Here is a 56,656-nt window from a genome sequence, read left to right on the forward strand (position 1 = left end):
GCTTGAGCTGTCGCCTTCGCTTGAGTCTGCGTCATCATCGCTTGAGCTGTCGCCTTCGCTTGAGTCTGCGTCATCATCGCTTGAGCTGTCGCCTTCGCTTGAGTCTGCGTCATCATTGCTTGAGCTATCGCCTTCGCTTGAGCTATCGCCTTCGCTTGAGCTATCGCCTTCGCTTGAGTCTGCGTCATCATCGCTTGAGCTGTCACCTTCGCTTGAGTCTGCGTCATCATTAGCTGGAGGCGCAGCTTCATCTTCGATGAGGGCTACAACTTCCTTTGCTAAATCAAGAGAGCCCCAGTTGCTTGTAAGCATCGGGATCTTGGCGATTATCACATCAAGCTCCGCTAACATGTGCTCAGAGATAGCAGCGCTTAGCTGCTCTCTATAAGCCTTAGCGTAAGGTTTCAGCATGTATTGCTCACAGAACACCGCACGACAATGGGTTAGTAAGAACCCTTGCAGCAGGTTTATGGGGTCAGCGTTCGGTCTGGGCATTGAAATCCACCCGCGCTTAATTACTTGGCCCATCATGCCGAATAGATTCGACTTAGATCCTGGATACTTTGCCATGCGGCACCGTTCCATCCGAACATCCTCAAACACTTGCCTGATGTTGTTATGAAGACCAGAAATAGATCGAGCCTCCAAGCTTGCGTTTTTGTCTGTTTCATCGATATGGCCGATCTCATGATCGATAGCGCCCTCAAGAAGCGCGACATAATCATCGTCAGCAAAATCGCCAGCCGGCAGATTAATCATCTGAAAATCTGTATACGCAGAATTTCCACTGATTTGGACGTGTACATCACCTTTGGGTGACATAACACGACTCAGAGTTTTGAACTTTTTAAGCAGTTGGCGCTTACGGCGCATGGCTGATTTATTGCTCATAATGTTCTCCTCCACGAGAATCAAAAAATGTAGAGGGAAAACACCACCCCAATGGGAGCGGTGTACTCCCATTGGGGGGTTGTTGAATTACCAGCCACCAAAGCTCAATTCTAGAGCGTCGGCCTCATCATCATCTACCACCTCAACCGGAACTTCTGTTGTTGTGATTGATGCGTGAGATTCTGGCGTTGCAACCGGTTGAGTGGGGGTATTCACCACTGGCGCTGGTTGCGCATTCAGTTGCGCTGTAGGTTGGACCGGTGCTGGCTCGCTTGGCTCAATTGAACCAAATGAACTGATACCCGTGTCCACCTCATCGTCTAGTTCAGCCTCGTCATCCTCAGGAAGATTAAACTGCTCATCACCGTTAGCATGCAGTTTCAATTTCTCTGCATCGGCCATGACCAGCGTCCAGCGAGCGAGGTTGTTAAAGTCGCCGCCTTCAATCCAACCTGATGTAGGTAGGCTGTCGATCACGCTTTCAATAGTCTGAACAACTCTCATCACGCCTTCATCTAAAAAGGCTAGTGAAACTAACTTGTTCATCATTCTTCGAAAGTGCGCTCGAACGCTCTGATCTTTGCGACTGTATGTCGCAAATGAGCGTCGATACGTGTCGCTCGCGTCAGCTGCAATTTCATCGTACAGCGCTTGAGTCGCATCCTGCTGTAACTCAATGGCGTCTTCTTCAAAGAAGGGTGTCATTGATAGCGGTTTAGGGCGGCGAAAAACAAATCGCCCGCGATATTGATCACGAGTTAACTTGTGTTGCTCAATTAACTCAGATATATCCGGGTTTGCCGCCTTGTGGGACTCAATGATTTGGTCGTAATTAGCATCCAACTCATCTACATCAGCCCAGAAACTCTGTTCTGCTTTTTCCAAGTCTTTGGTCAACATTGGAAGTAGCTCCGTTGCAACGATGCTGTAACCACCTAAATCAACGCCATACTTTTTGATCGCGCGACTTACTGTCGTGTTGTAGCGACTCGAGATCCGAGTGCCCTTGTTTTTTCTAACGCCCAGAGAATTAGTATCCTCAAATTTGGACGGGAACCAGGTTAGTTCGCCACCAGTGACATTGTCATTGGTGATGTCCTCGCCTGCTACCTTAACTTGAGACTCAGGTAAGGTAGTTTTTCCACAAGGGCCTTCAATCTTGAAGGCGCCGATAACGACACATTTACTTTTTAAGCAATCGTTCTTATCAAGGATCGCTTTGATGTTTTTGTCAGCTGTATCGCTGGCAAGTGTTTGACTCATTGATTCAGTCATGATGTATCTCCTCCACGAGATGTTTTGATGTAGCGGAGACACACCTATCCCCCAACGGGATAGTTAAATGTGTCCCGCTGGGATGGTTTTTTGGTTTGTTACTTCAGAATCAGTTTGGTTTGGGCCAAATTGAGCTCTGCGTTCAGAAGCGTAAGCAACTGTTTGTAACCTTTATTCGTTTTCTCAAATGACTTTTGAAGAATGTAGTTCTGAGCTTCTGGGTCAGTTGAGAAGTTCTTCACGTAGAGCACCCAATCTTGATCGGTGTCTGTGTTCTTGAAGAATGTATAAACAATTTTGCCTATACGAGATATTGCCCACATTTTGTCGTTCTCAGCATCCCGATAACCAACCAAATCGACCTTGGGCGATCTAGCTGTTCCGTTCGGCGTGAAATGCGGATGGCATCTGTAAGGCCTCTCAATCAAGGCACCTTTTGAAAAGCGCACATGTTGATACTCCCAATCACCACCAGAAAGCTTCTTACGTTCAGAGTGAGCCTCGCTATGAGACACTGAACGCAGAATCACAGGGTCACGCCCTGTGCCGGCATAGTGATAAAGCAAGGCCTCATCGTTTTCCAACAACTTCATCAAGATATAACTTGAATCAGCCGCAGAGTGATAACACTCGAACACTTGCCCTTCCGGATCAAAAACTCCGGAGGGCTTAGTTGCGCTCGAGCCTCCTACTTTTTTGAACTAGCATCCGCCAGCTCTTTCAGTAAGACACCCAACTTCTTGTTGATATCGTCCCCCCAAATTCGCTGTATGATGCCGTTGGCATCTACATAGTCTTCAGGGTCAACACTTCCCCAAAAAGCAAACTTGAGGGAGTCCATTGGTGTTCGATTAAGTCCGTAAGCCATCATCATCTCACCCCAGTGAACAATTGTTCTGGGCGAGAAGACGCAGCTAATCGGGTTATCGATGTCACCATCACGATTCGGCCCAAGTAGAGCATCCCTAAATGCATTTGCCAGCTTAACCATCTTCATTCGCATGATGGATGGCAGCTTAGGAAAACACTTTTTGAGAATCTCCAACTCGTGAGCTGATTCAGGGAAATGAGCCATTTCCCAGCCAAATCGGGCGCGTAATGCGCTATCCATCCGTTGAGATGTTAAGTAGCGTTCATGACCACCTTCACCCATGGTGTTGGCGGTCGCTACGATCCTACAGTTAGGATGACAATGAGCGGTCTGCTTGAACGTGGATAACGTCCAAGGTTTACGCTCAAGGAACAAATGCAATGCAGTCTGGAGATCATCATTGGCCTTATCGACCTCATCGAGAATGACAAGGCCGCCATGCATGTACCCCATTGCTGCGTTTGAATAGTTCCGCGTTGTTACCTGATCGCCTGATTCGTTAACCACAAGTTCTCGGTCACCCTCAAACTTTTCTGTGGTCATGCCTGTAGTAATTTTTTCCAAGTAAACAGGCTCGTTCAAACGGTCAGCTATATACAACATAAGCTCAGTCTTACCCGTGCCGGTTTCACCGTGCACACCGAAAGGCTTGAGTCGCTTGCCGAAGTTCCACCACGCCATAACCCGTTCAAACAACTCCTGCTCTGGAATATAGAGCGGGTTCGACTTAACGCAATTTGGATGGCGATGCTTGCGACGTTGAAGCTTACGCTTCCCTTCCTGATATCCAAGTTCAGGAAAGATGACGGCGGCATCCACTATTTCCATTTGGTTGTAGTCAATTGCTGACTGGCTAGGGATTGACACAACAGTGTTTTCGGCAGTGTTAGTAGTTGTCATAATTATCTCCTCCACGAGATGATTAATATCTTTGTGGCGAAGACACACCGATCCCTGTGGGGGGACCTACAAATGTGTCCCGCCGGGATGGTTATTTGTTAAAACATGCGATTCGCTCGACTTGAGTCTCGTTGAACGAGAACTTTTCGTGCAATCGCTTGAATGCGTTGATGATTCTTGCAGCTTCACCAACTAAAGGTTTGTCATAGCGTTCCATTATCCGAGGAATCGCAACGCGTATGACGTTGGGATCGCAACCCATCGAGAAGCAAATTTGCTCAAACTGCTCACTTGCGAGCCATTCAACCTCCTCTTGAAAGAGGTTGTTGTCAGGCTTAGCGTATCGGAGTATTTCTAAGCAACGTTGCAGCATACCGAAGTGTACGCTCTCGATATTTGAGTCCGTCCATTGAATGTTATAAGTGGCATTTTCGCCATCAATGTTCGGATCGAACAAATCAAACAGAACTTCTTCGTGTTTAACTTTGCCGCCCTTCATTGCTTTTAAAATGTCATCATCCAATGGATGCGCAATGCACGTTGTTCTATCCCAATCAGGGTTCGAAACTTTGCGCTTGCGACGTGTCTGACTTACGGGCACAAATTGACGCCGGTTACGCTCAATCATGTCCAGTTGACGTTTAGTGATCCCCATAATTATCTCCTCCACGTTTGGATATCGCAGCGAAGACATATCCCCCATAGCGCGGGACATATCCCCGCTTGGGGTTTTGGGTGTAACTAGTTGTTAAGCCAGAAATATCATTTCATTGGCGTTTTTAGCGGTACGTTTAGCTCTAAAGTGCAAACGACAGGCGTCAGCCGCTAGAGTGAGTGCCGCAGCACGTCTCAACAGCTTTTTTTCCCGTCGTCGTAAATATGCACCAGAGCGTTTCGCATCTTGACGAGTGCTCATGACAAGCCTCCAAAACGAGAACGTAACCGGCTAAATAGTTGGCCAGCACCACAGCAAAGCGCTAAAAGCGCTAAAAACTGAAAGCAGGCAATGGTGTATTCCGGTGTGTGAAATGAATACATGATGATGCTCCTCCACGAGCGTGAAGGGCACAAAAACCCCCAAAGGGATTTTGTGCCCTTCGGTAAGGTTTGAAGTTAATTAAGCTAAAATCGCTCAAAAAACGGTTGATAGCCTTTCGGCAATACATCGGTTTTACATGTCGATGCAACATGCTCTGCCCGTACCAACAAAATTGTCAGCAACACTTGTCAAGGTGACGTGGGGCAAGGCTCTTTGTTAGTGAAGACGGCATGACGCCGTGAATTAATCAAAGATTAAAACAACAAAAACAAAGAGTAGAGAGAGGGTGTCTGGAGGATATCCAGTAATGGATGCGCCGAAACGCTGAAATGCTTTGCCAAGCACACTTGGCAGAATGTTTGGGAAAGCATCCCTAAATAGGATGTTGCTACTGCAACCGTAGGAAATTACTTCTTTCCGTCAGGTGTAGGTTATAACAAACGTCGACTTAGACGCAAGGGTTCAAGCGTCAATCAATGACTGCTTTGGTTGCGGTCGATTAAAATTTTGCCAACAATCGCAATGATAAATACTAGGCCTATACCCAGCCAAACCACCGAAATATCAAGCATGAGAATCACCCCGCTAAATTGAGAGATTACAAGCCCCCTCAAAAGAGGGCTTGTAATAAATTAACTATGTTTATGACTATCAATATACATCTTGCCTAGAATAGAAACAATTACGAACAAGCCTAAACTTGCCCATACGAGTGATGCATTCTCCATTGATTTGTGTCCTTTTAGTTATTACTGGAAATAGATTGTTCAAGCTCCTAGATTTAAGAGCTTTTTTAAGAAGAATCGTAATTACCAGCCTCCCAAGCTATGAGTGCGAATGATGCCATAGTGGCATAAAACCCAAACATAACCATGATAGCGCCGCTTTCACCACCAGCTTGAAAACCGCTGATTAGTAGAGCTGCGCCTGCATCTTGAAAGATGTTCTGCCAAAAGATTAAAGCGTTCAATCTTTTCGCATAGACGACAAGAGCATGGGTTGCCATTGCTACCGCGCCCACAAAGAGAGCAATAACATCTAGCACTGTTTCGACACCATTTAGAATGTCTGCCGAGGAATAAATGAAAATCCCCACAGCAAAGACACGAATGGTTGTAAGTAAGTTGTTCATCTGTGTTGTACCTCGCTATAAAAAAATTAGCTAAGGCGCATCACAGATCCCTCCCTTTCGGGCGAGATGCAGCGATCTCGCCCGCTAGGTTTATTGGTTTTGATAGAACGGCTGATTTCCATAGCCACCTTGCGGCGGTTGGTTCGGCGCGTTGTTTGGTTGCGCACCAAAGCCACCTTGCGGCGGTTGGTTCGGCGCGTTGTTTGGTTGTGCACTAAAGCCACCTTGCGGCGGTTGATTTGGCGCGTTGTTTGGTTGTGCACTAAAGCCACCTTGCGGCGGTTGATTCGGTGCGTTGTTTGGTTGCTGCTGATTACCAACAAATCCATTTTGTTTTAAGCATTCGATTTCTGCTTTTGACAGGTGACCGGTGACTTTCTCAGCTTGCAGCCGAACTGCTTGCCGATTTTGACCTTGCTGATCTTGCCATTTTTCCTGTACCAGTTTCGCTTTAAAAGAAATTTGGTCGCCTTTGTTGACGCCATTTTTTAGTTGACTCAATACCCGATTATCAACTTTTACATCGATAAAATAGGTGCGATCTACCCATTCTCCATTTTGGCCGTTCTGGCCCTTCTTGAAGTACCCATCATCGGTAGCTACGGTAATGGTACCGAAGTACTCATTGGCAGCTTGAGTTGATTGCTTGATATCCAAACCGCTGACATTGCCGGCGATTTTAACTAAGTTTTCTTTTAGGTTACGCATGATATTTACTCCACGAGCCTGCTCAAAAGGCGTATTTTCTAGATTTAAGCCGCATAAGTAGAGCTGTGAAATAAACGCACCTCCCCTAAGGGCAGACGTTAATTCCACCCTATGGGCGTGCTAAAGTTATCTGCTGACTTAATGGTCACACAGAAGTTGGAATGCGCTACTGCGCAATAAAACCAGTGCAAGCACTGGCTGATACCCCCACATAATTGTGTTGTTAGCGAGATGCCAACGGGGTATCGAACGCCATAACTACAAAACATTCAGCTCAAGATGAGCTGTCGAAATAACGATAAAAAATGTTATGCAATTAAGGCGAGGGAAATTCTCGGTGTCGCAGTGCGACAATATTCTTTGCTCAATGCTGCTCTACAACATTCAGAAAAGAACGGCCCACTCAGGACTGTGGGCCACGAGGAAAGTTGATTGTGCTAGGTAGCACGCGTTCAGAGATAAGCTAAAGCTTAAACTCAGCCAGTTTTTTAGCATTGATTTCAAGTTCCTTGGTCACTCTTGCCAAATCCTGCTCAATGCGGGTTTCCTCGCGTAGAGAATCTTCTACCAAAAGCCACCGTATGAAAGCGCAAGCAAATACGCTGGCAGCAAGAAGGAACATAGGAACTAAAAACTGGAATCCCTGATCTTCAGGGGGGAAATTTACCGAAGGCTCAAGCATCGTCCTACCCCTCAATACCAACCCAAAAAGGCCAGTGTGCGACGCACAGGCAACGACAAGATCCAACCGGTAATACAACAGCCTAGTAGTACAGTAATCATAACAATCGCCTCATTGATCCAGTGTCATCCTCAAACCACCTAAGCCAATTGGCCGAGGTAACTTGAGTGATGACACCGGGAGAGATTGCCAGTAGGCGGAGTGGCAAAATTGCCACACCCACCTACTACTGATTAAAGTAATCCGATAGCTTCCATCAGAGGCCGCAAACCAAATAAATAGAGCGACACTCCTGATACCGAACACCCTGCAAGAACTAAAGCTTCCATATGTATCTCCACGAACCAAATGCTTTGCACTCAAAAGCGAATTAACTAAAAGCCGCCAAAGAGAGTGCAACAAGGTCTGGTGAAGACACATGTGTTCCCTGGCGGAATAAATCCCGCTAGGGAAATTAAGTAAGCAGTAAAAGCGAAGGCTAAAACTACATCAGGTATCTCTTTTCGAGATGACAAACGCAATTGCGTTCCGCTAGTGTTGTTTTCATCGATTAGCTATCGATATCGGGAAGTAAGACCTAAACAAAGGAACTACTTGTCACTATTGGCAAGGCGCTCAATAGTCGCTCGAGATTGAAAACGAGAGCTACGTTCCTGCCGGACAGCAAAAAATCAAAAATTAAATGTGCAGAGCACAAGTAAATAATTGGTTTAGAGACTGTCGTAAAAGGCAGAGGGAAACTGAAAAGTGTTAATAGGAAAAGGCACTCAATGACGAATGAGCTTGCCTGTTACCACTTGGTTTATTGGATAACGCTACTGCGAAGATGGTAGCCCGAAGGCAGAGTGGATACCGCGTCGAATGCGGTTAATTTCAGCCTACACAACCATTCATTTTACGTCAACACATCAGGCGTACAATTTAGAACTTTGTTTCCAGATTTCACTGGTCCGGCGCATCGTCGCTATCGTCCGTCGAGAAGGCTTCTTCCAAAAAGGGAGACATCTGCTTGTAGTAACAAATATGTAGTTGCTCAATAGCGCGGGTCATACCGACATATAATAGCCGCCGCTCCTCACTAACCACATCAGACTTATCAGACGGCAACGTTCCTTTGTTGCAGTTCGCGATAATCACGTTTTCAAATTCAAGACCTTTGCTGCTATGTAGCGTTGCTATTGTTACGCGAGCAGCATTTTCTTTCTTGTCTGTGGACTGTTGGCGGCTCAAGACTGTGAGCAATCCATCTATCCGCTCATGCAGGCTACCTTCCGCATTCCTAGCAATAAGGTCAGCAATAGCAGCTGCGCGCCCAAGTCCTTGATCAACCTCTCCGCCTTTTGCTTCTCGGCACCAGTTCACAAGCGTTTTCATCCGCTTACTTATCATATCGCCATCTTCGGTGTTGCGTGCGATACGTTCCCAATACTGCTGAAACCGAGTGGTTGTCGGGCGCCAGTCGCCGCGCGAGCTTTCCTTTACGTGGCCAAATCCTTTGTATCGCTTCGCATCACGACAAATAGCAGCAATGGTGTCCTCATCTTCTTCCAGCCAACCCAGTACCTCGTTGAGGTAATTTGTCGACTGCGGGAACCGTAAACAGTGGAGTAACTTTAAGAAGCAATTCGCTTCAGGGTTATCCCAAAAACTCTTACCCCCAAGTCGGGCCGCTGCAATTCCATGGGCTCGTAAAACACCTTCTATATAGTCCAAATGGGAATTGTTGCGGGCAATAATCGCCCACTGGCCTTCCTGTTGAACAAGGCTCACCACCCCTTCCGCTTGCTTGTCTTGATCTGCAAATCCCTTAATGCTCACAGTGCCGCCAGGCTTAAGTTTGGCGGTCATAGGTTTAGCCACTCGCTCAGTGTTAAACTCAATGACCTTCTTGGATGCTAATAACACTTCCGGACGACATCTAAAGCAGGTGCTAAGTACATGGCCAACTGCATCAAAGTCCGTCTGGAACATCTGCATGACCTCATAACCTTTTGAGCCCCGCCAGCCGTAAATGGCCTGATCGTCATCTCCAACAACGGTGATTTTAGTGCCGCTTTGGCCGTGCTTTCGGATCCATGCATATTGAACATTGTCAGTGTCTTGGAATTCATCTACGAGTAGGTGGCTTTGGCCGAACGGCTGAATGTCGCCAAGCTCCATCCCTAGACGAACAGCCCGAAAAATCATGTTGAAGTCCTGCTTACCCAAGCTTTTTACGATTTTCTGGTAGGCTTCATACAGAGCCCAGTCCCCTGACCTCCCTGATTTTGGTAGTGGCCGCAACATAGCGCCAAAATGCTCAATAGCAGCAACTCCGTCCTCAAACTTTCCGTCATAACCACTGAGTCTCATTGCCCGAATTATGACGTTCGATTGCTCTGGGCCAATAAGTAATTTTGGTTGACGGATCTGTTTGTATTGCTCCAGTGCCAACGAATGAAATGTGCCGACTTTTACCCTGCTGGCTAGCCGGGCTGGCAGCTTCTTACTCAAACGTGTACGCATTTCACCGGCCGCGGCATTGGTGAACGTCACCATGATCACTTCGTAGGAGGAGTTGGCGGTTAAAATTTGTCTACACACCTCCATGTTCGTGTGTGTTTTACCACTGCCGGGCAATGCGCAAACTAAATTGTAACCGTCAGCAAAGCGAACAACTCTCGCCTGATCTTTTGTTAGTGACAAGACTGCATCCGAGGAAAAATATTTAGCCAAAATCATACTGGCTTCCCCCTCTTTCAATACTGTCTTAACACTCCAAATTGCTTTTGTTACGAAACAGCCCGATCTAGTCAGTTTGATACGTTACAAGCAACGAATTGAGCCAAGTGGAAGGGTGAACTATGTGGTTAAACAGCCTTATTAATATCTGCGTTATTTTCAGCACTTTTTTGTTATCAGTAATGTTTCAAGTCAAATTTGAGTACGGTGATGGCTGGATACTTCCTTCGTGGGCAGCGTTATCTGTCGTCCTACTATGCGCTTTATATGTGCCACGGGCGCTTCTATACCGAAACAAGCAGCTCGCTAAGCATTTGCATTGAGAGGACTAAAAGGTATAGCGATTTAAACTATATGCCGTAATATCCGGATGTTAACGTTTATGAAGTTGCGCCATTTTGAAACCGGATAACAATAGCCATATCTGAGGTTCGTGGAGATTAAACCCAATGAAAAACTACTTAGCTATTCCCGCAGTGCTCGCCTTAGCCGCTTGCGCATCAACAACGCCATCTGTCGAATCTAATGCGCCAGTGAACTACGATCACAGCATGAGCTTAGCTTGGAATGTAATGAATGCCGCTGGCATAGGCGAGAGTTTTGCCGACGATCAGATCCCAGAGCAGACATTGGCCTCTGCAACAGCAACTAAGCAGGTTGTCTCCGCAGGGCTGACCACGGCGCTCACTCGTTTTGATAACTTTGGTCTGAACTTGATTTCAGGCTACCAGCACAAAGATCCAACAGCTCGCTGGCAATATATCATTATGCCTGTGAATCTTTCCGGCATACCAAGTAGTCAGTGGGAGCAAGCCACCCTAGAAAAACTCTCATCGATTGCCAAGAAATCCTACCCAAACTCAGTCGTTACTCTTGAAGGGAGTAACGTCGTGATGACCGGTAAAGTTTGCGAAGACGCAAAAAAAGTTGAAATCGAGCGTGGAGCCTCTGAGCTAGCGATTAAAAACTTAGATAAATATGGTTGCGGTGTTTACTTTCAGGAAATTGAATTTATAGGGCCAACTAGCGAATCCTTGTTCCCAAGCTCAACAGGTGAAACTGTCGTTCGTTTAATGGCATCCGATTCTGGCGTTACCGCCTATCATATTGCCAAACATATTGAGGATGGGTACTGGTACTTCCCCACTCACGTATTCCACCAAGGAAAAGGGTATCTATTTACGCCACCAGAAGGCGGAACGGAGGTGGCTTTTTCGTTCGATGAACACCCTTACTACAGCGCTTATGGCTTGTAATAAACGAAACAACTGAGAGGGGCCAACGGCCCCTTTTTTGTTCTGTTTGAGTTCTCTAATGAGCTTACAGTTGTAACGGTCAAATAGCGTCTCAGCATTCATCCAAATTAGCACTATCCCCAAGTCGATCGCACCAACATGGATGGCTTCTATTAAGTTGTTTTATGAAAAACCAAACATTAATAAAAAGAGTAAATAATAATATTCCCCAACGTTAGCCTCCCGTTGGATCTTGGTTTAAATCACAGACTGGTGGACGTGGGTAAACCGAACAGTTCACGTTATTTGGATCAAGGCCGTCCTGTAACTGGTCTTTTGCCTCCAGCCATCCGCCACCATCCATATATTCCTGAACCTCATCACCAGCTGTTAAGCGACCGCCTTCGTTTGGTGTTCTGCGTTCATTGAGTGTTGCTTCATCAAAATCGTCTTCCTCTAGCATGATGTCGGCCGCTTCAGACAGAGCAATCCATTCGCTCAAGTCAATTTGGCTCCAATCAAGGCTCTCCATTTCACTTGGAGTTAGGCCTGCACACGTACTCATGTCCTTGCCAAGCATGGGGGCTGCTTGCTCCATGATGATTCGTGACAGGGCTGAGCCATAACAACACCAGTCTTGCCGCTTTTGAATACAGAGGCCCAATACGCTCATAGAGCAGTATTTGTCACCCACTTTGAAGCATTGGTGAGTAGCAATACGAACCCCCATGTCCTGCTCCTCCTCCTCGCACGCAGTAAGTAGGTTTAGCAAAAGGACAACCATTTGATAAATCATGTACGCCATGCCAACAAAGCTAATGAATGACATCACTGAGGTCATGAGAGGCCCCCAAGTGACGGCTCCTGCGCTAGTACTGAAAAGTTGAGAGCTTAGCTCAGTACCGAACCATTCTGTGACCTTGTCTTTGGCGTAAGTCATCATCTGCTGCTCTAGTTGATCAAGCCCTAGCGAGGTCATTGCGTCATTGACAAGTGAGCCGGAGGACTCACCAAATAAGCTCTCCACCGATGAAGTAACCTGCTCTGGCATAAAATCCCATGCAGCCTGAAATCCGTCTTGAATACCAGTTTGTACGGTATCCCATGCGCCGTTTGCGTAGTAGTCGACCTGGCCGGCGTAGGGGATATCCATATATGCCGCAACATCCTTCATGTCCTTCGCTAGTTTTATATACTCAAATACGTTGATGTCTTCCGGCTTTTCACAGCAATCTGCACCTAGCCCCGAAACCTCCCACGAGCAAAATTTATGCTCCCCATTAAAGACGGTGCATGAATCTGGATCCGAAGGGTCCGCGCAGTTCATGTCATCGCCCATCATGCTTAGCTGGTCGAAGTGCGCCGCCGCTTGGGCAAAATCAGTATTGTCTTCTTGTGTTCCAGCTTCACAATCCCCGCCAATGCAAGGCAGTGCCCCAGTGCAAATATCCGTTGTCTGAGTATTGGTTTTCGTTTTAGTAACACCAATGTCGCACTCGTAAGTGATTTGCCACATGTAGCACTGTTCGGTGTAATCATCGAACCAACCGTCGGAGCACGTTCGCTCCTTCTCATAACAGTTCGGATCAGCTTTTTCGACCGCGCAGCTATCGGGCAGGTCGCGCATTTCATCATATGTGTAGCAAACCTCGACTTCGTCTTTGGTTTCGCTTTCGCTGTCGTTGTATGTAGCGCAGTATTGCTCGCCATAAAACGGATCACAGGTATAGTTAACCGCATTGGCTTTCCAGCACGCTCTGTGGTCATCGCCCGGGTAGAACGGCGCTATTGCATCAAGAAATGAATCATCCAATCCCGCCGAGCTCTCATCGACACATTCCCAATCTTCGGCATAGCAAAAACTATTATCCGATTTGTATGGCTTTTCGCACAGAGGATTGCCATCAGTGCAAATTTTTGGGTTGTCGTTGATTGACCATCCAATCGCATCAGCGCAACCTTCAGGAGTTTGAATGACGGTATCAACTGCTTGTAATGGTGAGTCAAACTCAAGGGTCACTTCATAAAAGACTTCACCAGAGCCTGCCACGCCCAAAAGGTACTCAAGCTCCAAGTAACGGCCATCCCGCAGCGGCTTCACTAGATTGGTGATATCAACCGTATCTTTGTCATTGCTACTATGATGTTCACACTTGATGTAATCGCCGGTACCGATGTGTGTGTTCCAAAGCTTCCAATCCATGGGAACGTTGTTGTAGCGCGCTCGAGGCAACGCTAAAGCAGAATCCGGTATTAGCGACCAGTAATAATTTGAGTCGTCAGTTGAATGCGGCTCTTGGTGCATTTGACGTGAGCCATTAACAAAAATGGCCAACGAGTCATCAATGCGAACGTGCGAGCGCTCCGCTTTGACAATGTTATAGGTAGGATCGATCTCAAACGTAATTGCAGAGCTGTAAACCTTACATGCTTTGTTTGGCCCCCCATCTTCTGTAGCATCCCCAAGGAAGTTGCCGTCATCCTTGCCCACTTTTACTTTGACGGTGTAGTCATCCACATATTCGACGTCGAACAACGTCAAATTGCCGCCCGTATCTACAACGCGAATCGGGTAATCTGAAGTTCTTTCAATCGTGCAACTGTTAAGGTTTTCTTGGTTTGGCTCTTGGCATCGCCGTTCTTCCCATACGGGATAATGCACCTCTTGCTCAGTTTCAGTAGTGGTTTCGGTACACGATTGATACCAATCTCCCACCCCATTTTTGGCGTTACTTAATTCATTATCGCCATAAGTAAATAAATGCGAGCCAGAGTTTAACGTCGGAGCTGGATTGTCGTTATACGAATCCAATAGCGTTTTGTAGACTAAGGAATCAGAGGTGGTGCCCCCTTTCAAATACTCTAATTGGTCGATTGCGACTTCATTGAATCCATCTTCGTCGCCGTACTCACCATCGGCCTCCAGCGATGTATCTAGATGATCAAGTTCTGCTCCGGTAGCCTCATTAAACTCTAAGTCTAAAACCGTATCCGAAACCGCTGTGTTTGGCGTGAACGATAGAGAGCCATCACTGTTCCGCTCAACTACAAGAGCGCCTTCGGTGTGATAGTTTACTTGGACATTATCACCGGCGCCCTTTTGTGGAATTTGAGCAGTAGCGCTGTCATTCATTGCACTGCCTACGGCATTGTTCCACTTGGTATCGAACGACTGGCCATTGTCATACTTCGAGTAATCAAATGGCGTACTGGAAGGGGTTGGTGCCGAGTGATATTTATCAATGATCATCAGCTCGTAATTTGTCGAGCCACTTGGGTAGGACTTATTTAGAACCTCATCCCGTTTAGCTGTCCCCGTATAGTTGTTGTAGGGGTTGTCTGTATCGTACTTTTCTTTTAGCTGCTCTTGAGTAACGGCAGCATATGCAGCTTCAAATGGTGATGGCATTACAATGCCAATGAGCACCCCAAAAAAAGCAAAGTGAAGCCCCTGCACCAGCAAGGTAATACTGGTAACAACAGAAGTAGCTCTATACCACGTCGACGTTTTTTTCATTCCGTGCGCCTACTCTAGAAGCTGTCTCGAACACAGCAATCTGTCCATCGCCAAATCAACCAAACATAATCTTTATCACCTGGCCTCTGTCGTCCGCCTGCCGCTGTAGACCACTTATGATGACTATCGCCGGGAGTTTGACAGCAACCATAAGGCCCTGAGCTGTCAGCTTGTGGCAGAGGATGAACCATTGAGAATTTGTATTGGCTGCGAGGCAGAAACGGGATATACGAAGGCTCGCACATCTCCTCATCGCCCATTGTTTTAAGCGCCAATCCTTTGCGGTGAAGTGATGCCAGAACGCGCTGAGTAATTAATGAAGAATTTCTGACTGGATCGGCCGTTGCTCCAACATTCCCCGTGTGTGGGTACAAGTTCCCATCTGTGCCCGCGCAGTAATACATTTCTTCGATAGCTTCTCCGGTGGCAGTAATCGTGATGCCGTCCACCATGCAGGAAGAAATAGCCAGCGGATTGGCAAAGATATAGGCCTCTCTCGTTAGTAGCATTGACAACATATCGTCCGACCACATCGGATCAATCTCACTCAAATAGAGCATGTCGAAATCCGCCCACGGATCAGGATCGCAGTCAGGGAGAAGAAACAGCTCAAGGATTTCCATGATTGGGTATGAAAAGTAGTGATAGTTGTAAAAGGCTTTAGAGCTTGAGTCGCCCGAGGTACCGCGCGTTCCGTAGCCGCCGAAGTCATCTTGAAGCGAAATTCCCCCTAAACTTGGAGAACACCAAGGTTCTTGTACTACCTCGTTAAGTCTCACCGGCTGAAACCCACCTAGCGGCCAACCAAAGTCCGGCATTCCCAACGCATCAAAACAAGCGCAAGCACCAACCGATGAAGAAGCGCCATCGGGCTTATAGCCAACTCCCATGATGGTCATCGGTACCACACAGTCCCAACAGATTTGATCGAACATCTTTTCAAATATTTTGGCATCACCACATGTCTGATCAGCTGCTTGGCTACTCACAGAGACAAGTCCAAGCACGCAGACGCACATTGCAACTATCGCTTTCATTACTTAAAGCTCTCTATCGTCTGCATTACCAACTGAATAGCTTTGCCGCCATATTCCATGGTTTTTTGCAAGATTAGGGCGGCTATCTCTGGGTAGGTGAACGCAACCCACATACCAACGCAGGCGAAGAAAAAAGCAACGATCAATTTCATGGGTTTACCTCAGTATCAAGTTGTTCACGCATGGCTTTCTGGCCAACCTCGTGCACATGGATGTAGGTATTTTCTGTCGTGATTACGCTAGGCACAGCTTTTAGCTGAAACGCATCAATCATTTGCTTACTCAACTTCTTCACATCGAGTCCTAATGTCTTGCGCGTATCAGATAGATGTTGCCAACCGTCATCTCGGTTTACCTTCGTTGTGACTGCAATGACCTTGCCTTTGGTGTAGGTCCGCACTTGTCGCTGTGCCCACTCGGTTTGTTGTGGGTTTGTCGCATCAAAGACGACGATGTTTAGCTGGTAAGGTGCATCGAGTAATGGATTGATAACTTGCCCTTTCGCGGCCAACGTATTACCGCGAACATCAACGATATCGCTAGTGACTCGCATCGTTGGGTCGATCCAGAAATCTCTTGAATCCACTGCATCCGGAAGAAAATGGAAGGTTTGGTGTTTCCAGAAGCGCTCGTAGGCCTGACGCTGCTTTGCTTTCCAGTCAATGGCGTCATACCGTTGCCTAGCAAGATCGATTAAATTGGTTTCATCAATATCGTAAGTCGCCCCAACAACGCCTAGATCTAAACTGCTCTGCGCCCCTTCGGATTTGGAGATCAACCATTCAGCCGCGAGAGTCCCTGCAACTTTAAATGTCAGTCCGTCAGCGCGGTAAATCATCGTAGGAACAGCTTCAACATTGCCACGCTCAAATTTCTTAGGCGCCAACTGGACAATGGGCTCAACCTCTAAATCGGCAGCAAGCTTTTTAAACATCCCGATTGTTTTGATGGGACTATTGGTTTCACTTTCCCATCCCTGAAAGAGCACTCTGGCGCCAAGTTGAGAAGCCAATTCAAGTGCGGTTTTTAGCTCAGCGCGCGGCATGCCTAAACTGACAAAGATGTCTAAGTCCACCTTAGCTTCAGGCTCTTTGGGGCGCGGCTTGGTTGAGGCTACATCCTCATCACCTTGGATTTGCTCTTCGAAATAATGGCGAGCTGCAGTCACGGTAGCTTCCCCGCCTTGCTTGGCCAGCTCAGTTGCATCTTCAACATAGGGCTTCGCAATCGCTTGCTGGGTTTGTCCATCAAACCCCTCAAGCCAACCTTCTTGTTGTGCTCGTTCTGTGGCGTCCTTGATTAACTGTTGCTGTGTTGCAATTTGGTCGACAATCGGCTCGTTGGCGACAGTAGGAGTGGCGAGCACAAGCCCGATAAGGGCTAATCGACTAAAGCAATACATATGCTTTCCCTATTACTGCGTTTTTAGGTACAGAGCCCCAAAAGCGCGAGTCATTTGAAGTTGGAGTAGTGCCCATTAAGAACATGTGGTCGTCAGGAACAATCTCAGTTCGCTGGTATGAGCTAATGCGTTCTTTCAGGACGCGCAAACCAAAACGCATCGATACATGATGTGCTTGGCCATCAATAACGGTGACGTCTTGGTCGATGACAACTTTTGAGCCGCTACCTGCCGCGTAGTATTTAATGAGCCTCGTTCCAGCTCGAATCATCGGAGCGCCATCGGTGTGTACGAATCCAACCAAATCACCAGTCTGTACATTTGTGTCGTGACGGTCGATTAAGAACAACCAATGAGGTAAGCATCTGTATTCTTGGGGATCGATGGCTACAGTGAAGCGCTGAAAGAACGCCCACATAAGTAAGCCCATGATCAGAAACATGCTTAACGGAATGGCTAATTGCCGAATAGATACGCGCAAGGGATAAACTCAAATTTGTGTCGACGTAACCATTTTGGGGTCTGATTAGATTTGAGGTGCGGCGCTTAAGGGATGGTTTTTGACGCTTAACACTGTTTGCCAGCTGGTTCTATTTCGATATACTGCCCGCAGCGAAACTCCTCCACGAGCTAGCGAGGATGGGCTGGTTACCTATCCGGCAACGGGCGCCTTCGGGCGCTTTTTGTTTATTTATACCAAACTGGTCAGACCTCCCCCTGTTTTTCAAGCGCGTCCTGCAAGCTGTGTTTTTATGAACTCAAGACGAGGCGCCTACTAGCTCCTCAATGTTTGGCAAAGCAACTGACGAGTTCTCTCGTTGCCTGGCGGACCGCACATCCGCCCCCTACATAGCTCCTCCACGAGCCCGGCCTGAGAAATCAGGCCAACCCACTGACCCTACTGGGGTTAACAATCCCCCCGAGCCGCATTGGCTCGGGGTTTTTTTTATCCGCAATAAAAAAGGCTGCCGAAGCAGCCCTTTTCAACTTTAGAGGCGTTAATGGGTTACGGTGTATGTCTTCGTACTCTCAATACACTCAAAAGAATCATCACAACCGACAAGTTTCACATCAACAGCACTCACATCACTTAAGTGCGGATTCTTGTAGTACTTCATGCGGTCAGAGCCACCAACATAATCGCCATTCATATACCACGAGTATGTCTTCATACTGCCGTCAGGATCACGGCACTGTGCTTGGAAGTTCAGAGCCGACGTATCTTGACTGAACTCAACTTCGCACTCAGGCAACACGTTATCAACCACTTCGATGACCATTTCATCTGATGCTGATTGGCCAAAGTCGCTATCGGTTTCAACTCTTAACGTGTGGGTACCCGCAGCCAAGTCTTCCATATTCCAATAAATGGGCGTTGCAGACTCTGTATTTTGCAGCTCACCGTTGAGATACCAGCGAATCGATGTGACCGAATCCATGCTGTGACTCAACTTGCGGTCGGCATAGAGATACGTGCTCAGCGGCTCCTTCATGGTCTTATTTGAATACGAGCGAGTTCTCATGCTGACGGTCATGGGAATGGATTCTAAAGCATCGAAGAATTCAATCGCCGTAGCCTGCCCACCTCTGTTGTCAGACAGAATTGCAGTAATGTCATGCGAGCCAATCGTATTGATCTTAAGTTTAAATTTGTCTTTAACTCGCTCAATCAATTCAATCTGGCCAGCATCGAAGTCAATGTCCTTAGTAAACTCGACATCCGGTGCAAATATCTTTGGATCCCTAATTTCAATGTCAACATACGCCGGCACGTACTTAACTTTGGTACGAACCTTCACTGTTGGGGTCGGGATTTCATATTTCCAAACTTTAATCCGGCCGACTTTAGTTTTTAAGGTCTGCTCTTTGTAGCCGTCGACCCATGCTCTTAACGTGTAATTTCGGTTTTCGTAGTTATCTGCCAAGCCAGCTTCGGGAACAATGACATCCAGAACGGCTCCTGAGGTAATCGAGCCGTCTGGATGAACCCATTCAGCACTGGTACCTAAACGATTTTCCGAAATCGTAGCAGCCACATAGAGTTGCTCACCAACTTCTATGCTGCTTGGGATATCGGCCTTGATTGACGGCGATTGTGGCGGTGTCACTCGGAAGTAGAACGTTGTCTCATCCCAACCATCACCAATAGATGGATCGGTTTCAGCATAACGCATACGCGCTTTCACTTTGACTGTTCTCGCGACAGATGTGTCCATGGCAACTTCTGCATCGCCCGACTCCCAGTTACGTCCATCATCCATTGACCACTCAATGTCACCATCCGCTAACTGATCTGTAATGCTATCCCAGAGTGAAAGCTTGATATCCGGCTCGCCAATGTAAGCGTCTTTTTGCCCAATAATTTCAAGATTAGGGGTGTCGTAAGCAATGACATGCAATGATTCAGTGGTAGTCACAGCTGTCGTGAATTGGTTGTGAACGATAGCCCGAACATCCCACTCACCAGCTTCATCTAGACTGAGATACATTTCATCCGGTCGGCGTGATGATGCAGGATAAGTTGACCACGTATCACCGCCATCGTCGGACACTTGCCAGATGATTTCCCCCATTGAATCTTCGTCTGCATCCGTGGCTGGTTTGTATCGGATAACCGCATCAAACGGGATGCGGTCGGTTAAATACTTGCCGCTCAATGCCCCCTCAATCGCTTCACCTTTAAATACTGCAACGTTTATACAGCGCGAGCGTTTTACACGCTCATAGCCTTCAATTGGCGAGACAACTTCCGCGCGAACGCACATCTTGTTTTTGCCCAACCATTCATCACCTGGAATGGTAAATACTGCCTCATCCTCTGTACCGTCATACAGAATCGGTCCCGCAATGTCTTCATACTCATTTCGCCCGAGCCTGCGCTCCAACGTGAGCATCCATTGACCATATGTTTCAAGGTCGTAATTGTACTGAGCTGACGCGCGCGAATAAGTGGCAACCTTGGCGCCAATTTTAAGCTCCTCGCTTGATAGCATCAGATCATCTCGAAGGCTGACATATGTCCGAATGCTCTTGGATGGAACAAACGCGACGTCAACGGTTTCAGATACCGCTACTTCAGGTTGAAGCTGGTAATTTACGCCCACTTCCACGTTGCGTGTTTCCCACAAATCACCCGGCTCAACGTACAATCGAGCGCTCCCTTTTTGCTGGGCACTTGGATCTCGCTTATTTCTGCGCTCTTTCCAGAAGTAGTAGTCCTCCTCTCCATCAGAGGCAGCGGATACCATTTCAACTTTGGCAGGGACCGACAAGACTTTGGCATCGGCAAAGCGTCCCCCTTTGAGTTCCGCAGCAAACAATGTTGACGTAATTTCCTCTCGGCCATAAACGGCCACTTCAGGAACGTCAGCCGCAACGACCTCAAACTCAGACGTGTTGTCAGCAACAACGACGCTATTCCCCTCACCATCAAAAAAGACCATTCGGTAATTAACTAAATGTGCGCCTTCTTCTTCCATCACGCCATGAAGCTCAGCCCCTTGCGTTCCTTCATCGACATACATGCCCTCAGGAATCAGTGGCCATTCAACGACACATGCGGGCCGCGAACGCATACCGAACTGATTGGCCAGTTCATTCGTCGCTACCATTCGGCATGATTGGCCTTTGGCCTGATTCAAATAAAATCGGTTTTCGGTCAGCTTTTGATAAATTGGCGATGCAGCACCGGATAGCTCGTAGGTTACCGGCGCAAAGGTCACTTGCTGATTGCTTACAACCGGCTGATCATTAATTCCTGTTGCCTGAATTTCTACGTCGTAAAGCGTGTTAGGCGAAAAGGATAAACCTTCGGATGAGAGGTATTGAACAGAGGCGTCTTCGCCCTGCTCCATCACGGCAACTTGGCCATCAATCGTCACCTGATTAATGGTCAGTGCATCTTTGAAATTGTTGAAGCCAGCGACCACAAGATGATCAACGAAGTAGAAACTACCGCCCTCGCTTAGCTTCTGATAGTTATTGAATACTGCTAATTGCGGCTCATCACGCGAAAACCAATGATCGCCCACAGACTTGGCTTTTGCGTTTGCATAGGAGTCTTGCGCATTCACATCAATTGCGTAGCCACCATCAGGGACGCTGGACACTCGAACTTTGTAAGCCAGCTTGTCGCCCACTTTGATTTGCGAGCCATACGAATCGAGCGTGTAATTATCGTCGTAGGTTAACGTTCTGCCTGTGAACAGCTTGTAGCCGTCGACAACCTTATAGGGCTCGACCGGATAGCCGTTTTCATCTGGCGTAAAGTCCAACGTCACACGTCTTGGTTGCCACCAGTCGCCCTCATCTGCTGCATGCGGAGAGCTGACAACGACCAACCCTTCATCTGGCCCAATTTCAATCGGCGTACCATCAACATCATGAGTTATCGTCTCGGCATTGAAGTCCGCATTAAACACCGCGTATTCAACAACTGGCGGGCGGTAATCCCACGCAAGATCAAGTAGGCTCGAATAAACACCATCGTCATAAAACTGATTCGCCGAGTTCGCTGCCAATTGTTGGGTTAACACACCTTGAAGGGCATCTCCTTCTTCCGCACCCAGAGATACATTGACGGTCATTGAGCACTGCGTATCACCTTCTGGAACGCTACACGTATGCGCGCCGCCTTCGATGTCGATGTCGATGCGCTGATCATAATTTCGTGGTTCTAGGTCAACTCTAACAATTCGTAGCGGATCGGATGGATCATGGTTCACTGGTTGATAACCCGTGCGCCAAGTGCCAGAGCCCCACCGTGTTTCTACGCTAGTCATCACTGGCGGCACTGGCTCAAGCACGGTTTCCGCAATAGAGCCTTCAGCAATCGTTATTTTTTCATGGGAAGATCCGCTGAAATAACTAACGGAATAGGTTGCTGACAGGTTGCCCGCCACCGTTGGAATACCTGTAACGTTCAGTGCCGATTGATTCAGTCCCGCGTCGGACGTCGACCATTCAAGCAAACAATACAGTCGGCTTTCTGATGAGCCATTTTGGGCTAACGATTCGTCGTAGGTCAAAGTGCAACCATCGGCAGAGGCGTCCACATCCAGTGTGTATGACTTTACATTGGCTACAACGTCACCAGACGGCTGGCTTGCGTTAGGCTCAGGCATATGAGCCTCTATCGAGCCCACCAGCGTAATAGACTTAGCTAGCGCAGCGTTTGAGCAACCGGCCAATGCGATTGCAAGAACCAGCCGCTTGTATAGAATCGCCATCTACATCCTTCCCATGTCAGATAAAATCTCTCATGGGGCACTTTACGTGCCCTGACGTAAAGCGCTGCCGTGTAACGACGGAAAAACGGTTACCTAAGGTGAGTCGTTAGTGCCGCTGATGCAATGGTCGATTATCAACAGCCTTCCAGTGACGCATCGACTGACTAACTTCGGGCTTTAATTGAAGTAATTTCCTGTAAGTTGTGGCATCAAACTTCACCGATTCAACGTGTCCGCACCCATATGCAATTACACCTATGGAGCGTGGCCAATACCACCGCCGAACAAGGCCTGTGTACAGCAATACTTGGTAGCGTTCACGGTGCGACACGCTACCTGAATAACGGCGCGACTTGAATTCACCTACAAAGAATCGCAACCGAAGAAGGTCAAAAAACAGTGCGTCCGGCGCCCCACAGATCCCTTTTTTCGCTATATAGGCTGCTTTTTTGTGTTTGCCGATATCAGCACCTATGAGAATCGAAAGTAACGGTGCGTTGAATAGCCGCTTAATGCGCCAATTTCGCACGGTAATAAACACGACTATCACCAACACCACGATAGCGATGTCAATCATCCCAACACTCCTTGAAGCAATCCAGCTTCGTAGAAAAACCATGCACTGAGGCCAATACATAGCCATTTAACCAGCCACCACAAAGGACTACTGCCACCCGCTCGACTGTGAGCTTTGTCCCCTTGCTTGGCTGCTGCGGCGTCATACGCTCGCCCTCGGTGAGAACAAAACTTAGCGGGGTCGGCCGCATAGGCACTAAGCTGACTGACGGATATTTGGTTGCGTTTTCCCATCGAGTTCCTCTAAAAATTCCTCTACTAATTTCACATCGACATTCTTGCCGACACACAAGCCATCTGCAGCTCCGTGCTGAGATTTGCCAGAAGCCCCAACATCACCAAAACCCCTCAGATAAAGATCTCGTTTCGCTATTTCAAACCCACTACTGCATTCTTCCAGCACCTTTAGCCGCTGGAGCGATTCTTCTTTTACTGGCTTCGGGCAGTACAAGTCGCAGTAGCCATTGCCGCCATGCCGAGCCACACGACCTCTGATTTGATGAAGCGTGGTTAAGCCAAAGCGCTCGGCATGCACGATAATCACTCGAACCAACTCAGGAATGGTGATCCCAACTTCGACCACTGAGGTGGACACTAGAACGTCTGCGTCACCACTTTTCATGTCGGTTAGTGCTGCCTCGTTTTCATTGGACGATTTACCGGCATGAGCACAGCGAACGCGACCTGGCGCAAATGGCTCCCACTTAGCTGCGATTTGCTCCGCCGAAGGCAGAGAGTCATCCGTGCCAGCCTCACGTTTTGGGCAGACCACCAGCACCTTGCCACCAGCTTCGATGGTTTGTAACGCGTCCGACATCATTGCTTGCGCTTGTGACTTTTCGACGATGCGAGTGTAAATATGCTTGGCTACGTGGCATTGCGTTAGTCGTAGAACCTCAACGCCTCCGTGCTGAGCCAGTGCTGTTGTTCGGGGGATAGGCGTCGCTGACGCTGTGATCTGGTGGCTTGTATCAGACACCAACTGCTGTTTTTGGCCAACACTAAGCTTCTGTTCTTCGTCGCAAACAACCAGATCGAACACACCAACATTGCGATGCAACATGGCCGTCGTGCCGATCAACACGGGCACATCAATCAGTGGCATGGCTGCATCCGTTTGCCCCGTCACCAATTGACACGAAATATCGGGGTACCACTCGTGAAAGTCAGCATGAATTTGAAGCGCCAACGATTGATTTGGCAGCATGACGACAGCCCGACCGCCGGCTGATGCGCAATAGGCAACAGCAGCGAGCATTACGCAACTTTTGCCCGTCCCAACATCTCCCAGCAATAGAAAATTTTGCGGTTGATATCCACGCATAGCGATAGCAAGGCGTTGAATGCATGCTGATTGCTCTTTGGTTGGCTCAAATCCAAATGATTGTGTGAAGGGAAGAATTGAACCCGCATTCAGTAAGTTTCTCTTAGCGCTCTGGGAGCTTCCAGTGGAGCTTGCACCTTTTAGGATGCCAATAACGTGTAATGCCTCAATACGCTCAATGACGCTCTGCGCCACTAATGCTGACTCCATCGACTTCGGACGATGCAACTCAAGCAGCAGGTCTTCTAACGTCCATTTTGGACACTGAATCATTTGTCTAACTTTGCTGCCGTCCGTAACGACCAGGGATAAGGTTTCGGCAATTTTTTTCTTCGCCATTGGTAGTGTTTTTAGTAGGTTTTCGTCGACCGTCTGTTTAACTTTTGAAGGTGTAATGACCTTTGCTTTGCCGGGATACACTGGCACAACAGTGCCGATATCCGCTGAATCTACAGGGTGAGCGCCATCAAGGTAGAGTCGGTTATTGAACCATGATATTTGGCCGCTGAAGTAAATCCGGTCGGCCATCGCCTCAAGTTCACTCACCAGCGTTCGGCAATCGCCAAAAAGGGTAAAGCCGATCGTGTGACCATCTGCGTCACGCAGTCGCCCTGACGAGCTGGGACGCTTGTTTTTAAACCGTGTTGTTATTGAACCATCCAGTTGACCGCATACAACCACTTGTTGCCCGATATAAAATTGCTGCGGGTTTAAGGAGTTATACGTTTGCCGGTAGTCCCTATAACTCGACGGGATGAGCAATGGAATCTGCCACGAATGCTTAACGCCCAGAGAAGTTAGGCGCCCAAGCTTGATGGGGTCTTGAGTTTCGGAGAGCTGTTTTGAGGCCACAAGCTTACCTTTCTTGGCTGTTACGTTACTTCTAACCTAAAGCCAAATAGCAATCGCGCTACTGCACTACCCTGCGGTTACCAAGCTTGCATCGTATGGCACAAACAGTGAAGGGGAATCCACGTCATTGAGTAAGCCACCGGTTGCTGACTCAGGCAGCAGACCATTTGAAGGAAGTTGCCCTACCCAATAAAATACGCGTGCGCCCGAACGTCGCTTGAGCGTTAACCGAACCCAATCTTTTTCGGGGTTATCAAGCGCTGAACATCGCTCTGCATAATTAAGTATCTTGACAGGCACGTCAGTTGGCTCAACACGCTGCTGCTCGAAAATTTGGGGCATATTCGATTGACCAACAGCAAATTGCTGCACCTCAAATTCAAAGACGATCAAATCATCAACAGCATACTCATGTGAGCAACTGCTCGGCCCTCCCATCCATTGACCGACAAGAACCTTTGGACCGCTGCGCTCTATGGGGCTGAGAAGCCAAAATAAAAGCGCGCCAGCCACCGCAATCGAACACGAAAAGAGCATTACCTTAAGGCTTAATTTTTTACTCGACAGCACCCGCTGTGCTCCTTTAGAAAATAGCGTGATGTTACCTTACGCCTTCGTGCTTACTTGGATCTGTCGTAAGCGTACTGATTTTAGTGACTAAGGCCCTTTTACCCTATGTTCCTCTTGTTACCCTAAGGCTGAACAGATGGAGATAGTAAGATGCCTGTTGTATTGGCTGCATTTCTGCAAAGCCTAATCGTCGCTAGCTGCGTAATGTTGCTGGTATGGTTTGTTCAGGTCGCGACATCAAATCGTCTAATGCGCGTTATGGGGAGGCGTCCCGCTTGGTTTTTTTGTGCTCCTGGCATCATTTGTCACGAGCTTTCCCATGCGTTGATGTGCTTCGTATTCTTTCACCGTATAACTTCAATGTCACTTGTGACCTATGACCCTCAAAGTGCAACGTTAGGCTACGTTCACCATATTTATCGTACATCATCGTTTTATCAACGGTTGGGGCTGCTGTATATCGGATTAGCCCCGTTTTTGCTTGGGCCTCTGGTTATTTTGCTAGGAGCGCAATTACTCCTTCCTGAGCCCGATAAAATTTTCTCCCTAATTCGCATAGCTGGCGACAGCATTGAGCTTGCCCCTACGTTCACTACGATGTTCAGCGAATCAATCACGCTTTATTTGTCGCTATGGGATGCTGTTTTGGAGCTAGCCAAGGACTCGTTGGTGTTGACCACTGTATGGCTGGCTGTGTCCGGCTCAATCGCAATTCATTGCGCACCTAGTCCTGCCGACCTAAGAAGCGCTGCGACCGGGCTGGCCTACAATAGCGTGCTGGTGATAGTGTGCGGCAGTATCGCGGTTGCCGCAGGCTGGGAATGGCCCGAAGCCGCTCACTGGCTAGGCTTTGCCGCTTCGCTTTATTTGTTAGTCATCGCACTTTGCCTTGTTTGGTGGTTAGTTTTAATGGGGATTTCGATTGTAATATCGGCCATAAAACGTACCACCAGCGCAGGTACAAATGCCGCCCTATAGTGCTAAGCGACTCGACGCCATGCAGCATTTAGAGAGCGGAAATTGGCGATAGAGAATTGAGAAACTTTATTATTTTTGGTTTGGCGATTGGCGCTTGTTTCGGGTTCGTGTGAGGCCGCCTCAGTCCTAGTTGGACGACTTGGGTTGAGTCGATTTCTTGGGGAATGCGTATTCCTTGCCATCTAATACCCAGCTAGCTAAACCGAGCGCCGCCAAAAGGAATAAAGCTAAACCGGCAATTTTTAATTGCTCAAATTGGTACACGTACTCACTTAGCAAAATAGCTACTACTCCTGCAATTTGCATTGCTACGTATAAAGCTAGCTTTAGCCGCTCTGAGCGCTGTCGGCCCTGAAAATAAGTATCCATATTCGGTTTCCCTTGTTTATTAGGCCGCTTGGTAGCGACGAATACTGTACTGGCCGGTTGGCTCTAACCAATCCCAATCCAATGGCGACTCATTCCGCAAAATGCGCTTATCGGTCTTTTCATCACAACCAATATCGAGCGAGCCAAAACAAATATTTACGCGCTTCAGGTTCGGCATTGCACCAGTATTTGGTTTCCAGTCACTAAAGAACTTGGACAGCTTAGATTTGTTGCGCTTTGTGAGTCGTCGTTTCATGACTGTTTTCCTTTATTGAACAATCTTGAATTCGGCCCGGCGTTGCTCAGCCCGTTCGCCACTGCTTATTCTGGCTTTCGCTACTTTACCGACTAGATTTCCATCGCCATCTGTGACAATGAAACCTTGTCCTGCTAGAAGATCTAGCGCTCGGCATAATTCAGAATCCTCTCGCTGACCGATCGATGGCATGTAGTAATGTGCTGAATGGCCTTTACATTCGATTACATCCAGCGCCCAATCACGCTCTTTTGACCAGTTTCTCTGGCGTCGTGACTCGGTAAGTTTGTGATACACCATCTTGACCAAATCCCACAAAACAATCCCAACAAGGACGTAAATCACTAACTCTGTCTGCACTGGTGGATTGCCTTAGTCCTAATTAGGACTCTCTATTAATTTTGATAGTCTTCTGCAATACACGCATTGATATAGTCAATCCGCTCATTGCCATCTCTAATTTCTTGCTCGAACCGAAGGCATTCTTCCTCATAGAGATTAAGAACTCGCTCTTGGTCTGACGCCCATAACAATGAAATTATTTGCTTTGCCGTAAATCCGTCTTTGTCTAACTTTTGCAATAGCAGCTCTAAACATCGATTAACATCTTCACTATCATCAATGTTGACTACTTGCCCCTGAAGTTTTAGATAAAATTCGGCAAACTGAACAAGGTCTAGACCAACGCAGTATTTCACGAAATTTTTTACTTCATTTGCTACATCTAGCATTAGTCGAGGGGTTCCTTTATGGTTTTGTCACTGTGATGGCATTGCTCTTAACTTTTGTACACCCCAGTAAACAACAGATGATATTGTCACCGCCAGAACCCACGAATACACCCCATTGAATCCTTGCTCATACGCGAACGATAGAGCCCCGACTGGAACTAGCCCAACACAATACCCCAATAACCTCGCCCTTTTGTTTGTTGCATTTGGTAAGTACATAAATGCAATTGTGATACAAAGAGTTATCAGCAACATCGGCATGTGTGATTCCACCAATTTCGCAAAATCTTTCAGCTCTATAGAGTTACCCATTGGGGCAACATAAGACCAGAAAAACATCTGCCAACACAGCATCACCATAATCCAAGGGGAGTAGCTCAAAAGCAGTAACAGTTCCTGCTCTTTGTTTTCACTCTCAGTCTTCATGTTCATACCCATAATTGGTTGCCTTTGTCTATTAACTAGCTAGAAGAGTGCCAGCGATTACGCAGGTAGCTGCAAAAAGACCTAGCAATAGTGAATTGCGCCAAGAGGCTTTTTTAAGCATTTCTTTTTCAAATTCGGTCATCTTAATATCGTCCTTTTTGTCTAAGTTCGTACCAGCCCCTGCGCCAATGCGGGGGTCTTCAAGTTGCACAGGAGTGCCGTGCAAAAGAAATTCTTCCACCAAGGCATCAATTTCTGAATCACTGAAACCATGCGGGTTGCCATCACCAACCAAGTTCAGCCTGATTAGCCGATCTACGCTGGCTCTCAACTTCGATTGATGCATAAAGTGCACAATCTGAAAACCAGATTGGCGACTCATTATTTGAAAATTAGTCCATGCGCGGATCTGCTCTTGCGCATACCGATATGCGTCTTCTTTTTTCACCCTAATACCTCAACTGCAAATCCAACAATGGGTTTCCTTCCTACTAGTTAGCGGTTTCGTCTTTGGCTGTCAGCTTGCGAGCTATGGGCTTTGCAACATCAGCCAGCTTATCAACCGTCTTTTCCAAGGTAGCTACAACTCTTTTGCTCACTTGAACCGGTGGCGCATCTGTTGACTCATGTTGAATCAACCTTAGAGGGGCTTCTTCCACGCGAGTTAATGCAGTGCTGAACAAGCGTTTTGCATACTCCTCATCTAGATTGACAGCTTCTTGCCTGTATCCCTCGTAAGCTTGTGAAACAGTTGCTTTGTATGCATAGTCTTCAGATAACTTAAATCGTTGCCCTATCTGGCTAGTGGCTATTATGGCAATCCAAATTGGCCCCCCCAAACCTAAAGCGGCCAAGAACAATTGAATGAACACTGGTGCGTAGTGAATAGTCTCCTTTGTAAGCATTGCTTCCACAGCGACTAGCTTTCCGTGCCCTATCCATATTGCGACAGTAATAGACGTGACGAGTATCGCAAACCAACCCCATAGGCTCAGAGATAGCATCAAGGCCCGCTTATTAAATGCAGCCGCAAGTCCTGTTGATGTAACAATGCGATACTTCTCTTCAATACGCTTCTCAATTGCAGCGGCATTTTCAAGCGCTTTTTGGGCGTCCTGTTCATGCTTAATTGTTTTATCGCGGGACTCACCCGATGACTTTTTCCACCTATTGAGTTGGGTGCTGATGTCTTCGGTTTCGCTCGCTGCCTGTTCTAGACTTGCAAGTGTTTCAGGCAACTTTCTCGAAGTTTTATATGCCTCATTTATGGCGGTAACTTTGCCACTCAAGCCACTCGTTTGATCTTCGAGCTTTGAAACAACGGGAGCTATTTTTCGGACTCGTTGCTCTAAACTAGGGGGCCAGTGGTTTTCGTCATTCATAACGCTACTGATCAGTTCACCGCTTAATTCCCCTTTGAGCCAAGTAAGCGTGGTCAGTAGATTAGGCAAAGCCTGATGCCCCTGAGCGTTGTTTGATACCAGATGAGGGACTACGTGCTGTTTGAGCTCTGCAACAATCCCGTCATAGGATTCCAAGTCCTCAACGGTGGCTGTACTTCCAGAATATGAAGCCACTAGATCCGATGATAGCTCTCGACACATGGCCGCCACAGAGGAAAATGGCACTCGCGAAAAATGAGCTCCCAAAACGCTCGCTTGGCTAACGTGGTTTCCGGCTTTCGCCTCAATAGCGTCAGCTAGTTCGCCTAAAGAAGCTGAAAGGTTGTTTAGCGCGTCTTGACTCATTCAATTTTCCTCGATGATCTTCATTCAAATAGTTTTTCTGCGCCAATCAGCGGGATCAGTCGCATTAACACATCGTCCATCACGCCGCCTTCAGCGGTCGTGATCAGCTTGGCTTTTCGGTCAGCCCACGCCAGCGTTTGAATCAAACTGGCAGCAACTACCGAAGGTCGATCTAAATTCTTCACTGGCACCTCGGTTGGGCCACCTCGAACGCTGGTGCTAATGGGGCAGATGATCACAAGGCCGGTGCGCTTGTTATATTCATCGCTCGACAACACAAGTGCTGGTCGGTATTTGCCAATCTCACGCCCTTTAGTTGGCTCAAAATCAAGCCAAATGATGTCGTTCCGTTTTGGGGTAAATCCTGCCACTACTCGCCAAGCTCCTTGCCTGATACTGTCGCCAATTCATCCGCATGAGCCGTAAAAGCATCCAAGCCACTAACCAACTCTGCCTCGCTAAATGGAAAACGTTTCTTAGGCTTTGGCGCAGGCGCAATCACAAGCTTTCCAGCTTGAACTTGCACATCAATCTCAGCACCTTCTGAAAGCTCTAACTGTCGAGCAAAAGCAGCAGGAATAATACTTCCCAAACTGTTTCCGATTCTTCGCACTTGGGTTCTCATTGAAAGCACCTGTATGAACATTGTTATTACATTAGTAATTGTACGGACTTTGAGTGTCGTGTCAACATTGTTATAACTCAACAAGTGTGGTTACACCTCATTTTTGAGTCAGCTTGATTGGGCTTCTAGTTGCAAACAAGTTTTCATGAGCCGAATCGAATGCTGCTAAATCTAAGTCTGAGTACACCAACTGAGAATCAATACAAGAATGACCAAGAACACCCTGAATCGTTTCCGGTTCTACGCCTTTTCGCCTTAAAGCATCTGTGACACTTCGACGGCCTGAATGGCTTGAACATTGAGGAAAACCATAATGCTGATGCAGCTTGGATAGGTGTGTTTGTAGGTTAGTATGCACTAGATACTGTTTACCTTTGGTTACTTTACGGGTTGGTGCCCAATGGCCCCACGCCGCAGCATAGTAACGGGGAAACACCGGACTATCAGGGTTTAAACCTCTATAGCGCTTACTATTGCCAAGCATGATCCCTTTTTCGACGCGCATACTTAGCCAAGCTTCAAGTATGGCCCGTTGCTGCTTGACCACGACAGGGGCGATAGTAGGTAAGCTGCCTTTGGTGGCCGCAGCTCTAATCCGAGTCATAGAGCAAATTTGACCATTCGGATACATAGCCTCTTTAACTAACCATCCAGCAACTTCAACTGCTCTAAATGCAGAGGCGTAACACATCCAAAGCATACAGTTATCACGCATCACCAACACTGGATCTTTATCTTTCAGATCGAGCCGCATGAGTAAGGTTTGGAAGTCTTTTGGCGAGATAACGCCAGCCTGTTTTGGACGCCAACCGTTCGGTGGTTCCAATATTTTTGATAGTGATCCGACCAAGGCTATTCCCCCATTTCAGCAAAAAGCCTTACTCAAAGGAATTTTGAGCATCAGATCAACAATAGCGCATGGTTACTGGGAACCAAGGAAACGCGAGAGTATGCAACTTTATTACTCAGTATCTATATTCTTAGCCGACAGTTCGTCGCTGATTTCTGGTTTCTTGAAGACTAGTGGCATATTTAATCTTGATTTCAGTGCCGACACTAATGATTCTGCATCATCTAAAGCGTCAACCGGGTCTCGATGCTTAGTAGCTTCGAGTTGCTCTTTCAACCAAAACGAAGTTGATGGGTCATTAGCAATAGCTTGCTCAAATTCGCCAATTTTCATACTTCGGGCTTCCTTGTTTCTAACGCTGCTTTGCAGCTTTAATTCTATTGATTAAACATGGCGATACTCGCGACACACAAAACGCCATCATGAGCACAAACGCACTTGCATGTAGCAAACCGTACTTTTCAAAAACTGAAATAGCCCCAAGCCACAAAAACACCACATAAAGCACGACAAAAACCAAACCGATGAGCGGATATCGAGCAATGAACGTAACGCACTTGCTTGTCAGTTGCATCTGGCCTCCTTAAACCGTCACGATTACTTACTCATCGCTAGGCGCTGTAGCTCCGCTGGCGGCTTGTAACCACCTTTAATTTTGCTTCCGTCCGCCCAATACAGTGCCGGCGTTCCACGAACACCCAACTGCTGACCAAGATCGTAATGTCTTGCCACCGCATCGCTATCACACGTTGATTGCCCACTATGTTTAGCGTTCATAAGATCATGTAACGAGTCCTTTGGTGTTTCAGAGCACCAGCTTGAGTTCAACATGGCGAACGCTTGACTACCCTTACCGTTGCGTGGATAGGCCAGATAGCGAATCGTAATGCCTAATTCGTTGTAGTCATCGACCTGCGCATGCAGCTTCTTACAATAGCCGCACGTTGGATCAGTAAAGGCATATACGACCGTTCGTTCTTCTCTGGCCGTAAATTCGATGTAGTCGGCTCCTTTGGTGGTGAGCAGTTCCTTCCGGTCGTCCTTCAAGCGCTTTTCTGTGTGATTAAAAAAGTTCTTATCAAAGTCATAAAGGCTGCCACCAAACATCTTTGTCCCATCTTTGGACACATAGAAAATTCGGCTATCTGTAACGACCTGATAAAACCCATCGATTGGAGCGTCTTCGACCGACCGCATTTTGGCTGACCAACCGCTCAGCTCTTTAAATTTTATGCTCACCTCTTTAGGTGTTAGATCTTCTGCTGCAACCGATAAAGAGAGCAGCGATACGAGGGCCGTTATAGATGCGTTTATTGCTTTGCGCATGAGTCTGAATTTCCACTGTGATTGATATTAGTGATTATTCCGCTCCAGCAAATTTATCAATGTGCTCTTAAGTCTCTTTTTTTGGCAAGTTACAGACCAGTTGCACCATAGGGATTCTGTGGAGAATAGATTCTATCAATCGCTGTACAGAGGCCTCTTATGGTTTCCTACTTAATTATTCACGGATTGCTAGGCATGTTGGTGTGGCAGTGCTTGTTTGTCAGTTATAGGATCGCAGCCAAACCAACCTTGATTCATCAGTTGTTGTTCTCTGCTCTTTGCCTCATTGGCTGGCCCTGGGTTCTTTACAAATTAGCCACCGGTAAAAAAACATGAATAAAATTCCGCAAGAAGATCTAATTCCGTTACAGCTTGAGCAGCGCCTCGTTCTGCCTCAACGTAATGGCCGTGTGTATGTAGCTTCAGGTGTTCGTGGTCGACATCAAGACCTTACTGCAGCACTCAGCGCAGTGTGCTTTGATCCTGAGAACGACCTGCTCGTAATGATGGGGAACATCATTGATGATGCTGGAGATGATTCATTTTCAGTTTTTTCAATGCTTCAGCATGATTGGTGTTATGCGCTGATGGGTACCGAGGAAGCTTGGTTGCTCGCAGGGCTTTGCAGTGCATCTAGTGGTGATGACATCATGACGAAGGCATGGCGCAAACGCGGGGCAAAGTGGTTTGGTGATGCAGTCACGTCCCACGGGGCCAGTGAAGTTGGTCAAGCCCTAAAGCAGATCCACAACCTTCCGTTGACCTTAGAGATTCGCCGAAACGGTCAAAATATTCGTTTTGTTCATGGGGTGCCGCCCGGATTAAATTGGGAATCTGCATCCTTCCGCTCAGAAACCAGTTTTTCCGAATCCTGTGTCTTTGGCGATTTAATGTCTCTGAACATCGGTATGGATATTCGCGGAGCAGCAACGACACTAGTTACTTCTGAACTAATTAATGAGCCAGTGATCCGATTTAATGCTCGAGTGCTACCCAGACAACCAAAAACGCTTCAGCTCATTGAGTTAGGGCACCTGTTAAATCGCGGCTAGTTGCGCGTTATCAAAATGGTTGCAAGCTAATGAAGTAAACAGCGAGGAGATACCAACATGCACCAGAATTACGATCAGCAAGGCTGGCGTCCACATGTCGCCACACCTAATCAATATGCCCCCAGCGGGGCGCGGCCAAATGTTGGCGATCAGTCGAACCAACCCGCGTCATATCAACCTTCGCAGCAAAGCGCTCAACCGTCCAAAAAGCACGGTCCTTTTGACGCTTTGTTTAGCTTGAAGGTGCATGGCGCGAAAACTGCTTTGGAACTGAAGCCAGATATCACTCGAAAAGATTTTCACACTGTTCGCATTGAAGCTGCCCATAAGAAAAACGATGGCACAAAGCAATTTGATTGGGACAATAAAATCGTTCTACAAATCACCAAGTCAGAACTACCAGTGTTCTGTCAGGTGTTCTTAGGCTTATTAAATCAACTTGAGTTTAAAGGTCATAATGTCGGTGACGTTTTAAAATCAATGAAGGCAGCGCACCAGCCGGGCAAGGTTTTTGTGAATCTTCAGGAAACCGGCAAGCAGCTTATTGCAATCCCTGTTTCGCTGCCAGAAGCAGTCATGTTTGGCCACGTTGCATTGGTTCAGTACTGCCAAAATTTCCCTGGGCTTAGTACCGATGCTGCGCTAGCGTCGTTTAGGGCGATGGCCCAACATCAAATGCGAGCTTAGAAGCTAAGGTGCGCAAAATCGTTATCGGGGGCGATTTTGCCTTTAAGGTCGGTGGTATAACGGCTACCCCTGTTTTCCTAGTAATTCGATTGGTATTGATTACTCCTTAACACTCAAAATTCAATACCTTTCAGCGTCACCGACTTGTCCAATGCTGGCACTCTCATATCAGCTATAAATACTATTACCCAGTGAGTTGATATGCTGCGCCAGCGCTATACCCGTAACTACCCTAGCGACATTCTTTCGCCACAGCTCGTTCCGACAGCAACGTATTATGAGCGCCGATTTACTCTCGCAGATTTTCCAGTCGACCAGCTCGGTGATATTGAGCCTTGTGAGATTGAGGTAGGGTTCGTATCAATTACCCATAAGCGCGATGTTGCAATTACTCTAACCAATGGTAATCCCAACATTGTCGTGTCAGAGCATAGTAATCGTTCGTTCAAAATTGCTAGCGCCCTCTCCCTAAGTCAATTCAATACGCTATGGCCAACGACATTTGGCCAAAATTTAAACCTCACTAGATACATATCTAGTGGCCGCGGTTTGCCGTATTCAGTTGACCGTTTTCAGGATCACCTGAGCAGCTTGATAATCGTTCGATATCAATTTGAGGCTGAACACGATGCTCGGCAATTCGTTCCGCCTAAAGCGGTCTTACGCGAAATAACATCATCGATTGATTATCAACTGTCTACGTTGGCCCATATCGGTATGCCTGCGTCATATACAGATGATGTCACGCTCCGGAAGGGGCGTGTTTCGAGCCAAAGAGTGGCCGTCTAGCTCCAGGACGGTGGTTTAACACTAATCAGTTCGTGCACTCGACGCATTTCGCGGATATCTCCGGTAATTTCATGCAAATTTCTCCAATCGGCTTTGAGTTGAAATGTTTCTTTGACAAACTCATTGGCATGTCGAAAAACAACAAGCTTGTCATGAGGAATATGTCTCGGGTTATCGGTGCGGGGCATCTGCCTCAAGGCCCAGCCATGACCTGGATATTGGGGAGGATCTCCTGCCTCCCAACGTCGCACGATAGTTAACTGTACATTGTCGTCAAAAACCCAAGCAGAAAACTTGAACTGCAATCCACGAGCAATATCCCCCCCTAAGTAACTTGGTACAAGATAGGGGGTCGGGGCAAAACCCTCCCCTTCAGCGAAGTCATAAAGCCTTTTGGCACCAACCACACGTTCTGTTGGCATCAAGCGTTCACTGGCTTCGATGGACTTGACTTCCGTGTCCTCATACAGCTTAAAAAAACGCTCGAATATCTGCGAGCAAATTTTTGAAGCAGGGTGATCCCAAGCGGTAACTTTGGAGCCTCTTGGATTTGCTGTGTGTAAGTAATGATTAGAGTATGTATAGGCTTTTGCAAATACTGCGAAGTGCGGAGCTAGAGTGACCATCACATCTATCGGCCCCCTCTCCTTCCAATCTGAACGTGCAATGTAGTTGCTCATGTGCGGCCACATTGCTTCGCATTGGTTTCGAACCGTTCGCGCATTTCTCCTAAAAACATCCTCGCTTTGTAAGTAAGGAACAATATTATTAAGGTGACCAGTCGCTTCATTCAGGGCTGAGGCCATCTCACTTTTGTTTAGCAACCCAGTCATTATTGCCGGCAAACGATGAAGAATAGCGATAACTTGATCCAGACGCTGGTTCAGCTGATCTATGCGTTGAGAAACATTTTGGAAACCATCGGCGATATCGTTTATTAACTCCCGATCCCCGTCATCAGCGCTCCTCATCAGCCAACCTGTGACATACATGGTTGCGATCTCCGCAACCAACTGCCAAGCAACCTGCTGTTGAGTATTTATTTTTCCACCCATGATCTCCCCCCAAGAAGCATTGTTTAAGTACGCCCGACGCGAATGGTTACTATTTGAACAATAGTGCAGTCGAGGTTGATTGCAAATTATTACCACGCGCCTTCGTACCCCACTCATAAGCAGAACAAACGAACACTGTTCGTTCGTTAAATCGTGTTCGTTTGAAAGAATGCTGATCTCGCGTTAAAATCTACCCAAAGGCTCTCGTGGGAACGGTTATGACAGACTCAGTGATTCAAGATGGCTCTATTCAAGATAGAGTGGCGGCTATTTGTAACGAACTATATGCCGAGGGAACAAAACCCTCAGTCCGTAGAGTTCTTTCCATGCTTCCGGATGTCAGCAGCACAAGCACCGTTCACAAATACTTTGCAGCATGGAAGAAAGAGCTTGAGGCTAACCAACAATCTTTATACGACAGGCTCGGCTTCTCATCGGAATTTACCCAATCCTTCATGCGCGAAATTACTCGTTTTGGGGTAGAAGCTGAGCAGCGCTACAGAGAGCAGTCACAAGATGCCAATGAGCAACGTGATCAAGCACTGGACGATTTGGAGAAATCTGAAGAAAAACTTTTTAAGCAAAACGCTGTACTACAACAGTTAGAAAAGCAGGTTTCAGAATTGCAAAATGAGTTGTTAAGCGTGCAAAACGACTCAAAAGTTGAGATGGCTCGCCAGCGCGAGCTAGCTGCAACAAATCTTGAAAAAGAGCAGGAATCGCATTCAGCAATTGTCCACGAACTGCGAACACAATTGACTCAAGCTACCGAGGCTAACAAAGCGCTTACCGAGTCCAACGAAACACTCAGAACAGAAGTCGCCAAAGCGAATTTGAAGCTGGAAGGCAACGAAGCGTATGTAGCGGAAGTGAAAGATCAGATAAAAACCCTAACGGCAGAGAACAAATCTCTAGCGGCCGAAATTGCGACACATATTAGAGTGGAGGCTGGTCACGAGGCGACTCTTAACGGTAATGACACTCTGATTAAAAACTTGCAGCGGCAGATACAAAAGCTCGAGGAGCAAAACGCAACCGTGGAAAGTGATAACTCTCAGCTCGGTAACGAGTTAAATGATGCTAGGAGAGATATTAGCGGCCTAAATACGAAAGTGAGCGAGCTTATGGAGCGGTTATCTGCAGAAGCTGAAAAACACGCCCAGCAAAAAGCTAACTTTGACGAGCAAGTTCGAGCCCATGAGCAAACTGAGAAAAGTAATGCTGCAACGATAGCAGGAAATGAAAAGCTAATTGCACAGCTGGAAAAGTCATCCGAGCGATACGAAGCCGAGAACCAGTCATTGCGCCAATCCGTTGAAGATCTGTCTAAACCAAGTGGTGACGGTACGAATTAATCTTGTGCTACGTTTTCGGTTTAAGCGGATTATTCTGAACGCAATCGGTCACTTTTCACGCCAGCGCCTGATGTAACCTGACACGTTACCCTGAATTCATGTAGCAAAGGTTTAGGCTGATTCAGTGCATTAGAATAAATAGGAAAGGAAACCAGATGATAAGATTGAATCACGGACTCATGAAACGTTGGTTTGGTGCGATTGCAATGCCTTTAATATTGTCGAGCTGCGCAACCACGATTCAAGAGGAAAACCAACCATACGAGCAACAGATTTCACAGTTGGTAGCAACCGCGTTGAAGGTTGATCAAATCGACCTGAAAGGCATATTGGACCACAGCTCGGTCGAGTGCGATCAGTTTACCTACCAATGCCATGCTTATAGCTACGGCAAGAAAGCCATCGGTGAAGCGCCTGCATTTATCATGCAATGGGATTCACGTTCGCCCAACATTAAAGCTGTTAAATTTCGGTATCGTCTCAAATACATCGCATCTGATTGGTTGTTCATTCGTAGCGTTGCAATTGGTACAACGGACGGTGAGCGTTTCTTTGACACGGTCGATTGTACGCGAGAAGTGGGTTACGGTGGCTACATCCGAGAAATATGCGGAGGTAATCTCAGCAAGCAACAATTACAACAGCTTATTCCACTTATCTTGTCAAAACAGCAATATATGGTTCGTTTATTAGGTAGCGATTACCGGCATGACTTGGAAGGTGAAGAACTAGACAAATTCCGAGCGAACATGGGTTGGCTTGAGGCTATGATGATTATTGTTGGGAACGCAGTTTTAGAAACTAAAACAACAGACTAGAAAAGCGTGTTCTATTTCGGCGGCCATCAACTAGATCATGCGCTGCCGAATGCGCAGAAATACGCTCTAATGTTCAGGGATGAGTAATGTGGATTTTAGCGTCATCCCCTTATTTATGTCCATCTACGTGCTAGCTGGCCTAGCACGGTCCCACTAATAAACTGTTTCAAGGCATGGCTATGGGCTACCTTCAAGTAATGGTACAGGTAAAGGCATCAGATAAATGGACCTGTGTATTTAGAGATTTATCACCGGAAGAACTTAGAAAACTTTTTGTTAAGCCATTCTTTCAGGGGAAATCAATATTCTATGATGGTGAAATTCTTCAACCTCATAGCATTTCACAAATCAAGATCACAGAAACCGATAAGCGGCATACTGAGGAGCTAAGTATCCTGAGAGAAAAGAGTGAATCTGAAATTAAAGAGTTCAATAGCGCTGATTCTGGGGTGGTTTTGATTAGCCTTGGCTACGGTTACGAAGATTATGAAGTAATGGATAGTGGCAAAGATGTTACCTCTCTCTATATTAAAGCGCCTTCTGTTTTACACGGCTTTGTCAAAGAACCTTGGGTGGTATCTATAGTTACTGGTCTACTTCTGTTGTTGGTTGGGGCAATTTTTGGCTTGTAAGGCTTCCTTGTAACAAGGCAAATCAAAGGCGCCCCTGCGCTCTGCAATTTTCAGTTTCAGATCGTTTATGAGCTAGTACGGTTCAATCGATACCTGGTGCGCAATACTGCCAACGCCCTGCCCGAAAACACCAGCAGCCATATGCTTTATAGGTAGCTCTATAACTGACTCCGCCTCCTTAGGAGTGGTCGAGCAGCCAAGCACAACGACGGCCGATGCTGCCAAGCAAGCTGCAACACCGGCAAGTCTCGCTGATTTTTTAATTTGACGTTCAGGCATATTGATCTCCGTTAGGTTATCGGCATGTCTGACTTACTCAGTAGTGCCGGTTGCCTGCATATTACGAATTAACGGGCTTTAACCTTTGGTTGTTAGAGCCGTTTTTTTACTGCGTAACACCGGAGTCGTCATGTGCTGCTGAGATATGCTGAATTGAATTATTCAAACAGGAATTTGCAATGTACCGGCCAGCCCTGCTCTCATCTCTAATCATTTTAGTGACCGCTTGTTCTCAAACTGACCCAGCAACGCCAGTCGCCGAGTTTGTCGATGTGCTCACACCACCAGCACCACTAAGTTCGGACCAACAAAAGCGCCTCACACACCACTCGTTTTTTATTTACGACGAGGCGACTTTGAGCCGAGAGGACTTTGAGAGTGTGCAGGCTCATGCTCAATACATTGCGCAGAACAAAGAGTTGATCGTTCTCGTTGCAGGCCATGCCGACGAGCGAGGAACTGACGAATACAACCATGAGCTAGGAATGCGGCGGGCGCAAGCCGTGGCCAGAGCGCTACGACAGAACGGCGTCGCTGAGCATCAGCTTATATTGCGTTCCTATGCGTCCAACAAACCAATCGCCCATCGAGGCACCGAGCATAGCCACCGACTGAATCGGCGGGCAACAATTATCTATTAGCGAGTTAGCGAGATGGAAGTTGCCAACGATTAGCAAGTTGCGCGTTACGGCTTCTGATTTAGTTTCGTAGGTACCAACTGAACAATACATGATGCCTAATGAATTTGCGTACCTACTACACATTGTTGATGTTTCAGAATCCCGCAGAAAACAAAGACAAGTTCTATGAAGTAACCATTAATTCTAGCTATAAAGATGGGATTGAAAACCATACCGTAACCACCTGTTATGGGCGCAGAGGTAGCGCAGGTACGACAAATAATATTGGCGACTTTGGTTTGCTAAGCGCAGCAGTGGCAAAAGCAAAAGCTGCCACATCTAAAAAGCTCAATTCAAAACGAGATCGGTACGAATTAGAGAGCAGTAACGATCAAACTAGCCAGTGGAATACCGAACGCCAGAAGGTAGCCGAGCAGGAGCAGCAAAAAAGCCAAGCAGCCAAGCGTGACGCTTTAGCCAGCTCTCTACAGCGCACCGCGCTAATAGCAATGTCTCGTCCGACTGGCGCCAACCTTGTGGAGTTTGCTTATCTTGACGATGATGAATTAGTCGTCTGTTGCAAGGCAGATAGCAATGGGGTTGCACTGGGCATGTTCGACCTATGCGAGATAGTTTCTGATGAAAATGTTCTAAAGGTTGTTAGTAACAGCGGTGACTACACAACCATGAAGGTAAACGTCAGCAAACCGGAATGGCTGTCGGCCGATCGGTGTTCTCAGTAGCGCGTTTCTTAAACCGAGGAACAATGGGTTTACAAAACGTAAAGGAGATTCATCATGACAGCAATTCTTGTCACCGAAGACCTGACTATTCACACTGACTCTCAGGTTTCAGACGGATGGGATAACTTTGTAGGAGACTATGAAAAAATCCATCTTGTGGGCCATTTGGTCGTCGCGGGTACCGGTCGTCGCGTGATTAAAACGGCGTTCTTGCACGCTCTAGAAAAACAAATCAAGACCTCCCCCAATAGCACCTACGAAGTATTGATGAATTCCATTTCTGAGTTAGATCTCAAGCATTGGAAGGCGCTAGTGTTGGACACTCATAGCAAGATCCTATACTACGTTGCGACAGGCGGTGTTGCAGATGTGCTACCTCCCATTGCCATAGGTGGTGGCGAGCGCGAAGTGCTAGCAGCATACTTAGCGTGCGGCGATGTTAATAAATCATTTGCAGTGGCTTCCAAGCTTGACTTGCAAGTCGGCGGCCCTGTTCAGTCGTACATACATCAAGAAGCGACTTGAATTTTCCTTGTAAGCAGGCTCAGCTTGAGTAATTGCGTTGAACTTATCGCTATCAATTTTCCATTTCAAGCAATGCTACAGCCTGATCAATAAGCTGTAGCGATTTGCTATATCCTTTACGAGCCACAATAGATTCAAGCTCAACATTGGCAGCATCTAGTGCTTGGACAACATCGTGAGCCCCGCAATAGGAACACGTCCACGTTTGAAGCCACATCCCACACTCAAAGCAGCGAGCTATAACTCCTTGCTGATGGCGCGACAACGAGACAGCAAGGTCATACCTGCTTAGAAGGCGCGGCTCCACAAATTCCTCGGCTGATGACAAATAGAGCAGACGAAACAAATTCACAATATTCTCGATGCCTGGCGGACAACTTTCGCTATCAAGTAGTCTCGACCATTTACCATGGCAGTAATCGTGAGCTACGCGCCAAATCACTTGCTTGCGAGCATCGCTGTTAACGACAACGCTATGGATCAATCCTTCAAACGCATCCTGTGCGCCGTTTCGTTGGTCTACGTTAATGCGTGTGTAAATTCGCTCTGCGACTTTAAATAGCCGCTCATCATCGCATGTGGCACCAGCTGTCATATCGTTTGCTCTGGCAAATTAAGGGGATCTTCATGGTAGCGAGAGCTGGGTTCTATGAGTTGCTCGAAACGGGAGTTGTTTGTGGGTGTTAGAGGTAGTGTGCTGGCGCCGAAGCGCCAACTTTAAAGGTGTAGAACGACCGGTGCTAACTCGGCATAAAGCCGCTTTCACCGTATCCGCATGTCGTTAACATCTGGCGAACAGCCTGAGCGTCAGACGTTGAGAATTGCAGTCCATATTGCCGGACAACTGCTGCAAATCGAGCTACATACTGACAGCGATATTGTTGGTTGGGGGGTAGCCATTCTGTGGGCCCTTTGGAGCCCTTTTGCCGATTAAGGCTCAGCGAGACAGGCTGCAGATTTACCGGATCATTCGCAAACTGAGCTTTTTTGCTTGTTGGCCAGTCGGCGCCACCATGGCGGTGAGCCCATTCAAGTGCGACAATTTTGTCGATATCTAAGTCTGACGCTTTGTTGAATGTGTGCCCCGAGTAAGGATCGTACCATTCTCCAAGGTCGACAATGCACCCCTTCGTCCGACGAAATGTAACCACGACTTTTGAGTAATTTATCAGCGTTTCCGCGCGCGTGTTCTGACAATCTGAATCATCATCAAGCCAGTGTGGCCAATCCGAACGGCTGTATGTGCCGCCTTGTTCGTTCGCGCTCGACGGGCTTGCAGCAATGGCTGCACTGCTTGCTATCAGAGCAATGCCTGCTACCAACGCTCCCGCTACTGAAGACATTAATATCGATTTACTACCCATTTACTACTCACTTTAATGTGAAAAAGAGGAGCTGGACTCGCTCAATGTTCGATTGATTTCTACGACCTTAGCCAGCAACCCTCGAAGGCCAGATATAAATGAATCGACCGACGTTTGAGCCGACAATATGAAGTATTTTTCGCAGATCAGGGAGTTAGACGACTGATCGAAATAGACTTTGATTTGCAGGTTGTTTCGATTGAGTTCGTTTAAGAGTTCGAGTTGAGGGCTTGCTGAATATTCATGAGTAAACGAAAAGGCGAATGCCGACGATGGCTCCTGCTCTCCCCAGTCTCCATCCATGGCAACAACATGCCCTTCAAACGGACCAGCGGATAACATGAGTTGATTCCTGCCGTTCTTAAACGCTTCCCCCCATTGAGCATGCTCACCAAAAACGTGCTCACAGAGTACAGCCTGCAAGCCTGCTGGCGTTAGTGACTCAAGTGAGTCGGTTAACTGCATTGAGCCAAAGTCATCGGCGTCATCAGTATTCGCCATCTTAAAAATCCTTTTATAAAAAAGTTGGCAACCCTTGTGTGAGAGTCGCCAGATACTCAGAACGGCTTATGCCTGAGGTTTGGTTGAATTCTCAGGCACATCTTGCGCCGCTCGCTTTTCGTCCATCGATTGCTTGTGAGCAACCTGAGAGCGCTCAATCTCTCGATCATGACTTAGCTTAGCGTCCTCAATGCGCTGAGTGCGGCGCTTGTCCAAGCGCTTTTCTAAATCATCAAAGGCGGCGCTGATCTTATCTTCTCTTGAAAGCAAACGCTGCTGCTGAATCACTTTATTGAATTCATCGTATGGTAACCGAAGCAGGACGAAAGCATGGTACTGGCCATTAATAGGTTTTACTTCTTGTTTAACCACGTCAAAACCAACAACAGGTACATTTTCAACAAGCTTGTCGATAAGGCTTGTGTACTGCTCCTGCGTGTCCGTCGTTCCATTATCTTGCTCGTAGGAGCGCTCTGAACCACTAAGTTCTTGGCGATAAAGTTTGGCTAATTCAAACTCGGCCTGAAGGCGCGACTTCTTGAGTGCAATATTAAGATTAGAGCTTTGGCTAATGCCGACACCATACATGCCCGTAGCATCCGGGCGAAGTGGCGAAAGCACCCACTCTGGCACCAACTCTAACTGTTCTTCAAGTCGATCTTGATTCGCTTCATTGCGAGATTGTTCAGCCTCCGCGCGCAGACGTTCAATTTCCAATTGCTGCGCATACAATTCTTCGCTAGGTGTTGTACTGCAGCCACTCAAACCCAAACCAACCAGCGCTACCAATAAGCTAACTGTATTCTTTGTCATTGTTGCTCTCCACGACATATAAATTCCAACTCATCAAAGCACGGGTTAAAAAGTGCGCTGCTTAATTGGCAACACATCCGACCAGTTAATTGTAACCCGCTATTCTCGTCCAACCAAATTACTAATATCTGCCTCAATCCATCCTTAAGGCGATAATTTGAGTGTTTAAGCATGCAGTTAACTTGGTCGTTGCGTCATACAATCGACCGCTCAAACTTCAGGAGTCATCATGCGCAAACCGATACTGCTCACGTTAATGCTGCTTGCAAGCCCGCTCTCTACAGCTAACGCCACCACTGATGATCGAGCTGTCGCCGTTAACGTTGCCGAGGATCTTCAGACGTACTTACAACAAAAGTGCGCCGTCACAATTTCGAAGATCGAGCTGGTCAACGATAGTCCGTTGTTTCGTAAGCTATTGGCATATCGTGTTCTTGATATTGAGGGCAATCGGCAGCAGCTCTATCAATCGTCACTTAATAAGATGACGTGCCCGCATGAACCGACCGGCTCTGCGGTATTGCCATAACGCTTTCATCTGGCAATTCCATCGCCCTTCGCTTGGCGATAAATTCGGCCGCATCTTGTGTGTACCCAAACAGTTCAGTGATTTTAGCGAGCGCATAGAATTCGCCTCTAGTGGCTCCAGAGAGAAGGTTTTCAAGAGTTGGGAGTGGGATGCTGTAAATGTCATTCATAGCTTTACCTTGCCAATTTCAATCAAATCCGTGATCAATCAAATTATAAACCAACACCGTCGGTATAAATTTGATTCACACCAAGAGCTTTTAGCCTTTGCCACGACTGCGCGCTGTTCACCGTATGAGCATAGGTCGCAACATTTAACTTCTGGGCCAACCCTGTACGAGCCATCCGAACGGGCATTGTGATCGCATACAGCGGCATGGTTTCGCTAAGGCGAACAATTTGCTCTTGTGAGCCTTCATACCGATAAAGCGTCCATATAATGTCTTTAAACCCTAGCTGCCTGACGAACTCGTAGTTTTCTGGCTGATAGAGCTGTGGAATAAATCGATCTAGCTGTTCAGGGAAAATCGATGCAAGTATTTGAAGTCCCTTTAAGTTGTCAGTTTTTACATCAGTGACAATCTTGGCATGTGGATTTTGTGCAAGCCAGGTGGCCAATGTCGCCATGGTGCATGCGTTAAAACGTGTTCTTTTACCAACCCACGTCAATGCGCGACTCCAAAAGTCAGGACGACAAGTTAACGTCCCATCCACCTCGATAAGATCCAGCTCGAATAACTTGAATCGTGCAGCATTGAAATCCAGTGCCTCGATTGAGTTCGTGTATGTGCGCCCATCAATCGCGCCTCCAGCATGTGCAATTTGCGGGCGTTGATGTTGCTCCGCTGCAACCGTAGAAAGCGATGCGGCCAAGAGCGTTATGGCGGTTAAACCGGCTTTAACTAATCGGAACACAATTGATATTCAGTGATGGTCAATGACGCTAGTTTATTGGTTCACGGCGGCGTCATTGGTGCGTTAGCAAATCAAATCCACCTCGTTACACGGAATGGTTGGCTAGTGGCGCAGTTCTAAATCAGTGAGATGCTTTAGTTATCAGAGTTAATGGAGAGACATTCATGGGAACCGCTGAAGAACTATCTATCGAGAAGCACTGGCTAGATCGTGTTGGGCCAGCTTACGATGCGGATGGTGAGCCAAACTTTCAGGATGCGTCAGGCAATCTGATAGAAGGGATCTATACCGACTTGCCTAACAATGTTTATCACTCGCTACCTGCGATCTCATCAAGCAAGCTTAAAAAGTTTGCAGAATCCCCTGCTCACTATTATCGCCAGTACCTATCGGATATCGAACGCGCTCGCACGCTGACTCAAGTTCGCACTTTTGACACGGGTTCAATGGGTCATGAGTTGGTATTAGAGCCAGAAGGCTTTCATGACCGCTATTTCCGTCTGCCCTTAATGCACGAAATTGACGATGTTCTAGTGACAATTGATGACTTGAAAACAAAGTGTGAGGAACTGAAGCTAAAAACATCTGGGAGCAAACCTGAGCTGATAAAGCGCCTGTTAGAAGTTGCCCCTAAGCTACCTATTTTCGATGCTATCATCGCTCAAACCCTGCGCGATAACGTCGGCGCTCAAGCCTACGCGGCCGCAGAGAAGTTCATTAGCGAGGCGAAAAGCAGAATGTCGATAGTGCGCGCATTCGAAGATGAATCGATTAAAGAGTTGTGCGACAAGATTCCGTTGGATGGCATTATGTGGGATGACGCTCACCGAATTGCCAAGTCAGCTAAAGATCACCCTTATGCGGACAAGCTCATCTCCAACGGCTACCCAGAATTAACCGTCATCGCTCGCGATCCGCGAACAGGCCTAATGTTAAAGGTCAAATATGACTGGTTGCGCTTCGATTCTATCGCCGTTGACGTAAAAACCACACGAAGCGCAGCTTCCTCGGGGTTTGCATATCAGTGTGCAGATTTGCGCTACGACATTCAGCAAGAGTTCTACAAATATGTTGGAAATCTGGCAGGCATCCCTATCAAGATCTTCGTCTTTATCGCCATTGAATATGCTGATGCGGATATCTGCGAACCTTATGAATTAAGTGATGATGATATCGAAGAAGGTTATCGCGACCTTATGGGCTACCTTAGCAAGCTTGAGGACTGTCTTAAACTGGATGATTGGTTTGGATACACTCGCCGGGACAGAATCACTGTACTTAAGCTTCCCGCTCGCCGTCGATAATCTCAAGGCCTCGGATATCACTGAGGCTTTTTTCTAACCACACTAAATCCGGCCTCTTTGCCTTTATCGGTACATCCGCATTCTAATTAGAATGCGGCTATTCGTTCGATTAACTCGGAAAAGCTAATGAGATTTGCTCTACGTTTTTGTGCGCTGATAGGAGCTTTTGGCACCATGCCACTGGCTGTCCGATTAAGTGGCAACACATTCCAGTGGACCCCTTATCTGATAGGAATAACTGCACTGATTTTTGCAGCTCAAATTTTACCTCGCCGCGGGCGTTGGATTTTGGCCTTCCTGTCCGGCCTCTTGTTGACCGCAGAGTTGGGCAACATCACTGCTCTTGGCCGACCAATTTTTTATGACCAAGTGCTAGCTTTTATTGAGTCTCCAATTAACACATGGCACACCTCGGCGCCTTACCTGCTTTGGTGGATGTGGCCAACCATGGTCATTGCGATTGTCGCGCTCACGGCATGGTTTGGCGTGACCTTCAATTGGATCCGCGAGCAACGCACGGATACTCGAATGCGCTCCACGATTTTCTGTAGCACCTTGGCTGTAATAGCCACCTTCGCCGCCAGCTCAGCAACACTGATGGACGTCACTTATAGCAGCTTCCCACTATTTAAAATCCCACAATCACTTAAATACAAACACTCCTTTGTTTCTGCAGAGCGCCAGATCCCTACGGCACACGTCACAGCGTCTAAAGCGCCCAATATTCTCTGGATCATAGGGGAAGGCATGGACAAAGAGGCAATGAGCCTCTACGGCTCTGAATTTGAAACAACACCTCATTTAGAAGGTTTGCTCCGTGACCGCCAAGGTTACTACTACCGAGATGTGATGGCGCCTGGCAAATTTACAGTCATGAGCCACTACCTACTTCTGAACTTTACCGATCCGGAACATTTCTCAGTCTCGACGCCCAGCGTTTTTGGCTACATGAAATCTGCAGGGTACCAAACTAGCTATTTGAGTAGTCGTTCTCTGCGTTGGGGACGGCTGAACCAAGCTGTTTCTAGCGGTGTTGATAAGCATATTGATGTCAGAGCCCTGAAACCTCGATCAGACTTGTTGGCCGGTGTTGATGATGGTCAATTTATAGAAAGCGTTCTTCTGCCTCATTGGAACGAATCGATTGATGCTGGACCAAGCTTTGTAGTGTGGCAGATGAACGGCTCCCACCTACCCTATGCAGACAAAAGCCCTGCCGAGTTCAAGAAATTCGATGATGAGTATCTGAATAGCGTGCTCTATTCCGATCACAATCTAGCCAAGCTACTCAGTGAAATAGACGATCAGACATGGATATTTTTTATCTCAGACCATGGAAAGAAAAGCATGAATGCCGATACCAATCAGGTACCAATGTTTATCATCCCACCCGCTGACACACAGCCAGATGTCCGAGAGTTTCTACGCCTTAATCAACAGGCGCCGATTGCGGGGAACGATATTTCGTTGACGTTAGCTCGCTTGGCTGGCCATACGACCGTGCATGAACTGTCGTTGCCTTATTTTTCACTACACGAGGAGTTGGCTGCACAAGGAAGAAGTCGCTATTCGTGTGCGTGGGAGGGTTCGTTCTTCTTATTCATTGAAACATCCAGTTGCCAAAAGACTGTTGGCCGTGACCCTAAAAGTTAATAGCCCTGAGGTTGTGGCCGTAACTACTTTTTGTTGTAGGTTTTAATATTCAGATGTACCGACCCACTTCCGGTTGGAAAATGCCGACCACATTGGTCCTACAATATCGCAAACACTGACGCGTAACGGATCTAACTCTAACGCCAACCCTTGCCACGAAGGGCTCACGTTTTCTGGCCAGACCGTGAGAGCATCCGCGTATAGCTGAATGGTTTCTTCGTTGCGTATGGGGTGGAAAAATTGTGCGGGCTCAGTGACTCCTGAGCAATGAGAATAAATGACACGTTGCCGCTCGGTCACCCGCCATACATGAGTCATCATGTATCCGACATTCGTTTCTAACCCGCGCCGCTGAGCTAAAATGGCTCCAGTGTCGCGGTCAATCAACTGGATAAACCCGACTGGGCGACGCTCATATAACATCTGTTCTGGGCTATCGTTGTACATATAAAAAACCGCAGCCGGTTACAATCATTTGCCTGCAGGCCCCAAAATCTCGCTCCAGTTCACATTCAATGACTGATATGTCTCTGAATTGAGTTTTTCAAAGATTCGGAACATGTATTTAATGCGGACTTCCGGTGTCTTCGAGTGATAATCACCAACACCTTCAATTACGTGTCCGTCCCGGTTATCAATTTTCTTCTTTAAAAACCAAGCCGCGACATCGATGTTGGTACACGGTCGTGTGGCTAACTCATACCAACCGACGTCAGGAAAGTTGGTTTTAATTTCATTCAGATTTATCGTGTTGATTTGCATCACGCCTAAATCCGCAGAGCCATTTCGATTAGCCTTTACCGTGCCCACCTTACCCGCTTCAACATCCATAATCGCACGAAGCATAACTTCTGGAACTTGATGCTTTTTTGCTGATTTGGAGAGGCATGATTCGATAACAATCGGATTCGGCTCAAGCTCAACCAAGTCCACTGGTGGCAGTTCAAACATGATTTTCTCCTCTATGGCCAACGCTTAAGATAGCGAAGTACACCAGAGGGGGTGCTTGCCTAAGGCGCTAAATTCGCGGCGCTAACAACGCAGTCAAAGGCGCAGTTGCGCACCTCCTAAACCGTGAGATTGTATTGCTACAAATCAATCGATGTGCGGAGAACGCCATGCAACCAACTACAAACGCCCTAGCTCACATTGAAGTGCTTCGAAAGTCTCAACAGCAGTTTGAAGAAACATCGAACCGCTACCAGACCAATATTGATTTTCGCGAGCAAGCAAACTACGCCCATCAGCAAATTATTAAAACCCAGTCCTACGGTGATTTTTCTTTACTGAATGCTGATCCTCACAGTATCCACGAAGCCTTTATGCTGACAGCTATTCTAGGCATCAGCCTAAATCCTCACCGAGACTACGCATACCTAACTTCTCGATGGAACGTCGGCCAGGGCAAGCTCGAATGCAAACTTGAGATTGGCTATCGCGGGTATCAATATTTGGCTGCGTGTGCCGGCGTCATAAAGCGCGCCGATGCCATGTTGATCTATTCAAAAGACGACTTCGCATACCATGGTCCTCGACAAGAGGTGCAACACCGGATCACGTCGTTGTCCACCAGCTTAGAAGCACGCGGAGAAATGGCAGGCGGTTACTGCATGGCTGAGTTAATTGATGGCAGCATTTGTACCACAGTGATGTCACCTGAAGAATTGACTGCGATTGAAACAGAAATGCTGGCAGCCGCTGGCGACGGCTTCTCAGTATGGAAAGGGCCTTTTCGTGATCAAATGCGAATCAAAACAGTTATTCGGCGCGCATGGAAGCAATGGGAGATGCTCGTTGAATCTCTCGGCGCAGACTCCGACTTGATGAAGCGGGTTTCCAACCTATCTCAGCAAGATGAATCAGACGCAGACAATGCCGACCTCCCCGTGACCGAATAAACTGGAGCAAATAACCATGATTCCATCGTCACACGCTAAAATCCTGAACGCATTGGTTGCCGGAGAGCTGGCCTTCAACCAGCTCTACAACAATGTCTCTGTCGATTACTCCGCTGTTTACGCTATCGGTGAACACAGTATTACGCTGGCAGAAGCGTCACCTGATTCGCTTGAGCGCAGCATCAACAAACTTGACGCGCTAAGCCTGATCAATGAAACCACGATTAATGCGTCTTTGCGCGTTCGCGTCGAACCCTTTAGCAAGCAAATTGAAGTTGTTCCTGAGTTGTCGACCACAGCTTTACTCGCGCCACTGTTGAACTGCGAGCTCTATCAAAGCGTGGTGGTAGAGCTTATCTTCGATGATGATGAGTTTGTGATGCATGGCCCGCGCGAACCGGTCGAACACTCTTTCGACACGCAACAACGAACCGGCAACCTAAATGGCGGATATGTCCAACTATGTCTCGTCGATGGCGGGACGACCGTTATCACAATGTCGCCAGAGGAAATCAACGCCGCTGTCGAACTCACGATCTCTCAGAAATACGGAGATGTCGTACCGTTTCGGAGTGCGGAAGATTATCACGACTTTATGAAATGCTGCGTACTTCGCCGAGCGTTCAACTCAATCCAGTCGGCCTTGGTTGCCGGGAAGAAGGAGTCTGCTGCGGATGACATGTCAAAGTTAGCGGCTTTACACAATGATTACTTTGAGGCTTACAAGGAGCGCAGCACCGTCATAGCTCAACAAAACAAACAGCTGAGTAAGCGTCGTTTTGTTATTAATGCGCCGTCAAAGGCGATGGAGGTTTTATCGTCAAGTATGGGCGAACACATTGAGCGAAACCTAAAAGTAGTTAGCGTTACGCAGCATCCCCAAGAGCAAGTGGAACAGCTCGTTGAACCCGATGAGCCCATTGCAGAGGAGTCTTCTGGGTATCAGGTTGTAGAGGAGTTCGGCGGATGGTAATGCTAAGAAAAGTGCTGATGTCTCGCAAATCACGAAGCCGGGAGCAGTTGTACGCCATTACGATGCAGCAAGAAAACTATGGCAATTCACTATTGGTCGAGACAGCTAGTGGTAGCGCAAACTCTCGCCTGAAAAAAGGCGCTAAAAAGCAGCAGCGTCGCCGCCTTCAAGCAGAAGCAGCTGTAGAATCACTTATTGGTGAGAAGACGGCGCAGGGCTATGAGCTGATTGAAGACTATGCTCCAACGCAGGGCCCTAAGAGCCTAAGCCAAGTGGTACTTGCTCAGCATTCGGCAGTCGAATACGACATGACAGATGTATTGTTTGGCTCGTTTGACCGACACTCCATCACTCCCCTACCTAAGGGCGTGCGTCTTGTTGTGGATGCCGACCTGCATCGCGCTTCAGTTGAAGCGCGAACGCAAACCGGTCAACGTTTCGATTTACCGAAAAAAATTACCGACCAGCTTTTGTCTTGCCTTAAGCCTATTCAGCTTGAAAGCGTATTTATAGATGCCGTTTTTAGTCGCGATACGCTCTGTGTGATCGACCTTATGGTTGCCAACTCTGTCAATGCAACAATGAACAAGCTTCAGCGGGACGCGTTCCTGTCAGAGTACATTCAAGGAGTAGACAAAATCACTTTGCTGCCATCGCTGACGCAGCAAGCCGCCGTCCAATATCTAACTGAAGGCGGTATTGTGGCGTCGGTGCTATCACCCGTGTCGTTGCTCATCAGTGAAAATGCGGCGGGCTACTGTCAAGGTGAACAACCAGCTCAGTCACCGAAATACTGGCGATTGGATTGGGCTTCAACCGTGAATATGGTGGTGCTCAAAATTTGTGGCGACCTGGTGCAACTCGGCTGCAAAGATGGCAATGGACGAATGAACGCCATCGCTTTGCTACCTTCGCACGGTGCCAGCTATCAGTTGTTTGATGTTGTGTCAGTAGCGGTAAATATCGCTGACGGAAAAATCGAAGATTATATGCAGATCTGTGGCGTCAACAATATCGATGCAGAAGAATGCTCCCTACCAGAACATCAAGTTAACTTAGAGTGCGTCAGCGACATCAACCAGCCACTCGACAATGATGCAGCCGAGAATTGGAGCGATTGGTAGTCAGTTGCCCGTTATTAAAGTCGGGGCATGCTTGTAAAACACCTTTGATCGGGAGTTTTACCTTGAAACAAAGAACAATAGCGTCCGCAGCACTCAGATACCTTTGCAACATAGTAGACAAGCTGAACGAGCCTAATTACCGAGCGACTTGGCTTGGCTGCGAAAAGTCACGCGCCCAGCAATATCTTGTCATGCAGCGCCAACAGCCCGGAGCGGATGAGATTGTTGATGCGCTGGAGATGTTAGTATTAATGACGATCGAGTGCCGAGCTTGTCGTAGTCCTACAGTATTGTTTCGTGATTTGTGTAGAAACGACATGCGCCTGTCAGCGAACTATTCAATGTTGTGCCCGCTCGTTGACCGGCTAGCCTCATCGTCAGATTAGAACTTAACAGCGAGCTGATTCTTAGCGTCCATTAACAACCACAAGCTTTGACAAATTCCTTTCGTTTAACTTGTGGTTGTGCCGTATTCAACCCCTTTCTCATACAACCTATTCACCGAGATCCAATGAGCGTCATTGAGCTTGGTTTTGTCCTAGTTGTGCGTTTCAGAAGTTAAGTGACACTGGTTTGGCATAACAACTCGTGGAGACAGTCGAATGCTAAACCAACCAAATACTAATAGTGCAACAGCGCAGCAGCAGGACGTTCAAATTGCCAACCATGCGGCTATGGAGCACCTTAATAATGACGAATTACGCCATACACCACTCGATAGAATTATTCCGATTCATCTAGGCAATTGCCGTAGTAAGCGGAACTCAGATAAGTTTGCTGAGTTAAAAACATCAATTGCGGCGCAAGGCGTGTTTCAGGCTGTTGTCGTTCGACCTCATTCCGATATCGAGGGTATGTATGAGTTAGTCGCTGGATTTGGACGATTTGAGGCGAGTGTTGAGCTGGGCTTGTCCACGATACCGACGATGATCCGGCAGCTCAGTGACCGCGAAGCGTTGGAAATTCAAATTCAAGAGAATTCCAACCGAGAAGATTTGGGCATCGTAGACGAGGCGCGGGTCGCCAAAAAATGGCTAGCCTTTTACGAAGGAGATCGTTCAGCAGCAGCGCAACGACTAGGTTGGCCTCGTAAGAAATTAAACGAACGCCTAGAGCTGAATCGTTGTACTTCGGAAATTCTTGCTGCACTTGAAATCGGGTCGATTAAGTGTGGCCATGCAATGATCTTGGCATCGTTCACAGCCAAACGACAAGACGCAACGCTCAAGACGATACTCACTGAAAAGTGGACAGTTGAATACCTTAAAGAGCGAGCTGGTAAAGCCCAGCGATACCTTGCTCAAGCCAAGTTCGATATCGCAGGTTGTTCTGGCTGCGATCACAACAGTGAAGCGCAAGCAGGACTGTTCGACACAGATGACAGAGCTAAATGCTCCAATATCGAATGCTTCCGCTCAAAAACCAATGATTGGCTAGCGGAACGCCGAAAAGCGCTGGAAGAACAACACGGCAAGGTGCTGTTGTTAGTGGAGGTGGACGCCCAAGACCGCAACACCGTAGATGCCTCTGTTGTTGGTGAGGAGCAATTCAAGACAGGCTGCACAGGTTGCCAATCAAACTGTGTATTACTGGATGACCGACCTCAAAAAGAAGGTGGAATCGTCACCAACCAATGTTTGGATGCGTCATGCTTCAACAAACAGGCAAAAGCAAACTCTCAAATCAAGACTAAGCAAGAAGCTAAAGCCCAAGCTACGACCTCTACAGAGGTTAAGCCTACAGCGTCAAGCAAGAAGCAAACAACAGACAAGCCTGTCGTACAAAAAACCAATCGCAAAATAATCGAGCGCAACCGCAATCATTTACGTCAAGTGGCGGCAACCGAAATGCTCAATGAGGCTTCATTTAAGCAAGGGGTTGTATTAGCGCTGCTGTGTGACCGAAGTGGCCACAAGCCGACATTGCCGAACTGGCCAGATTCACCGACTAATTTCTCACAGTTTGTCAAAGCCTGTATTGGCCAAGATCCAAAAGCGATGCAGGACGAAATTAACAAAGCGCTCGTCTATTTGGCCACTAAGGCAACCCACAATGAACATCGTACAGGTGAGCAATTCATTGACCTGATGTTGTCAGCATTTAGCACTCAATCTGACCACCAAGCTGTGGCCACACTTGCATGGGCACCAACCGCCGAAATGCTAAAGGACTATACAACCGATCAAATCGCTGAGATTTGCGAAAGCAGCGGATTTTCCAAAGCGTACAACGATATCCACAAGGATGGCTTTAAGAAGCTGGCCAACGCTCGTAAATCAGACTTCATTAAGCAGGTCATGGAGTTCGAGTTCGATTGGTCGCACTTTGCACCAACCAAAGGCTACTTAGAGTTGATTAAGTAGCGGGTTAAATGCTTGCGGCGCGGCTTCTGCTGCGCCCTTTCCAGTTGCCCGTTCTAAGAACGGGCTTATTGTTACTCTCAAGCTAATCCAACCAGACAGGGGCGCTTATGCAGGCTGTGCGTATGCAAGATCTAGAACCTTCACCGACAACCAATTCTGATGGTTCAATCGAGATCACACCCGAAGGCCAGCAAGCCCTTGATGCAATCAATCAAGGCGCACCAATCGTGTTCCTCACAGGAAAGGCTGGCACAGGGAAAACAACGCTGGTCAAACACATTATCAACGTTAGCAAGAAGTCATGCGTCACCGTCGCTCCGACAGGAGTTGCCGCATTGAATGCTGGCGGCGTCACTATTAACTCCTTTTTTCGCTTTCCGCCACGAATGATCACAGCTGGCGACATTAAGAAAAGCTATGGCAGCAACGTGATAGACAAGCTAGAGCTGTTAATCGTTGACGAAGTATCAATGGTGAGAGCTGATACGCTGGATATGATTGATTATGCGCTTCGTACTTGGCGAAACAAGCCAGCATTGCCGTTTGGTGGTGTGCAGGTTTTACTTGTTGGTGATGCTCTGCAATTACCACCTGTAGCACCGAGAGGCGAAGAAGGGGAGTTGTTCTACGGCCGTTATCGAAGCCCATGGTTCTTCGACTCATTGGTCATTCAAAACACGCCATTTATTCCGATTGTTCTACAAAAAACTTTCCGACAAACCGACCTCGAATTTGTCGATGCCTTGAACCGCATCCGAGACAACGATAATCACCGCAGTAGTGTTGCGTGGATCAATCGATCATGCTGGCGTGATTGTGATACACGAACTGCTGAACTGACGCTCACAGCCACAAACAAAGCAGCAGATGCTATTAACCAAAGCAGCCTAGCGGAGTTGCAAGGGCCTGCGCGCACTTACACCGCCAGCACGGAAGGTGACTTCTCATTGACTGGCGATAGGACTCCTGCGCCAGAATCGTTGACACTTAAAGTTGGCGCGCAAGTAATGATTCTGCGAAACATTGTCGATGAGGCTGTGAATGGCACATTGGCTGTCGTCGAGCAACTCAATGAAACAACTGTTGTCGTTCGCACTAAAGACACAAAGAACAAAATCATTATCGAGCGAGAGTCATGGGAAACGTACCGATACACTATCGCCAACGGTGAGATTGCTGCCGACGTAAAAGGTCGATTTGAACAACTTCCTCTTAGGCTAGGTTGGGCAGTAACGATTCACAAGTCACAAGGCTTAACCCTTGATAGCGTGAGAATTGATTTGGGTGATGGAGCATTTGCGTCAGGCCAAACTTACGTAGCTCTATCTCGGTGTCGCTCGATTCAGGGCTTGCGCTTGTCAAAGCCAATTGCGATGGGTGATGTCAGAGCCGATTC

General features: G+C 47.4%; 62 protein-coding genes (1 of these 62 cut by a window edge). 19 read left to right on the forward strand and 43 right to left on the reverse strand.

The features are described from left to right. The 11 genes from K0504_RS09535 to K0504_RS09580 form a co-directional block, all read right to left on the reverse strand. Positions 1-891, reverse strand: an 891-nt coding sequence (locus tag K0504_RS09535; protein WP_220103959.1) for a hypothetical protein, incomplete at its 3' end; no start/stop codon positions are given. Positions 892-978: 87 nt separating this feature from the next. Beyond that, the gene (locus K0504_RS09540; protein WP_220103960.1) at positions 979-2,166 is read right to left on the reverse strand and encodes a DUF3150 domain-containing protein; all 1,188 of its coding nucleotides are present in this window, start codon (positions 2,164-2,166) and stop codon (positions 979-981) included. 98 nt (positions 2,167-2,264) lie between these two features. Continuing rightward, positions 2,265-2,759, reverse strand: a complete 495-nt coding sequence (locus K0504_RS09545; protein WP_220103961.1) for a hypothetical protein — start codon at positions 2,757-2,759, stop codon at positions 2,265-2,267. Positions 2,760-2,854: 95 nt separating this feature from the next. Further along, the gene (locus K0504_RS09550; protein WP_220103962.1) at positions 2,855-3,937 is read right to left on the reverse strand and encodes an AAA family ATPase; all 1,083 of its coding nucleotides are present in this window, start codon (positions 3,935-3,937) and stop codon (positions 2,855-2,857) included. A 91-nt stretch (positions 3,938-4,028) separates the two neighbouring features. Next, complete coding sequence (locus K0504_RS09555) at positions 4,029-4,592, reverse strand: hypothetical protein (protein WP_220103963.1); 564 nt, start codon at positions 4,590-4,592, stop codon at positions 4,029-4,031. Positions 4,593-4,685: 93 nt separating this feature from the next. Next, complete coding sequence (locus tag K0504_RS09560) at positions 4,686-4,853, reverse strand: hypothetical protein (protein ID WP_220103964.1); 168 nt, start codon at positions 4,851-4,853, stop codon at positions 4,686-4,688. Further along, entirely contained in the window at positions 4,850-4,975 is a 126-nt protein-coding gene (locus K0504_RS18495; protein WP_264082963.1) for a hypothetical protein, read from the reverse strand. Before K0504_RS18495 ends, K0504_RS09560 begins: the two co-directional genes overlap by 4 nt. Before the next feature lie 794 nt (positions 4,976-5,769). Next, positions 5,770-6,108: a hypothetical protein gene (locus K0504_RS09565; protein WP_220103965.1), complete on the reverse strand. Its 339-nt coding sequence runs from the start codon at positions 6,106-6,108 to the stop codon at positions 5,770-5,772. Between the two features lie 90 nt (positions 6,109-6,198). Then, positions 6,199-6,816, reverse strand: a complete 618-nt coding sequence (gene ssb / locus K0504_RS09570) for a single-stranded DNA-binding protein (protein ID WP_220103966.1) — start codon at positions 6,814-6,816, stop codon at positions 6,199-6,201. A gap of 463 nt (positions 6,817-7,279) precedes the next feature. Continuing rightward, the gene (locus K0504_RS09575; RefSeq protein WP_220103967.1) at positions 7,280-7,498 is read right to left on the reverse strand and encodes a hypothetical protein; all 219 of its coding nucleotides are present in this window, start codon (positions 7,496-7,498) and stop codon (positions 7,280-7,282) included. Positions 7,499-8,440: 942 nt separating this feature from the next. Continuing rightward, complete coding sequence (locus K0504_RS09580; protein ID WP_220103968.1) at positions 8,441-10,219, reverse strand: ATP-dependent helicase; 1,779 nt, start codon at positions 10,217-10,219, stop codon at positions 8,441-8,443. A gap of 449 nt (positions 10,220-10,668) precedes the next feature. On the opposite strand from K0504_RS09580, the gene K0504_RS09585 reads away from it, so the two are divergent. Further along, entirely contained in the window at positions 10,669-11,475 is an 807-nt protein-coding gene (locus K0504_RS09585) for a hypothetical protein (protein ID WP_220103969.1), read from the forward strand. 214 nt (positions 11,476-11,689) lie between these two features. Here the strand turns inward: K0504_RS09585 and traN are convergent, their stop codons facing one another. The 10 genes from traN to K0504_RS09635 all read right to left on the reverse strand — a co-directional run bounded on the left by traN (position 11,690) and on the right by K0504_RS09635 (position 25,960). After that, a complete protein-coding gene (gene traN, locus K0504_RS09590; RefSeq protein ID WP_220103970.1) occupies positions 11,690-14,971 on the reverse strand; it encodes a conjugal transfer protein TraN in 3,282 nt (1,093 codons plus the stop codon). 14 nt (positions 14,972-14,985) lie between these two features. Further along, positions 14,986-15,960, reverse strand: coding sequence for a TraU family protein (locus K0504_RS09595; protein ID WP_220103971.1), 975 nt, complete (start codon positions 15,958-15,960; stop codon positions 14,986-14,988). 47 nt (positions 15,961-16,007) lie between these two features. Then, positions 16,008-16,160: a hypothetical protein gene (locus tag K0504_RS09600; protein ID WP_220103972.1), complete on the reverse strand. Its 153-nt coding sequence runs from the start codon at positions 16,158-16,160 to the stop codon at positions 16,008-16,010. After that, entirely contained in the window at positions 16,157-17,410 is a 1,254-nt protein-coding gene (locus K0504_RS09605) for a TrbC family F-type conjugative pilus assembly protein (protein WP_220103973.1), read from the reverse strand. Before K0504_RS09605 ends, K0504_RS09600 begins: the two co-directional genes overlap by 4 nt. Further along, positions 17,397-17,891, reverse strand: a complete 495-nt coding sequence (locus K0504_RS09610) for a S26 family signal peptidase (RefSeq protein ID WP_220103974.1) — start codon at positions 17,889-17,891, stop codon at positions 17,397-17,399. Before K0504_RS09610 ends, K0504_RS09605 begins: the two co-directional genes overlap by 14 nt. Positions 17,892-18,408: 517 nt before the next feature. Next, entirely contained in the window at positions 18,409-22,638 is a 4,230-nt protein-coding gene (locus tag K0504_RS09615) for a hypothetical protein (protein WP_220103975.1), read from the reverse strand. Positions 22,639-22,744: 106 nt separating this feature from the next. Then, positions 22,745-23,215: a hypothetical protein gene (locus tag K0504_RS09620; protein WP_220103976.1), complete on the reverse strand. Its 471-nt coding sequence runs from the start codon at positions 23,213-23,215 to the stop codon at positions 22,745-22,747. Next, entirely contained in the window at positions 23,212-23,448 is a 237-nt protein-coding gene (locus K0504_RS09625) for a hypothetical protein (protein ID WP_220103977.1), read from the reverse strand. The genes K0504_RS09620 and K0504_RS09625 overlap by 4 nt, the downstream gene beginning before the upstream one ends. Further along, entirely contained in the window at positions 23,411-25,390 is a 1,980-nt protein-coding gene (locus tag K0504_RS09630) for a helicase-related protein (protein WP_220103978.1), read from the reverse strand. The genes K0504_RS09625 and K0504_RS09630 overlap by 38 nt, the downstream gene beginning before the upstream one ends. Positions 25,391-25,456: 66 nt before the next feature. Beyond that, a complete protein-coding gene (locus K0504_RS09635) occupies positions 25,457-25,960 on the reverse strand; it encodes a hypothetical protein (protein WP_220103979.1) in 504 nt (167 codons plus the stop codon). A gap of 150 nt (positions 25,961-26,110) precedes the next feature. On the opposite strand from K0504_RS09635, the gene K0504_RS09640 reads away from it, so the two are divergent. Beyond that, entirely contained in the window at positions 26,111-26,938 is an 828-nt protein-coding gene (locus K0504_RS09640) for a hypothetical protein (RefSeq protein ID WP_220103980.1), read from the forward strand. A gap of 126 nt (positions 26,939-27,064) precedes the next feature. On the opposite strand, the gene K0504_RS09645 is transcribed toward K0504_RS09640, so the two are convergent. The 13 genes from K0504_RS09645 to K0504_RS09705 form a co-directional block, all read right to left on the reverse strand. Continuing rightward, entirely contained in the window at positions 27,065-27,307 is a 243-nt protein-coding gene (locus tag K0504_RS09645; RefSeq protein WP_220103981.1) for a hypothetical protein, read from the reverse strand. 19 nt (positions 27,308-27,326) lie between these two features. Beyond that, on the reverse strand, positions 27,327-27,563 hold the full coding sequence (locus K0504_RS09650) for a hypothetical protein (protein ID WP_220103982.1): 237 nt from the start codon (positions 27,561-27,563) through the stop codon (positions 27,327-27,329). A 12-nt stretch (positions 27,564-27,575) separates the two neighbouring features. Continuing rightward, positions 27,576-27,923 (reverse strand): hypothetical protein, encoded by a 348-nt coding sequence (locus K0504_RS09655; protein ID WP_220103983.1) that lies wholly within the window; start codon positions 27,921-27,923, stop codon positions 27,576-27,578. Positions 27,924-27,958: 35 nt separating this feature from the next. Continuing rightward, on the reverse strand, positions 27,959-28,294 hold the full coding sequence (locus tag K0504_RS09660) for a hypothetical protein (RefSeq protein ID WP_220103984.1): 336 nt from the start codon (positions 28,292-28,294) through the stop codon (positions 27,959-27,961). Between the two features lie 27 nt (positions 28,295-28,321). Beyond that, positions 28,322-28,732 (reverse strand): hypothetical protein, encoded by a 411-nt coding sequence (locus K0504_RS09665; protein WP_220103985.1) that lies wholly within the window; start codon positions 28,730-28,732, stop codon positions 28,322-28,324. A gap of 19 nt (positions 28,733-28,751) precedes the next feature. After that, positions 28,752-29,168 (reverse strand): hypothetical protein, encoded by a 417-nt coding sequence (locus K0504_RS09670; protein WP_220103986.1) that lies wholly within the window; start codon positions 29,166-29,168, stop codon positions 28,752-28,754. A 43-nt stretch (positions 29,169-29,211) separates the two neighbouring features. After that, positions 29,212-30,468 (reverse strand): hypothetical protein, encoded by a 1,257-nt coding sequence (locus K0504_RS09675; RefSeq protein WP_220103987.1) that lies wholly within the window; start codon positions 30,466-30,468, stop codon positions 29,212-29,214. Between the two features lie 20 nt (positions 30,469-30,488). Then, a complete protein-coding gene (locus K0504_RS09680) occupies positions 30,489-30,839 on the reverse strand; it encodes a type II toxin-antitoxin system PemK/MazF family toxin (protein WP_220103988.1) in 351 nt (116 codons plus the stop codon). Then, entirely contained in the window at positions 30,839-31,093 is a 255-nt protein-coding gene (locus K0504_RS09685; RefSeq protein ID WP_220103989.1) for an AbrB/MazE/SpoVT family DNA-binding domain-containing protein, read from the reverse strand. Before K0504_RS09685 ends, K0504_RS09680 begins: the two co-directional genes overlap by 1 nt. 97 nt (positions 31,094-31,190) lie before the next feature. Then, positions 31,191-31,943, reverse strand: coding sequence for a tyrosine-type recombinase/integrase (locus K0504_RS09690; protein WP_220103990.1), 753 nt, complete (start codon positions 31,941-31,943; stop codon positions 31,191-31,193). Between the two features lie 111 nt (positions 31,944-32,054). Then, entirely contained in the window at positions 32,055-32,276 is a 222-nt protein-coding gene (locus K0504_RS09695) for a hypothetical protein (protein ID WP_220103991.1), read from the reverse strand. 19 nt (positions 32,277-32,295) lie between these two features. Beyond that, positions 32,296-32,517, reverse strand: a complete 222-nt coding sequence (locus tag K0504_RS09700) for a hypothetical protein (RefSeq protein ID WP_220103992.1) — start codon at positions 32,515-32,517, stop codon at positions 32,296-32,298. 23 nt (positions 32,518-32,540) lie between these two features. Further along, positions 32,541-33,269 carry a DsbC family protein gene (locus tag K0504_RS09705; protein WP_220103993.1) on the reverse strand — a complete coding sequence of 243 codons (729 nt, stop codon included), beginning with the start codon at positions 33,267-33,269 and terminating at the stop codon, positions 32,541-32,543. Positions 33,270-33,601: 332 nt separating this feature from the next. Here K0504_RS09705 and K0504_RS09710 point away from each other — a divergent pair, with 332 nt between their 5' ends. From K0504_RS09710 to K0504_RS09720, 3 genes are all read left to right on the forward strand, one after another. Further along, positions 33,602-34,321: a metallophosphoesterase family protein gene (locus K0504_RS09710; RefSeq protein ID WP_220103994.1), complete on the forward strand. Its 720-nt coding sequence runs from the start codon at positions 33,602-33,604 to the stop codon at positions 34,319-34,321. Positions 34,322-34,378: 57 nt separating this feature from the next. Next, the gene (locus tag K0504_RS09715) at positions 34,379-35,008 is read left to right on the forward strand and encodes a hypothetical protein (protein ID WP_220103995.1); all 630 of its coding nucleotides are present in this window, start codon (positions 34,379-34,381) and stop codon (positions 35,006-35,008) included. 201 nt (positions 35,009-35,209) lie between these two features. Further along, complete coding sequence (locus tag K0504_RS09720) at positions 35,210-35,797, forward strand: CYTH domain-containing protein (RefSeq protein ID WP_220103996.1); 588 nt, start codon at positions 35,210-35,212, stop codon at positions 35,795-35,797. Here K0504_RS09720 and K0504_RS09725 read toward each other — a convergent pair. Beyond that, entirely contained in the window at positions 35,794-36,852 is a 1,059-nt protein-coding gene (locus K0504_RS09725; protein WP_220103997.1) for a hypothetical protein, read from the reverse strand. The two genes, K0504_RS09720 and K0504_RS09725, sit on opposite strands and share 4 nt — an antisense overlap. Positions 36,853-37,070: 218 nt before the next feature. Between K0504_RS09725 and K0504_RS09730 the strand changes: the two genes are divergently transcribed. From K0504_RS09730 to K0504_RS09740, 3 genes are all read left to right on the forward strand, one after another. Next, positions 37,071-38,207, forward strand: a complete 1,137-nt coding sequence (locus K0504_RS09730; protein WP_220103998.1) for a DNA-binding protein — start codon at positions 37,071-37,073, stop codon at positions 38,205-38,207. A 155-nt stretch (positions 38,208-38,362) separates the two neighbouring features. After that, positions 38,363-39,025: a hypothetical protein gene (locus tag K0504_RS09735; protein WP_220103999.1), complete on the forward strand. Its 663-nt coding sequence runs from the start codon at positions 38,363-38,365 to the stop codon at positions 39,023-39,025. Between the two features lie 179 nt (positions 39,026-39,204). Beyond that, positions 39,205-39,657: a hypothetical protein gene (locus K0504_RS09740; RefSeq protein ID WP_220104000.1), complete on the forward strand. Its 453-nt coding sequence runs from the start codon at positions 39,205-39,207 to the stop codon at positions 39,655-39,657. A gap of 72 nt (positions 39,658-39,729) precedes the next feature. On the opposite strand, the gene K0504_RS09745 is transcribed toward K0504_RS09740, so the two are convergent. Further along, entirely contained in the window at positions 39,730-39,936 is a 207-nt protein-coding gene (locus K0504_RS09745; RefSeq protein WP_220104001.1) for a hypothetical protein, read from the reverse strand. A gap of 179 nt (positions 39,937-40,115) precedes the next feature. Between K0504_RS09745 and K0504_RS09750 the strand changes: the two genes are divergently transcribed. The 3 genes from K0504_RS09750 (at position 40,116) to K0504_RS09760 (ending at position 41,824) form a co-directional block, all read left to right on the forward strand. Continuing rightward, positions 40,116-40,577, forward strand: a complete 462-nt coding sequence (locus K0504_RS09750) for an OmpA family protein (RefSeq protein WP_220104002.1) — start codon at positions 40,116-40,118, stop codon at positions 40,575-40,577. A 98-nt stretch (positions 40,578-40,675) separates the two neighbouring features. Continuing rightward, the gene (locus tag K0504_RS09755) at positions 40,676-41,299 is read left to right on the forward strand and encodes a WGR domain-containing protein (protein WP_220104003.1); all 624 of its coding nucleotides are present in this window, start codon (positions 40,676-40,678) and stop codon (positions 41,297-41,299) included. 54 nt (positions 41,300-41,353) lie between these two features. Then, a complete protein-coding gene (locus K0504_RS09760) occupies positions 41,354-41,824 on the forward strand; it encodes a hypothetical protein (RefSeq protein ID WP_220104004.1) in 471 nt (156 codons plus the stop codon). 52 nt (positions 41,825-41,876) lie between these two features. Here the strand turns inward: K0504_RS09760 and K0504_RS09765 are convergent, their stop codons facing one another. From K0504_RS09765 to K0504_RS09780, 4 genes are all read right to left on the reverse strand, one after another. Further along, entirely contained in the window at positions 41,877-42,419 is a 543-nt protein-coding gene (locus K0504_RS09765) for a flagellar transcriptional regulator FlhC (RefSeq protein ID WP_220104005.1), read from the reverse strand. 145 nt (positions 42,420-42,564) lie between these two features. After that, positions 42,565-43,188: an HNH endonuclease family protein gene (locus tag K0504_RS09770; protein WP_220104006.1), complete on the reverse strand. Its 624-nt coding sequence runs from the start codon at positions 43,186-43,188 to the stop codon at positions 42,565-42,567. Between the two features lie 12 nt (positions 43,189-43,200). Next, positions 43,201-43,689, reverse strand: a complete 489-nt coding sequence (locus K0504_RS09775) for a hypothetical protein (RefSeq protein WP_220104007.1) — start codon at positions 43,687-43,689, stop codon at positions 43,201-43,203. Between the two features lie 66 nt (positions 43,690-43,755). Beyond that, positions 43,756-44,502, reverse strand: coding sequence for a hypothetical protein (locus K0504_RS09780; RefSeq protein ID WP_220104008.1), 747 nt, complete (start codon positions 44,500-44,502; stop codon positions 43,756-43,758). A gap of 229 nt (positions 44,503-44,731) precedes the next feature. On the opposite strand from K0504_RS09780, the gene K0504_RS09785 reads away from it, so the two are divergent. Then, positions 44,732-45,031 (forward strand): hypothetical protein, encoded by a 300-nt coding sequence (locus K0504_RS09785; RefSeq protein WP_220104009.1) that lies wholly within the window; start codon positions 44,732-44,734, stop codon positions 45,029-45,031. A gap of 212 nt (positions 45,032-45,243) precedes the next feature. Here the strand turns inward: K0504_RS09785 and K0504_RS09790 are convergent, their stop codons facing one another. After that, positions 45,244-45,945 carry a PI-PLC domain-containing protein gene (locus tag K0504_RS09790; RefSeq protein WP_220104010.1) on the reverse strand — a complete coding sequence of 234 codons (702 nt, stop codon included), beginning with the start codon at positions 45,943-45,945 and terminating at the stop codon, positions 45,244-45,246. Between the two features lie 164 nt (positions 45,946-46,109). On the opposite strand from K0504_RS09790, the gene K0504_RS09795 reads away from it, so the two are divergent. Next, on the forward strand, positions 46,110-47,249 hold the full coding sequence (locus tag K0504_RS09795) for a PD-(D/E)XK nuclease-like domain-containing protein (protein WP_220104011.1): 1,140 nt from the start codon (positions 46,110-46,112) through the stop codon (positions 47,247-47,249). Between the two features lie 126 nt (positions 47,250-47,375). Next, positions 47,376-48,902: a sulfatase-like hydrolase/transferase gene (locus tag K0504_RS09800; RefSeq protein ID WP_220104012.1), complete on the forward strand. Its 1,527-nt coding sequence runs from the start codon at positions 47,376-47,378 to the stop codon at positions 48,900-48,902. Between the two features lie 42 nt (positions 48,903-48,944). On the opposite strand, the gene K0504_RS09805 is transcribed toward K0504_RS09800, so the two are convergent. Next, entirely contained in the window at positions 48,945-49,349 is a 405-nt protein-coding gene (locus tag K0504_RS09805) for a hypothetical protein (protein WP_220104013.1), read from the reverse strand. A 24-nt stretch (positions 49,350-49,373) separates the two neighbouring features. Beyond that, positions 49,374-49,853, reverse strand: a complete 480-nt coding sequence (locus K0504_RS09810) for a lytic transglycosylase domain-containing protein (RefSeq protein ID WP_220104014.1) — start codon at positions 49,851-49,853, stop codon at positions 49,374-49,376. Between the two features lie 167 nt (positions 49,854-50,020). Here K0504_RS09810 and K0504_RS09815 point away from each other — a divergent pair, with 167 nt between their 5' ends. The 5 genes from K0504_RS09815 to K0504_RS09835 form a co-directional block, all read left to right on the forward strand. Then, a complete protein-coding gene (locus tag K0504_RS09815) occupies positions 50,021-50,800 on the forward strand; it encodes a recombinase RecT (protein ID WP_220104015.1) in 780 nt (259 codons plus the stop codon). Between the two features lie 16 nt (positions 50,801-50,816). After that, positions 50,817-51,773, forward strand: coding sequence for a recombinase RecT (locus K0504_RS09820; protein ID WP_220104016.1), 957 nt, complete (start codon positions 50,817-50,819; stop codon positions 51,771-51,773). Next, entirely contained in the window at positions 51,767-52,897 is a 1,131-nt protein-coding gene (locus K0504_RS09825) for a hypothetical protein (protein WP_220104017.1), read from the forward strand. The genes K0504_RS09820 and K0504_RS09825 overlap by 7 nt, the downstream gene beginning before the upstream one ends. Positions 52,898-53,499: 602 nt before the next feature. Next, positions 53,500-55,260, forward strand: coding sequence for a PRTRC system ParB family protein (locus tag K0504_RS09830; RefSeq protein ID WP_220104018.1), 1,761 nt, complete (start codon positions 53,500-53,502; stop codon positions 55,258-55,260). 107 nt (positions 55,261-55,367) lie between these two features. Further along, positions 55,368-56,656 carry the 5' portion of an ATP-dependent DNA helicase gene (locus tag K0504_RS09835; protein ID WP_220104019.1) on the forward strand. The gene runs 52 nt beyond the window's last position, so only the first 1,289 of its 1,341 coding nucleotides appear in the window; its start codon is at positions 55,368-55,370; the stop codon falls past the right edge of the window.

This window comes from Neiella holothuriorum (assembly GCF_019457915.1).
GTDB classification, from domain to species: domain Bacteria; phylum Pseudomonadota; class Gammaproteobacteria; order Enterobacterales; family Neiellaceae; genus Neiella; species Neiella holothuriorum.

Excerpts from the sequence above, each read along its gene's own strand:
- K0504_RS09540 (WP_220103960.1), bottom strand. The coding sequence starts at position 2,166 with ATGACTGAATCAATGAGTCAAACACTTGCCAGCGATACAGCTGACAAA.
- K0504_RS09545 (WP_220103961.1), bottom strand. The coding sequence starts at position 2,759 with ATGAAGTTGTTGGAAAACGATGAGGCCTTGCTTTATCACTATGCCGGC.
- K0504_RS09550 (WP_220103962.1), bottom strand. The coding sequence starts at position 3,937 with ATGACAACTACTAACACTGCCGAAAACACTGTTGTGTCAATCCCTAGC.
- K0504_RS09555 (WP_220103963.1), bottom strand. The coding sequence starts at position 4,592 with ATGGGGATCACTAAACGTCAACTGGACATGATTGAGCGTAACCGGCGT.
- K0504_RS09560 (WP_220103964.1), bottom strand. The coding sequence starts at position 4,853 with ATGAGCACTCGTCAAGATGCGAAACGCTCTGGTGCATATTTACGACGA.
- K0504_RS18495 (WP_264082963.1), bottom strand. The coding sequence starts at position 4,975 with ATGTATTCATTTCACACACCGGAATACACCATTGCCTGCTTTCAGTTT.
- K0504_RS09565 (WP_220103965.1), bottom strand. The coding sequence starts at position 6,108 with ATGAACAACTTACTTACAACCATTCGTGTCTTTGCTGTGGGGATTTTC.
- ssb (WP_220103966.1), bottom strand. The coding sequence starts at position 6,816 with ATGCGTAACCTAAAAGAAAACTTAGTTAAAATCGCCGGCAATGTCAGC.
- K0504_RS09575 (WP_220103967.1), bottom strand. The coding sequence starts at position 7,498 with ATGCTTGAGCCTTCGGTAAATTTCCCCCCTGAAGATCAGGGATTCCAG.
- K0504_RS09580 (WP_220103968.1), bottom strand. The coding sequence starts at position 10,219 with ATGATTTTGGCTAAATATTTTTCCTCGGATGCAGTCTTGTCACTAACA.
- K0504_RS09585 (WP_220103969.1), top strand. The coding sequence starts at position 10,669 with ATGAAAAACTACTTAGCTATTCCCGCAGTGCTCGCCTTAGCCGCTTGC.
- traN (WP_220103970.1), bottom strand. The coding sequence starts at position 14,971 with ATGAAAAAAACGTCGACGTGGTATAGAGCTACTTCTGTTGTTACCAGT.
- K0504_RS09600 (WP_220103972.1), bottom strand. The coding sequence starts at position 16,160 with ATGAAATTGATCGTTGCTTTTTTCTTCGCCTGCGTTGGTATGTGGGTT.
- K0504_RS09605 (WP_220103973.1), bottom strand. The coding sequence starts at position 17,410 with ATGTATTGCTTTAGTCGATTAGCCCTTATCGGGCTTGTGCTCGCCACT.
- K0504_RS09615 (WP_220103975.1), bottom strand. The coding sequence starts at position 22,638 with ATGGCGATTCTATACAAGCGGCTGGTTCTTGCAATCGCATTGGCCGGT.
- K0504_RS09620 (WP_220103976.1), bottom strand. The coding sequence starts at position 23,215 with ATGATTGACATCGCTATCGTGGTGTTGGTGATAGTCGTGTTTATTACC.
- K0504_RS09625 (WP_220103977.1), bottom strand. The coding sequence starts at position 23,448 with ATGGGAAAACGCAACCAAATATCCGTCAGTCAGCTTAGTGCCTATGCG.
- K0504_RS09640 (WP_220103980.1), top strand. The coding sequence starts at position 26,111 with ATGCCTGTTGTATTGGCTGCATTTCTGCAAAGCCTAATCGTCGCTAGC.
- K0504_RS09645 (WP_220103981.1), bottom strand. The coding sequence starts at position 27,307 with ATGGATACTTATTTTCAGGGCCGACAGCGCTCAGAGCGGCTAAAGCTA.
- K0504_RS09650 (WP_220103982.1), bottom strand. The coding sequence starts at position 27,563 with ATGAAACGACGACTCACAAAGCGCAACAAATCTAAGCTGTCCAAGTTC.
- K0504_RS09660 (WP_220103984.1), bottom strand. The coding sequence starts at position 28,294 with ATGCTAGATGTAGCAAATGAAGTAAAAAATTTCGTGAAATACTGCGTT.
- K0504_RS09665 (WP_220103985.1), bottom strand. The coding sequence starts at position 28,732 with ATGGGTATGAACATGAAGACTGAGAGTGAAAACAAAGAGCAGGAACTG.
- K0504_RS09675 (WP_220103987.1), bottom strand. The coding sequence starts at position 30,468 with ATGAGTCAAGACGCGCTAAACAACCTTTCAGCTTCTTTAGGCGAACTA.
- K0504_RS09685 (WP_220103989.1), bottom strand. The coding sequence starts at position 31,093 with ATGAGAACCCAAGTGCGAAGAATCGGAAACAGTTTGGGAAGTATTATT.
- K0504_RS09695 (WP_220103991.1), bottom strand. The coding sequence starts at position 32,276 with ATGAAAATTGGCGAATTTGAGCAAGCTATTGCTAATGACCCATCAACT.
- K0504_RS09700 (WP_220103992.1), bottom strand. The coding sequence starts at position 32,517 with ATGCAACTGACAAGCAAGTGCGTTACGTTCATTGCTCGATATCCGCTC.
- K0504_RS09705 (WP_220103993.1), bottom strand. The coding sequence starts at position 33,269 with ATGCGCAAAGCAATAAACGCATCTATAACGGCCCTCGTATCGCTGCTC.
- K0504_RS09710 (WP_220103994.1), top strand. The coding sequence starts at position 33,602 with ATGAATAAAATTCCGCAAGAAGATCTAATTCCGTTACAGCTTGAGCAG.
- K0504_RS09715 (WP_220103995.1), top strand. The coding sequence starts at position 34,379 with ATGCACCAGAATTACGATCAGCAAGGCTGGCGTCCACATGTCGCCACA.
- K0504_RS09720 (WP_220103996.1), top strand. The coding sequence starts at position 35,210 with ATGCTGCGCCAGCGCTATACCCGTAACTACCCTAGCGACATTCTTTCG.
- K0504_RS09725 (WP_220103997.1), bottom strand. The coding sequence starts at position 36,852 with ATGGGTGGAAAAATAAATACTCAACAGCAGGTTGCTTGGCAGTTGGTT.
- K0504_RS09730 (WP_220103998.1), top strand. The coding sequence starts at position 37,071 with ATGACAGACTCAGTGATTCAAGATGGCTCTATTCAAGATAGAGTGGCG.
- K0504_RS09735 (WP_220103999.1), top strand. The coding sequence starts at position 38,363 with ATGATAAGATTGAATCACGGACTCATGAAACGTTGGTTTGGTGCGATT.
- K0504_RS09740 (WP_220104000.1), top strand. The coding sequence starts at position 39,205 with ATGGGCTACCTTCAAGTAATGGTACAGGTAAAGGCATCAGATAAATGG.
- K0504_RS09745 (WP_220104001.1), bottom strand. The coding sequence starts at position 39,936 with ATGCCTGAACGTCAAATTAAAAAATCAGCGAGACTTGCCGGTGTTGCA.
- K0504_RS09750 (WP_220104002.1), top strand. The coding sequence starts at position 40,116 with ATGTACCGGCCAGCCCTGCTCTCATCTCTAATCATTTTAGTGACCGCT.
- K0504_RS09755 (WP_220104003.1), top strand. The coding sequence starts at position 40,676 with ATGAATTTGCGTACCTACTACACATTGTTGATGTTTCAGAATCCCGCA.
- K0504_RS09760 (WP_220104004.1), top strand. The coding sequence starts at position 41,354 with ATGACAGCAATTCTTGTCACCGAAGACCTGACTATTCACACTGACTCT.
- K0504_RS09765 (WP_220104005.1), bottom strand. The coding sequence starts at position 42,419 with ATGACAGCTGGTGCCACATGCGATGATGAGCGGCTATTTAAAGTCGCA.
- K0504_RS09770 (WP_220104006.1), bottom strand. The coding sequence starts at position 43,188 with ATGGGTAGTAAATCGATATTAATGTCTTCAGTAGCGGGAGCGTTGGTA.
- K0504_RS09775 (WP_220104007.1), bottom strand. The coding sequence starts at position 43,689 with ATGGCGAATACTGATGACGCCGATGACTTTGGCTCAATGCAGTTAACC.
- K0504_RS09780 (WP_220104008.1), bottom strand. The coding sequence starts at position 44,502 with ATGACAAAGAATACAGTTAGCTTATTGGTAGCGCTGGTTGGTTTGGGT.
- K0504_RS09785 (WP_220104009.1), top strand. The coding sequence starts at position 44,732 with ATGCGCAAACCGATACTGCTCACGTTAATGCTGCTTGCAAGCCCGCTC.
- K0504_RS09795 (WP_220104011.1), top strand. The coding sequence starts at position 46,110 with ATGGGAACCGCTGAAGAACTATCTATCGAGAAGCACTGGCTAGATCGT.
- K0504_RS09800 (WP_220104012.1), top strand. The coding sequence starts at position 47,376 with ATGAGATTTGCTCTACGTTTTTGTGCGCTGATAGGAGCTTTTGGCACC.
- K0504_RS09805 (WP_220104013.1), bottom strand. The coding sequence starts at position 49,349 with ATGTACAACGATAGCCCAGAACAGATGTTATATGAGCGTCGCCCAGTC.
- K0504_RS09810 (WP_220104014.1), bottom strand. The coding sequence starts at position 49,853 with ATGTTTGAACTGCCACCAGTGGACTTGGTTGAGCTTGAGCCGAATCCG.
- K0504_RS09815 (WP_220104015.1), top strand. The coding sequence starts at position 50,021 with ATGCAACCAACTACAAACGCCCTAGCTCACATTGAAGTGCTTCGAAAG.
- K0504_RS09820 (WP_220104016.1), top strand. The coding sequence starts at position 50,817 with ATGATTCCATCGTCACACGCTAAAATCCTGAACGCATTGGTTGCCGGA.
- K0504_RS09825 (WP_220104017.1), top strand. The coding sequence starts at position 51,767 with ATGGTAATGCTAAGAAAAGTGCTGATGTCTCGCAAATCACGAAGCCGG.
- K0504_RS09830 (WP_220104018.1), top strand. The coding sequence starts at position 53,500 with ATGCTAAACCAACCAAATACTAATAGTGCAACAGCGCAGCAGCAGGAC.